The 57,671-nt window shown below is 44.8% G+C and carries 55 protein-coding genes (1 of these 55 running past the window's edge); 20 read left to right on the forward strand and 35 right to left on the reverse strand.

Annotated elements, in window-relative coordinates; translation table 11 throughout:
- Window positions 1-211 precede the first annotated feature (211 nt).
- The gene (locus RT143_RS06200; RefSeq protein WP_313091879.1) at window positions 212-880 is read right to left on the reverse strand and encodes a c-type cytochrome; all 669 of its coding nucleotides are present in this window, start codon (window positions 878-880) and stop codon (window positions 212-214) included.
- Between the two features lie 489 nt (window positions 881-1,369).
- On the opposite strand from RT143_RS06200, the gene yihA reads away from it, so the two are divergent.
- A complete protein-coding gene (yihA, locus tag RT143_RS06205; RefSeq protein ID WP_313091881.1) occupies window positions 1,370-2,071 on the forward strand; it encodes a ribosome biogenesis GTP-binding protein YihA/YsxC in 702 nt (233 codons plus the stop codon).
- A gap of 3 nt (window positions 2,072-2,074) precedes the next feature.
- Here the strand turns inward: yihA and RT143_RS06210 are convergent, their stop codons facing one another.
- Window positions 2,075-3,679 (reverse strand): M48 family metalloprotease, encoded by a 1,605-nt coding sequence (locus tag RT143_RS06210; protein WP_313091884.1) that lies wholly within the window; start codon window positions 3,677-3,679, stop codon window positions 2,075-2,077.
- Window positions 3,680-3,965: 286 nt separating this feature from the next.
- Here RT143_RS06210 and RT143_RS06215 point away from each other — a divergent pair, with 286 nt between their 5' ends.
- The 4 genes from RT143_RS06215 to thiS all read left to right on the forward strand — a co-directional run bounded on the left by RT143_RS06215 (window position 3,966) and on the right by thiS (window position 6,206).
- Window positions 3,966-4,328: a sulfurtransferase TusA family protein gene (locus RT143_RS06215; RefSeq protein ID WP_313091886.1), complete on the forward strand. Its 363-nt coding sequence runs from the start codon at window positions 3,966-3,968 to the stop codon at window positions 4,326-4,328.
- 74 nt (window positions 4,329-4,402) lie between these two features.
- A complete protein-coding gene (rpoH, locus tag RT143_RS06220) occupies window positions 4,403-5,584 on the forward strand; it encodes an RNA polymerase sigma factor RpoH (protein ID WP_313091888.1) in 1,182 nt (393 codons plus the stop codon).
- A 5-nt stretch (window positions 5,585-5,589) separates the two neighbouring features.
- Window positions 5,590-5,958, forward strand: coding sequence for a DUF423 domain-containing protein (locus RT143_RS06225; RefSeq protein ID WP_159676581.1), 369 nt, complete (start codon window positions 5,590-5,592; stop codon window positions 5,956-5,958).
- A gap of 47 nt (window positions 5,959-6,005) precedes the next feature.
- A complete protein-coding gene (gene thiS / locus RT143_RS06230) occupies window positions 6,006-6,206 on the forward strand; it encodes a sulfur carrier protein ThiS (RefSeq protein ID WP_313091890.1) in 201 nt (66 codons plus the stop codon).
- Between the two features lie 56 nt (window positions 6,207-6,262).
- On the opposite strand, the gene RT143_RS06235 is transcribed toward thiS, so the two are convergent.
- Together RT143_RS06235 and RT143_RS06240 are read right to left on the reverse strand one after the other, a co-directional pair.
- Entirely contained in the window at window positions 6,263-7,501 is a 1,239-nt protein-coding gene (locus RT143_RS06235) for a cation:proton antiporter (protein ID WP_313091892.1), read from the reverse strand.
- 353 nt (window positions 7,502-7,854) lie between these two features.
- The gene (locus RT143_RS06240; RefSeq protein WP_313091893.1) at window positions 7,855-9,636 is read right to left on the reverse strand and encodes an RNA polymerase factor sigma-54; all 1,782 of its coding nucleotides are present in this window, start codon (window positions 9,634-9,636) and stop codon (window positions 7,855-7,857) included.
- A gap of 207 nt (window positions 9,637-9,843) precedes the next feature.
- Between RT143_RS06240 and RT143_RS06245 the strand changes: the two genes are divergently transcribed.
- A complete protein-coding gene (locus RT143_RS06245; protein ID WP_313091895.1) occupies window positions 9,844-10,881 on the forward strand; it encodes a nitrilase-related carbon-nitrogen hydrolase in 1,038 nt (345 codons plus the stop codon).
- A 17-nt stretch (window positions 10,882-10,898) separates the two neighbouring features.
- Window positions 10,899-11,357 carry a cyclic nucleotide-binding domain-containing protein gene (locus RT143_RS06250; protein WP_219299023.1) on the forward strand — a complete coding sequence of 153 codons (459 nt, stop codon included), beginning with the start codon at window positions 10,899-10,901 and terminating at the stop codon, window positions 11,355-11,357.
- Between the two features lie 105 nt (window positions 11,358-11,462).
- Here the strand turns inward: RT143_RS06250 and xerA are convergent, their stop codons facing one another.
- The 4 genes from xerA to lptM form a co-directional block, all read right to left on the reverse strand.
- Window positions 11,463-12,497, reverse strand: a complete 1,035-nt coding sequence (gene xerA, locus RT143_RS06255) for a site-specific tyrosine recombinase/integron integrase (protein WP_313091897.1) — start codon at window positions 12,495-12,497, stop codon at window positions 11,463-11,465.
- A 24-nt stretch (window positions 12,498-12,521) separates the two neighbouring features.
- Window positions 12,522-13,454 carry a diaminopimelate epimerase gene (gene dapF, locus RT143_RS06260; protein WP_313091899.1) on the reverse strand — a complete coding sequence of 311 codons (933 nt, stop codon included), beginning with the start codon at window positions 13,452-13,454 and terminating at the stop codon, window positions 12,522-12,524.
- A gap of 205 nt (window positions 13,455-13,659) precedes the next feature.
- Complete coding sequence (gene lysA, locus RT143_RS06265) at window positions 13,660-14,967, reverse strand: diaminopimelate decarboxylase (protein WP_313091901.1); 1,308 nt, start codon at window positions 14,965-14,967, stop codon at window positions 13,660-13,662.
- Window positions 14,957-15,259, reverse strand: coding sequence for an LPS translocon maturation chaperone LptM (lptM, locus tag RT143_RS06270; protein WP_313091903.1), 303 nt, complete (start codon window positions 15,257-15,259; stop codon window positions 14,957-14,959). The genes lysA and lptM overlap by 11 nt, the downstream gene beginning before the upstream one ends.
- A 337-nt stretch (window positions 15,260-15,596) precedes the next feature.
- Between lptM and RT143_RS06275 the strand changes: the two genes are divergently transcribed.
- From RT143_RS06275 to rsfS, 4 genes are all read left to right on the forward strand, one after another.
- Entirely contained in the window at window positions 15,597-16,772 is a 1,176-nt protein-coding gene (locus RT143_RS06275) for an acetate/propionate family kinase (protein WP_188874742.1), read from the forward strand.
- A 64-nt stretch (window positions 16,773-16,836) separates the two neighbouring features.
- Entirely contained in the window at window positions 16,837-18,981 is a 2,145-nt protein-coding gene (gene pta, locus RT143_RS06280; protein WP_313091906.1) for a phosphate acetyltransferase, read from the forward strand.
- Window positions 18,982-19,273: 292 nt separating this feature from the next.
- Window positions 19,274-20,014 carry a nicotinate (nicotinamide) nucleotide adenylyltransferase gene (nadD, locus tag RT143_RS06285; protein WP_313091908.1) on the forward strand — a complete coding sequence of 247 codons (741 nt, stop codon included), beginning with the start codon at window positions 19,274-19,276 and terminating at the stop codon, window positions 20,012-20,014.
- A gap of 144 nt (window positions 20,015-20,158) precedes the next feature.
- On the forward strand, window positions 20,159-20,560 hold the full coding sequence (gene rsfS, locus RT143_RS06290; protein ID WP_050324756.1) for a ribosome silencing factor: 402 nt from the start codon (window positions 20,159-20,161) through the stop codon (window positions 20,558-20,560).
- A gap of 124 nt (window positions 20,561-20,684) precedes the next feature.
- Here the strand turns inward: rsfS and RT143_RS06295 are convergent, their stop codons facing one another.
- From RT143_RS06295 to RT143_RS06370, 16 genes are all read right to left on the reverse strand, one after another.
- On the reverse strand, window positions 20,685-22,481 hold the full coding sequence (locus RT143_RS06295; protein WP_313091910.1) for an FTR1 family iron permease: 1,797 nt from the start codon (window positions 22,479-22,481) through the stop codon (window positions 20,685-20,687).
- 79 nt (window positions 22,482-22,560) lie between these two features.
- Window positions 22,561-23,901, reverse strand: coding sequence for an iron uptake transporter deferrochelatase/peroxidase subunit (gene efeB / locus RT143_RS06300; protein ID WP_313091912.1), 1,341 nt, complete (start codon window positions 23,899-23,901; stop codon window positions 22,561-22,563).
- Between the two features lie 79 nt (window positions 23,902-23,980).
- Entirely contained in the window at window positions 23,981-24,883 is a 903-nt protein-coding gene (gene efeO / locus RT143_RS06305; protein WP_313091914.1) for an iron uptake system protein EfeO, read from the reverse strand.
- A gap of 197 nt (window positions 24,884-25,080) precedes the next feature.
- Window positions 25,081-25,836, reverse strand: a complete 756-nt coding sequence (gene pstB / locus RT143_RS06310) for a phosphate ABC transporter ATP-binding protein PstB (RefSeq protein ID WP_219299031.1) — start codon at window positions 25,834-25,836, stop codon at window positions 25,081-25,083.
- 61 nt (window positions 25,837-25,897) lie between these two features.
- Window positions 25,898-26,767 (reverse strand): phosphate ABC transporter permease PstA, encoded by an 870-nt coding sequence (gene pstA, locus RT143_RS06315; protein ID WP_095355920.1) that lies wholly within the window; start codon window positions 26,765-26,767, stop codon window positions 25,898-25,900.
- Window positions 26,768-26,784: 17 nt separating this feature from the next.
- Window positions 26,785-27,735 carry a phosphate ABC transporter permease subunit PstC gene (gene pstC / locus RT143_RS06320; RefSeq protein WP_312276829.1) on the reverse strand — a complete coding sequence of 317 codons (951 nt, stop codon included), beginning with the start codon at window positions 27,733-27,735 and terminating at the stop codon, window positions 26,785-26,787.
- A 137-nt stretch (window positions 27,736-27,872) separates the two neighbouring features.
- Window positions 27,873-29,033, reverse strand: coding sequence for a phosphate ABC transporter substrate-binding protein PstS (gene pstS, locus RT143_RS06325; RefSeq protein WP_313091918.1), 1,161 nt, complete (start codon window positions 29,031-29,033; stop codon window positions 27,873-27,875).
- A gap of 383 nt (window positions 29,034-29,416) precedes the next feature.
- The gene (crcB, locus tag RT143_RS06330; RefSeq protein WP_313091920.1) at window positions 29,417-29,779 is read right to left on the reverse strand and encodes a fluoride efflux transporter CrcB; all 363 of its coding nucleotides are present in this window, start codon (window positions 29,777-29,779) and stop codon (window positions 29,417-29,419) included.
- A gap of 19 nt (window positions 29,780-29,798) precedes the next feature.
- Complete coding sequence (tsaD, locus tag RT143_RS06335; RefSeq protein ID WP_313091922.1) at window positions 29,799-30,860, reverse strand: tRNA (adenosine(37)-N6)-threonylcarbamoyltransferase complex transferase subunit TsaD; 1,062 nt, start codon at window positions 30,858-30,860, stop codon at window positions 29,799-29,801.
- Window positions 30,861-30,910: 50 nt separating this feature from the next.
- Window positions 30,911-31,483: a hypothetical protein gene (locus tag RT143_RS06340; protein ID WP_313091924.1), complete on the reverse strand. Its 573-nt coding sequence runs from the start codon at window positions 31,481-31,483 to the stop codon at window positions 30,911-30,913.
- Between the two features lie 57 nt (window positions 31,484-31,540).
- Window positions 31,541-32,266, reverse strand: a complete 726-nt coding sequence (locus RT143_RS06345) for an ABC transporter permease (protein ID WP_313091926.1) — start codon at window positions 32,264-32,266, stop codon at window positions 31,541-31,543.
- Window positions 32,267-32,277: 11 nt separating this feature from the next.
- Window positions 32,278-32,997: an ABC transporter permease gene (locus RT143_RS06350; protein WP_007117180.1), complete on the reverse strand. Its 720-nt coding sequence runs from the start codon at window positions 32,995-32,997 to the stop codon at window positions 32,278-32,280.
- Between the two features lie 229 nt (window positions 32,998-33,226).
- Window positions 33,227-34,147, reverse strand: a complete 921-nt coding sequence (locus RT143_RS06355) for a transporter substrate-binding domain-containing protein (protein ID WP_313091928.1) — start codon at window positions 34,145-34,147, stop codon at window positions 33,227-33,229.
- A 90-nt stretch (window positions 34,148-34,237) separates the two neighbouring features.
- Window positions 34,238-35,044: an ABC transporter substrate-binding protein gene (locus RT143_RS06360; protein WP_313091930.1), complete on the reverse strand. Its 807-nt coding sequence runs from the start codon at window positions 35,042-35,044 to the stop codon at window positions 34,238-34,240.
- Between the two features lie 76 nt (window positions 35,045-35,120).
- The gene (locus RT143_RS06365) at window positions 35,121-35,927 is read right to left on the reverse strand and encodes a transporter substrate-binding domain-containing protein (RefSeq protein WP_313091932.1); all 807 of its coding nucleotides are present in this window, start codon (window positions 35,925-35,927) and stop codon (window positions 35,121-35,123) included.
- Between the two features lie 255 nt (window positions 35,928-36,182).
- Complete coding sequence (locus RT143_RS06370; protein ID WP_186303395.1) at window positions 36,183-36,977, reverse strand: ABC transporter ATP-binding protein; 795 nt, start codon at window positions 36,975-36,977, stop codon at window positions 36,183-36,185.
- A 231-nt stretch (window positions 36,978-37,208) separates the two neighbouring features.
- Here RT143_RS06370 and RT143_RS06375 point away from each other — a divergent pair, with 231 nt between their 5' ends.
- Together RT143_RS06375 and RT143_RS06380 are read left to right on the forward strand one after the other, a co-directional pair.
- Window positions 37,209-38,504 (forward strand): glutamate-5-semialdehyde dehydrogenase, encoded by a 1,296-nt coding sequence (locus tag RT143_RS06375; RefSeq protein WP_409519695.1) that lies wholly within the window; start codon window positions 37,209-37,211, stop codon window positions 38,502-38,504.
- A 23-nt stretch (window positions 38,505-38,527) separates the two neighbouring features.
- Complete coding sequence (locus RT143_RS06380; RefSeq protein ID WP_313091934.1) at window positions 38,528-39,202, forward strand: glutathione S-transferase family protein; 675 nt, start codon at window positions 38,528-38,530, stop codon at window positions 39,200-39,202.
- Window positions 39,203-39,232: 30 nt separating this feature from the next.
- Here RT143_RS06380 and RT143_RS06385 read toward each other — a convergent pair whose 3' ends face one another.
- Window positions 39,233-39,745, reverse strand: a complete 513-nt coding sequence (locus RT143_RS06385) for an META domain-containing protein (RefSeq protein WP_313091936.1) — start codon at window positions 39,743-39,745, stop codon at window positions 39,233-39,235.
- Between the two features lie 94 nt (window positions 39,746-39,839).
- The gene (locus RT143_RS06390; protein WP_313091938.1) at window positions 39,840-40,466 is read right to left on the reverse strand and encodes a GNAT family N-acetyltransferase; all 627 of its coding nucleotides are present in this window, start codon (window positions 40,464-40,466) and stop codon (window positions 39,840-39,842) included.
- 337 nt (window positions 40,467-40,803) lie between these two features.
- On the opposite strand from RT143_RS06390, the gene truD reads away from it, so the two are divergent.
- Window positions 40,804-41,892 carry a tRNA pseudouridine(13) synthase TruD gene (gene truD / locus RT143_RS06395; protein WP_313091940.1) on the forward strand — a complete coding sequence of 363 codons (1,089 nt, stop codon included), beginning with the start codon at window positions 40,804-40,806 and terminating at the stop codon, window positions 41,890-41,892.
- Window positions 41,893-41,928: 36 nt separating this feature from the next.
- Here the strand turns inward: truD and RT143_RS06400 are convergent, their stop codons facing one another.
- The 3 genes from RT143_RS06400 to RT143_RS06410 form a co-directional block, all read right to left on the reverse strand.
- Entirely contained in the window at window positions 41,929-43,278 is a 1,350-nt protein-coding gene (locus RT143_RS06400; RefSeq protein WP_313091942.1) for a GGDEF domain-containing protein, read from the reverse strand.
- Window positions 43,279-43,629: 351 nt separating this feature from the next.
- Entirely contained in the window at window positions 43,630-44,154 is a 525-nt protein-coding gene (locus RT143_RS06405; protein WP_313013496.1) for a C40 family peptidase, read from the reverse strand.
- Between the two features lie 425 nt (window positions 44,155-44,579).
- Window positions 44,580-45,305, reverse strand: a complete 726-nt coding sequence (locus RT143_RS06410; protein WP_313091945.1) for a YggS family pyridoxal phosphate-dependent enzyme — start codon at window positions 45,303-45,305, stop codon at window positions 44,580-44,582.
- 267 nt (window positions 45,306-45,572) lie between these two features.
- On the opposite strand from RT143_RS06410, the gene RT143_RS06415 reads away from it, so the two are divergent.
- Together RT143_RS06415 and RT143_RS06420 are read left to right on the forward strand one after the other, a co-directional pair.
- Window positions 45,573-46,622 (forward strand): type IV pilus twitching motility protein PilT, encoded by a 1,050-nt coding sequence (locus tag RT143_RS06415; protein ID WP_219299044.1) that lies wholly within the window; start codon window positions 45,573-45,575, stop codon window positions 46,620-46,622.
- Window positions 46,623-46,671: 49 nt separating this feature from the next.
- On the forward strand, window positions 46,672-47,826 hold the full coding sequence (locus tag RT143_RS06420) for a PilT/PilU family type 4a pilus ATPase (protein WP_313091947.1): 1,155 nt from the start codon (window positions 46,672-46,674) through the stop codon (window positions 47,824-47,826).
- Window positions 47,827-47,893: 67 nt separating this feature from the next.
- Here RT143_RS06420 and RT143_RS06425 read toward each other — a convergent pair whose 3' ends face one another.
- Window positions 47,894-48,418 carry a GNAT family N-acetyltransferase gene (locus RT143_RS06425; protein WP_313091949.1) on the reverse strand — a complete coding sequence of 175 codons (525 nt, stop codon included), beginning with the start codon at window positions 48,416-48,418 and terminating at the stop codon, window positions 47,894-47,896.
- A gap of 125 nt (window positions 48,419-48,543) precedes the next feature.
- On the opposite strand from RT143_RS06425, the gene ribF reads away from it, so the two are divergent.
- The 4 genes from ribF (at window position 48,544) to fkpB (ending at window position 54,373) form a co-directional block, all read left to right on the forward strand.
- On the forward strand, window positions 48,544-49,557 hold the full coding sequence (gene ribF, locus RT143_RS06430) for a riboflavin biosynthesis protein RibF (RefSeq protein ID WP_313091951.1): 1,014 nt from the start codon (window positions 48,544-48,546) through the stop codon (window positions 49,555-49,557).
- 439 nt (window positions 49,558-49,996) lie between these two features.
- Window positions 49,997-53,314: an isoleucine--tRNA ligase, N-acetyltransferase domain-containing gene (ileS, locus tag RT143_RS06435; RefSeq protein WP_313091967.1), complete on the forward strand. Its 3,318-nt coding sequence runs from the start codon at window positions 49,997-49,999 to the stop codon at window positions 53,312-53,314.
- Window positions 53,307-53,855 (forward strand): signal peptidase II, encoded by a 549-nt coding sequence (gene lspA, locus RT143_RS06440; protein WP_313091953.1) that lies wholly within the window; start codon window positions 53,307-53,309, stop codon window positions 53,853-53,855. The genes ileS and lspA overlap by 8 nt, the downstream gene beginning before the upstream one ends.
- Window positions 53,856-53,878: 23 nt before the next feature.
- A complete protein-coding gene (fkpB, locus tag RT143_RS06445) occupies window positions 53,879-54,373 on the forward strand; it encodes an FKBP-type peptidyl-prolyl cis-trans isomerase (protein ID WP_050324732.1) in 495 nt (164 codons plus the stop codon).
- Between the two features lie 78 nt (window positions 54,374-54,451).
- Here the strand turns inward: fkpB and RT143_RS06450 are convergent, their stop codons facing one another.
- From RT143_RS06450 to RT143_RS06470, 5 genes are all read right to left on the reverse strand, one after another.
- Window positions 54,452-55,129, reverse strand: a complete 678-nt coding sequence (locus tag RT143_RS06450; RefSeq protein WP_313091955.1) for a hypothetical protein — start codon at window positions 55,127-55,129, stop codon at window positions 54,452-54,454.
- 111 nt (window positions 55,130-55,240) lie between these two features.
- Window positions 55,241-55,873 (reverse strand): hypothetical protein, encoded by a 633-nt coding sequence (locus RT143_RS06455; protein ID WP_007117202.1) that lies wholly within the window; start codon window positions 55,871-55,873, stop codon window positions 55,241-55,243.
- Window positions 55,874-56,076: 203 nt separating this feature from the next.
- Window positions 56,077-56,823 carry a phosphate/phosphite/phosphonate ABC transporter substrate-binding protein gene (locus tag RT143_RS06460; protein ID WP_313091957.1) on the reverse strand — a complete coding sequence of 249 codons (747 nt, stop codon included), beginning with the start codon at window positions 56,821-56,823 and terminating at the stop codon, window positions 56,077-56,079.
- On the reverse strand, window positions 56,823-57,317 hold the full coding sequence (locus RT143_RS06465; RefSeq protein WP_099808397.1) for a PAS domain-containing protein: 495 nt from the start codon (window positions 57,315-57,317) through the stop codon (window positions 56,823-56,825). Before RT143_RS06465 ends, RT143_RS06460 begins: the two co-directional genes overlap by 1 nt.
- 88 nt (window positions 57,318-57,405) lie before the next feature.
- On the reverse strand, window positions 57,406-57,671 hold the 3' portion of the coding sequence (locus RT143_RS06470; protein ID WP_313013525.1) for a roadblock/LC7 domain-containing protein. The gene runs 97 nt beyond the window's last position; 266 of the gene's 363 nt are visible here — the last part of the coding sequence; its start codon lies off the right edge, out of view; it ends in the stop codon at window positions 57,406-57,408.

Here is a 57,671-nt window from a genome sequence, read left to right on the forward strand (position 1 = left end):
AGGTGGCCGTACTGTAGGTGCGGGTGTTGTTGCTAAAGTTAACGACTAATCGTTAATAAGCATACAAAAGAGTCACTTCGGTGGCTCTTTTTTTATGTCTAAGCTTTTATTAACAGGTTAATTTGCCAATAAAATTTACTATTGGTTTGGTTGGTTTTAGGCAATAAAAAAGCCAAGCGCTAAGCTTGGCTAAATGATATATCGCTCAATACTAGTGTAGACCGCTGATATAGTCAGACAATACTTTGATATCGTTATCTGATAACTTTGATGCCACGATTTGCATCATGCCTTTATCGCCTTTTTTAGCGGCATCATTCATACGCGTTTGTGAGGGGTCGGTCACCTCGTCTTCACGACCTGCCGCACGGAATAGTTTTAATTGGGTCGCGATATAAGCTGAATGCTGACCCCCAATACGTGGGAAAGCGGCTAAATCGTTACCATTGGCTTTACCACCGTGACAGCCTGCACAGGGAATCACACCGCGTGTGCTATTACCACCATAATACAATTTTTGTGCCACGGGAGCGTAAGCAGGATTGGCATAACCTACCCCCCAACGTGGTTGGCTTGCATAATAACCTGCCACATTCGCCAGGTCTTGGTCATTTAATTTTGCCACTTGCGCTGACATAATAGGATTGACACGCGCGCCTGATTTGAATTCGGTTAGCTGTTTATAGAGATACTTAACGTTTTGTCCGCCAAGGTTAGGCTGTGCAGGAACAGTACTAACACCATTGACGCCATGACAAGCACCACAAACTGATTCAGCAATAACCTTACCTTTGGCAATGTCATATTTTGGTACGGTAACAGCTGCAGAACCGCTTACGCTGGCAATTAAAAGGCTTGCGGCAGTGAGTATTTTTTTCATCGGTAACAATTCCTACTAAAGCGTGTTGGTTATGACTCACAATGAGCTAGCGACAAAGGCATTACTTACAATATCAAAGCAACACCCAGTTATCATCATACATATTTATTGCTTTAACACTGGTGAATGTATCTACTAAGTTACAATATTATAGCAAGACAACCATGCGCTTGTCTGCAAAATTTGTAGGCTACCCTACTAATGAACACTAATCATATGGCTAATACGACATTTAAGTTAGCTTAATGACTCTGAGACAACGAGGGTTTTGTCGATTACAGTGATGGTGATGATTAAAACCATAATCGAATAATTGATATGGCTGATTATTATGCCATAACTCGATAATCATGTAAAAGTCATTTGCAGGTTGCCAAGCGGGTTTCACTACAAAAAATATCTCACAAAACAGCGGGAGCAAGTGCTCAAAATTTTGGGTTATGGGTATTTGCTGATACAATAGCGCTTTAACATTAAGATTATGTGCTGATGATGGATTCTACTAACACCCTTGCGCCAACTGCGATTACTGACGATAGTGATGCAGCAAAACGCTGGTTGCATCAAACCCAATTTATGCTGTCTGCCCCTACCTTTAAACTGTGTCCTGCCGATACGGGTCGCGAAGTTGCTTTTGCTGGCCGCTCAAATGCTGGTAAGTCCTCTTGCATTAATGCATTGACCCAGCAGCGCCAGTTAGCCCGTTCCTCCAAAACCCCAGGTCGCACCCAAATGATTAACTTTTTTAATATGGGCAATTTGGATCAGCGGTTGGTGGATTTGCCAGGGTATGGCTATGCCGCCGTGCCCGAGGCGATGAAAAAAGAATGGCAGTCAGAGCTTGAAAAATACCTAATTTCGCGTAAAAGTCTCGCCGGTTTAGTGCTGCTCACAGACATTCGCCATCCACTAAAATTCTTTGATGAGCAAATGCTACACTGGGCAAAGGACGGTGAGCTTGAGGTTCATGTGCTATTAACCAAAGCCGATAAGCTCAAATATGGTGCTGCCAAAAACACACTACAGCAAACCCGCAATCAGCTTAATAAATTAAAATTGCCGTTTAGTATTCAATTATTTTCCGCCCAAGATAGAATTGGGATCGAAGAACTGTCACTGAAACTTGGCAATTGGTTGGCGCTGCCCGAGCAGAATGAGCCAACGGATAATGAACCTACGTTAGCCGTCTAATGGTTAAGATGGTTTAAACTGATTGGCGTCTTGCACTTGGTTGATTTGCTGATTCAGCAGTGCTAGCAAAGATTGGTTACTAGGTAGCTGCTTTGCTAATGATTTGGCTTGGGTCAGTGATGTCACCGCGTCTTTTAGTTCATTGCGCCATAACTCGCCATACGCGCGATAGCGTAATGTATTGATGCGATGAATCAGTTGCTCATCACCGCTACGATGTTTTGCGAGTAGTTGACTGGCTTGTTGCAATCGATCCCACACCATGACGTCACGGGGATTTTGCTTGGATAAGGGTTGAAGCAGCGCTAATACTTTTTGACCACTTTCTGCAGTAGGTCGATATTTTAAATAAATGTCACTTAGATAGCGTGGCACATCTGTGCGCTCAGGATACACAGAGGCGAGTTGCTGCAATTTAGCGATTGCCACATCGACATTGCCTTGCTGCGCCGCTAACTGACTAAATGTCATGACTGCCAGCGGATTGGCGAGCGTGTTGATGTCCTTGTCAAAATCCTGCATTAAGCTTTGTGCCGCTTCGGGTTGTCCGTTATCAAGATAATAATTAATCAGCGCAAGCTTAGCACCTTCACTGGTTTTTGCCCCTTGTTCCAAATCGGCTTTGTTGACTAGATAGCCATAGTAGCGAGCACGCCACTGGATTTGTTCAAACAGTTGCGCACGCTGCTGTTGAATAGGTTGATAACGGTTTGATGCCATATTAGCCTGACTATCACGCTTGTAAGTGGCGACTCGCGCCCTTGCTTCGCTGATTCTATCTGCGGTGAGCGGATGGCTTAAAATAAAACTGGGAATCAAGGTGTTACTTTTGACAGGGTTTTGTTGGTCTAGAGTGGCAAAGAAACTGGGCATGGCATTGACATCATAGCCCGCTTGGTTCATGATTTGCATCCCAATACGGTCAGCTTCTCGCTCTTGCCCACGGCTATAGGAGGCAGCAGCGTTGGCTGACATCGCCTGAGAGCCTAGCATGACAGCAGCGGCGGCATCACCATCTCCGACTTTAGATGCTGCGACGCCCGCCAAAAGACCGCCTGCCTGCATCAGTAGCTGTTTGGTTTTTTCATCATTGCGATGTTGATAATGGCGCTGGCTGACATGGGCAATTTCATGCGCGACGACGCTCACTATTTCATCCAGACTTTTAGCTTTATCCAACAAACCGACATTGATGCCGATAAGTCCAGACGGTACTGCAAAGGCATTGATTTGCTTGTCATTGATAATCACCAGCCCCATGGGTGCGTTGAGACCTGCCACCGCATTGATTTGCCACACAATTTGTTCAAGCGATTGCTGCAACCAAGGGTCTTTTATCAGCGCTGCATTGCCGTTGATTTGTCGAAGTGCCCACTCACCGACTTGGCGATTTTGCTCGGTATCGATGAGCGCTTGCCCATTGTCCATAGAGGCTAATTGGCTATTCACCCTGGTAGGCTCAGCACTTGCAATCATGACTGAATTAAAAGCGGGCACACTTTGATAGGAAAAGTTATCGACAGCAAGCACGCCCGTTGATAGAGTACTTAATACAGCCACTACAGGCGTTTTTCTACATAAATAACTAGCAAGTGGATTGATGGGCATGCGCGACCTTTGACAGCGAATTAGCTTAGAATGATGTTTAAAAAATGATATTTAAAAAAGGTAAATGCTAAATAATACTGCTCAATATACAAATTTCAGCAGGTTTAAAAAGCCAAATTTTGTAATGATATCTTGCTACAATCTACCGACTACTGAGTGCAGGATAAAGGTTAGATTTTCAAAAATATAATCCTAACTTTGATTTATCTCAATCGTCTACACTTGTAATTTAGCCTATAATAACCATCTAACACACTTTGAATTTTCGAGTAGCGACTTTATTACCATGACGGATTCTTCTCAGATTACGCTAAATCCTGCCTTACTCTCAGATGACGCTTTTTGCCAAGATTGGGGGTTGTTTCGCTCAGGCGAACATAACGACCTCAACATCAATGCTCAAATTGAGCATTATGTAAATGGTAAAGGACTCGCCTGCCCGATGCCGCTGCTTAAACTTAAAATGGCACTAAAAAAGACCGGGTTGGGTCATGCGGTGTATGTGACTGCAACCGATCCTAACAGCAAGCGTGACATCGCAGCTTTTTGTCAGCATGCCGGATATACACTCGTACAGCACACATCAATCACACCGTCTGAAAATACAACAGACACAATCTTTCACTCGATCATAACCAAAAGTTGCTAAACGCCTCTTACAAAAAAGCTGGCTTTAAGGCATACTAAATAACAGAAATTAAAGGACAATTGACAGGCTATTTCATGGCTACAAAGACCAAAACAACGACAATAAAAAAGACTGCCAACGCAAAAAAATCGACCAAGCTTGACGCTAAGCTGGGTGACGATCCACACACTGCCTTTGATGACATCGACGATGACGAACGCGATGAATTTGACGAGCCAGACTTTGATAGCTTAGGCGACGATGATATTGACCTTGCACAGCTCCCTGATAGTTATGATGACTATGATGAGTTGGTGGACGAGGCTGATGACGACTATGATGATGAGTTTGCTGAAAAACCACGAAAAACTGCTTCGCGACCCCGTCAAAAGAAAGCCATGACCAATGCGCTTGTTCCTACCATGCCGACTGCGTTATCTGCCCCTGGGGTGAATTTAGGCGCCTATATCAACGCGGTTCATCAAATTCCTATTTTGACGGCAGAGCAAGAGCAGGAGCTTGCGCATCGCTATACCGACGAAGGGGATGTAGAAGCAGCCCGGCTACTGGTTATGTCGCATCTGCGATTTGTGATTCACATTGCGCGCAGTTACTCTGGCTATGGCTTGCCACAAGGCGACTTGATTCAAGAAGGCAATGTCGGCTTGATGAAAGCGGTGAAACGTTTTGACCCAAACAAAGGCGTGCGTTTGGTGTCTTTTGCCGTGCATTGGATCAAAGCTGAAATCCATGAGTTTGTGATTCGCAACTGGCGTATCGTCAAAGTGGCGACCACCAAAGCGCACCGCAAGCTGTTTTTTAACTTGCGCTCACTGAAAAAAACCAACAATCAGTTAACGCTGGAAGAAGCTGAAGCGATTGCCAAAGACTTAAATGTTACCGTCAAACAAGTGCTAGAGATGGAAAGCCGTCTGACTTCGTATGATGCATCGTTTGAAGCACAAAGTGATGATGAAGACGAAGGTCGCTATGCACCGCAGTACTTTTTAGAAGATGCGGCTGACCCTGCCGATATGGTAGAAGATGCTGATTGGGAAGAAAATAACAATTCAGCCTTGATGGAAGCGATGGAAGACTTAGACGATCGCTCGCGGGATATCGTACAGCAGCGCTGGCTCAATGAGCAAAAAGCGACCTTGCACGAGTTGGCGGCAGAGTACAATATCTCCGCAGAAAGGGTACGTCAAATTGAAAAAAATGCCATGGATAAAATCAAAGAAGCCATGCTAGCCAATACCCATTTGCAGTTGGATTAACTGTCATGAATTGGCTAAGTATTGGCGCGATAAATATGGCAGTGGCGGTCGCCTGTGGGGCGTTCGCCGCACATGGGCTTAAACCGCGTTTATCAGCCGAGCAGATGGCTTGGTGGCAGACGGGTACACAATACTTTTTTTATCATGCGCTTGGATTGTTGATTGTTGGTATGTTATTGCGTATAAACCTCACATCCCCTACTATCGCGTGGGTGATGCAACTGGGTATTGTGCTTTTTACAGGTTCACTATATTTGATGGCTTTGGGTATGCCGCGCTGGTTAGGCGCCATTACCCCGATTGGCGGCACGCTGTTTATTATTGCATGGATTTGGCTTGCGATCAGTGTTGCTAAGCACACTTCATCAGTTTAACCCTATTTAACCATGACAGAAAGCGTAACAAAACAGGAAATGTAATAATGCCACAAGTGACTTTAAATGGTGACGTCAAACAAACGTTACATCAAAATCTCTTACAACTATTGGATGAAATGGGGCAAACCCAAGGTCGTTTTGCTGTTGAAATCAACGGTGAGTTGATTCCAAAAAGCCAATTGGCAAATGTCACCTTGCAAGATGATATGAACATTGAAGTGGTGCAAGCGGTGGGCGGTGGCTAATCATATCAGCGTAAAAAAAGCGGGTAACTCACCCGCATTTTTGTTTTTGCGTTGGACTAATTTTTGGTCATGGCTAATAAACGATTGGCGGTTAGCCCGTGTAAAAACACCGACATTGCAATCATTACCACACAAATCACCCAAATTTTTAGCGCTTCATCACTGGTAAATACGCCTTTATTCATCGCATAGGCGATATAATACAATGTACCAATCCCGCGAATGCCCAGTCCTGCCGTTACCCAGCGTTCATTGCGACTCATCCCCAGTTTACCTAGACTAAAATAACCCACGATGGGACGTATCAAAAATATAAACGCCAAACATACCACATACACTTGCCAGCTAAGGGTAACATCACTCGCCAACGCTTGACCCACCAATAGTCCCAAAAATACCATCACGAGCGACATCAGCAAACCTTCAATTTGCTCAGCAAAATCATGCAAGCCTTGATGATATTCATGTTCACATTCTGAACGCCGAAGGGTTAACGCGGCGACAAATACCGCAATAAAACCATAACCATGCACGAACTCTGTAATGCTATAAGCCAGTAACATCAAGGCTAATACCATATAACTTTGCTCGACTTTATCGGGATATGCCTTGGTAAATAGCCAGTTTGCCAAAAACTTACCGACACAGTAACCCGCCGCCACCCCTGCAATGATTCGCCATAACACATCATAGCCCAACCAATGCAGCCAATCTTCTGCACCAAAACCCTGATTGAGAGACGCAGCGGTAGCAATCGCTATCGCTAAATACACGAACGGAAATGCCAGCCCATCATTGAGACCCGCCTCTGAGGTGAGGGTAAATCGAGTCACATCTTCTTGTCGTTCGGAATTGGGTGGACCGACTTGGATGCTTGCCGCTAGCACAGGGTCGGTTGGTGCTAGCACCGCACCGAGCAAAATAGCCGCCGCCATACTGAGTCCAAAAATGTAATGCCCCATCAATGCCATCGCGGCGATACCCACTGGCATCACAATCACCAACAACCTTAAGGTCGGTTGCCAAGTTTTCCAATTGAGCGGACTATCGAGTTTGATACCACAACCGACCAACGAAATCAGCACCACCACTTCTGTAACTTTCTCGATAGGAACGCCATAATTAAGCGGATTAATTCTAGGCAGCCCCATAAAAAAATACCCTAGCAGTGCGCCAAAGGTAATTTGTATCATAGGCAAGGATATCGAAAGCTTGCGCGGTAGCACAGGAAAGAATGCCCCGATTAAAAACGCCAACCCTAAAAAAAGTAAAATCAAATTATAGTGTTCAAGCATACCCGTGTACCAAGATAAGTTGCTAAAAAAGCTTCGCAACTTGGTTTATATCATTTTAGTTTACATCACTTCAAATAACTGGGAGTAAAAATAGTTGCTATTGAGCAATTATTGCTAAGCCTCGTTACTGCGTAAAAGGTTTATCCCTTATGAATCCATTATGCAAAAAGGTGGGCATGCCATCAACCATTACTGTTTAGCAAAATACCAAGAGATTTGTTAACAGTTCGAGAGTTGAGTTAAATTTGAAAGTTGAGTTATATTTGAAAATTTAGTTATATTTGACGGCTTAGTTAAATTTGAGAATTCAGCTAGAAAAGATTTTGACTGACTATCTAAGCCCAACATTGCGGTCAAAACCGCACTTTACGCTGCGTAGAAGAACCGATGTTCATACCTTCTCGGTATTTGGTCACGGTACGACGGGCAATATCAATGCCTTTATCTTGCAGGTGCTTCATAATACTACTATCAGATAGCGGTTTTTTGGGGTCTTCTGCCTCAATCATTTGCTTGATCATCGCGCTGATAGCGGTTGAAGAAACGCCTTCCCCTTCATCACTACTGACTTGACTGGAAAAGAAATACTTCAGGCTAAATAGCCCTTTGGGGGTAAGAATGGTTTTGCTGGTAGTGATACGAGAAACGGTTGACTCATGTAAGCCGACTTCATCTGCCACATCTTTAAGTACCATCGGCTGCATTGCAATAACGCCTTGCTCAAAAAAAGCCTGCTGACGTTTGACGATACAGGTTGCAACTTTTAGTAGATTTTGATTACGCTCTTCGATACTACGGATAAACAGCCGCGCATCATACAGCTGCTCTTTTAGATAAACGCCTTGTTCACTGTTGTCATTGCGACTGACAAGTTTGGCATACACTTGGTTAATACGCAGTTTTGGCAAAGTCTCTGGGTTTAAGCTGACTTCCCAATGCTGTCCACGCTGCACGACAATGACATCAGGAATGTCGTAGCTTTCAATGCCATTATCTAGCTGGCGTTGTGATTTTTCATAAGACAGTGCAGGATTGGGGTTTAATGTGCGCAATAAGGCAAGCGCAGGCTGAATCTCAGAGACGTCGAGATTGGATGATTTAAGCAGGGCATTGATGTTATTGTTGGCAAAAAATTCTGAATGCATCAAGATTTGCTTGGCTGCTTGCCAAGAGGGAGTATCACTCGGCAATTTATTGAGCTGAATCAGCAAGCATTCTGCCAAATTTCGCGCACCAACGCCCAGTGGCTCGCAGTTTTGTATTTGCTTAACCACAAGTTCAATGTCTTCAAGCGCCAAGTCCACGTTTTCAATTTGATAAAATGACAACATGGTATCAAAACTTTGAAATAGCTCATCATTCGATAGCGTGATAAAACCGCGCTCGTCCATGCTATCAATCAGATACTCCGCCATCAGCATATCGATGGTGGAGAGCCGTCTTAAATTCAGTTGCCAACGCACATAATCTTGAATATTTCCTTGCGTAGCAAGCTTATAATCATCCTGACTGTCTTCGCTATCAATGCCAGTGGCTGCCGAAGATTCATAGCTATAGATATCATCCCACTGCGCATCCACCGGCATGTCGATCTGCTGGCTGGTAAGATGCTCGCTACTATCAATGCCGTCTAAGCCATATTCTTCATCATAGCGATAATCGCTGTCTGCATAACTATCCCTATGTTTGTCATCATAACTGTCGCTGTAACTATCACTTGCATACTCATGCACTGCCGAGGGTTCACTGTGCTCGGGATAATCTTGGCTAGCAGAAGCAGGATAAAAATCATCCGACGCTAGATAATCTTCCAACACCTCAGTTTCATGACGGGTATAGTCATCCAAATCAACTTCAGACAACTCAACACCTTCTACTTGATAGTCATCATGGTCATAGTCATAGTCGTTATCTGTATCGTGTTCTGGATAGTTTTCGCCATCGGATAGGTTATCGGCGTCGTCATAAGACGTCTCCCACTCTTCTTCACGCTCAAGCAGGGGGTTGCTATCGAGTTTAAGCTGCACTTCTTGTTCAAGCTCAAGACTCGATAATTGCAGCAAGCGAATTGCCTGCTGCATTTGTGGGGTGAGTGTCATCCCCGTCGTTAGCTTTGCCCCAATACCAATTTTCATAACGCGTTTTTTTAAGCCTTACTCTAATGAGGTTAGTTTAGATGCTGTGTCCATGCTCTGCTAGGTTGCTAGTTTAGTATTGTTTCAACAAGATATGCTAGTATTTTTTGACATTCAGCCGTATATTAATTATTTGCACTTAGCTTAGCTTTACTTAGCTGCAGCCTCCACAAATTTTCCTAAATTTTTTGCTTACGAAATCACACCATGACAAAACTGACAAAATTTGCGATTGTTGAACTCAATAGCCAGACCGATATCTTAACAAATCTTCAATCTATTGAATTAGGTATTAAAATTGCCAGTGAACGCGGCACCCGCATGGTGATTTTGCCAGAAAACGCTTTTTGTTTTGGCAAACAGGGTTTTGCCAGTCAATATTTTGACGCCTTGAAAGCTTGGTCGGCACAGGCTGCCAGTCACTATGGTGTGTATCTGCTGGCAGGTACCTTACCCTGCCCGTATCGACCTGACGGTACGCCTGTGGCTGACGGCAAACTTCGGCAAAGCTCACTATTATTTGATCGTGCAGGCGATTGCTTAGCGCGCTATGACAAAATTCATTTGTTCAAAGCCACTGTCAATGATAGCACAGGCAACTATGATGAAGGTAGAACCTTCGAAGCCGGTAATGAGCTGATTGTGGCGGATACCGAGTTTGGCAAAATTGGCATGATGGTATGTTTTGATATTCGTTTCCCCACCCTTGCGGTCAAACTACGCGAACTAGGCGCAGATATATTGACCGCGCCTTCGGCGTTTACCTACCAAACAGGGAAAGCACATTGGCATGCGCTACTCACCGCAAGAGCGCTCGATAGTCAGTGCATGGTCATTGGTGCAGGTCAGACGGGTGATCATGTGGTCAATCCCTCAGCGCCTGGCAAAGTACGCAGCACTTGGGGGCATAGCGAATTTATCAGCAGCGATGGTGAGAGCGTTTTGACACAAAAAATCAATGCAGCAACCGACGCAGCAAACGATGCAGCAACCCGAGATTTTGATATCACTAACAATTTAGCTAATTTACCTTTATCCGCCAAAGCAGCCAGCTGGCTGCCTAAGTCAGGTGGTCGCCAACAGCTTGACAAAAATGCTGACCAAAATACTAATAAAACAACCCCATCACAGCAAGCGCCGAGCGTGATTTTTGCCGACTTTGATGCGGATGCGCAGCAAATAACTCGGCAGAATATTGCGTTGCTCGAATGTCAAAAATTGACTATCATAGCAAATAATACCTAACGACCCTTAAGCGAAAAATGGATAATCCACTTTTTGAATATTTAAAGAATAGCCCAATTTTTAGCCGTCTTGATCCTTATATGTTTCAAGTGGTTGAGAACTCATTGCATTTTAGACAGTTGAGTCCGCAAGAAGTATTATTTACGGAAGGCGAGCATGGCGATTTTATGGCGTTTTTGCTGATTGGTGAGCTATCAGTCATTAAATACAGCCCTTCAGGGGCAGAAATTAAAGTCGGGGAGATTCGGGCGGGCGAAAGTACCGGTGAAATGGCGCTGTTAGATTTGCTATCTCGCTCCGCCACCATTAAAGCCGCTAGCCTTTGTGCGCTTGTCACCTTGTCACGAGCCGACTTTGAGCGAATTTTATCAGATTATCCTCGTATTGGTGTTGAGATGCTGCGTGGATTAGCGATTATCTTGAGTCTTAATCTTCGCCGTACTTCTGAGCATTTGACGCACGCGGTTAATGTTTAATATGGTTAAGGTTAATGTGGTTAAGGTCGCTAAGCTTAAGGTGGCTAGGTTTAATATTTTTTTCAGGCTTAAGTTGCTGTTTAACCTGCCTGTTATTGTCGTGAGCTATCGCCGTGAGCGTGGATGCGCTTTGTCATACACTTGCGATAAATGCCCAAAATCCAAATGGGTATAAATCTGTGTGGTACTGATATCACTGTGTCCTAGCAGTTCTTGAACGCCACGCAAATCACCACTATCACTTAAAATATGTGACGCAAAACAGTGTCTAAGTAGATGTGGGTATAAATCTTGTGCGATACCGGCACGTTTGGCCTGTAGCTTGATACGCAGCTGCACGGTGCGTGTTGAGATACGCGTCCCATAACGCTCACTGACAAATACCGCAGGGTCTTGCTCTTCCACCCACAGCGAGCGATGCGGCAAATAGTTGATGAGTGCCTGCCAGGCTTTTTCGCCAATCGGTACGATGCGCGTTTTTCCACCTTTACCCAGTACTCGCAACAGCCGCTGTGATTTGTCGATATCAGACATATTAAGTCCTACTAGCTCGCCGACCCGTAAACCACTGCCATACAGCAATTCTAGCATGGCTTTATCGCGAATCCATAGCCGCGCTTCATGGCTATCTTCTGGCGCAGCTTGGTCTAATAACTGTGATAATACATCGATATCAAGTAACGTGGGCAAGGGTCTCGGGGCGCGTTTAAGACGTATGGTTGTGGTGGGATTTAGTGTCATCAGCTGCTGAGCAATCAACCATTTGTAAAGTTGACGCAACACGGTTAGTTCATATTGACTACTGGATTTGGATATTTTATCAACATCCAATCGTTGAATTAGGAAGTCTGATAATTGCTGACGGGTGATGTGACAAAGCTCGGTATGTTGCTCATAGCAATACGCCAAAAAAGGCTGTAGCGCTTGGCGGTAACTTTTGATGGTCGCTGCGCTATAACGCTTACTGCTTAGCTCAGCAAGCCAGCGATCTACCAAAGCTTGGTCATCGGTGTTGAGCACAGCTTCTGCCGCATGCGGCGTTAAGTGCGTGGGCAAATCATCGATTGCTGATTTGCCTACACGGTTGCCCTTTTTCCCTTGACTATTTTTGCCTTGACTTAGGCTACGGCTAGTTGGCATAGTGTCGGTTAACGAGGTTGGGTGCTATTCATGGTAAGGATGTCCCTCGTCTGAGCGATGTTCCTCACTTGATTGTGCTGGCGTAAATTTCAGCCCAGCACCTGCCATCAAACCCTCAGGACTAAACACCCCTTCGTACACAAAGGTCGCAGGACCGGTCATATACACAGGATAGCCTTCTTGCCAACGAATCACCAAACTGCCGCCATACAACTGGGCTCGAATATCCACGCCTTCATCTAGCCAGCCTTCACGCACCCCTGACGCAACGGCAGCACACGCACCCGTGCCACAAGCTTGCGTTTCGCCCACGCCGCGCTCATAGACGCGTAGCCTGATATGGCGATTATTCATCACCTGCATAAACCCAACATTGACGCGCTCAGGAAATGCAGGGTGGCTCTCAATCGCTTTACCGAGTTTTTCCACGTCGGCGGTCAATACATCATCCACTTTGATGACGGCATGGGGATTGCCCATATTCGCCACATAGAGTGTCACAGGCGTACCATCCACATTTAGCCGATATGAGTTTTGAACTTTAGTAATGGTTTTGGGGGTAAAAGGAATCTCATCGGGCTCGAATTTTGGTTTGCCCATATCCACTTTTACCCAGCCATAATCATCGGTGCTAAGGGTGATAATACCGCTGGCGGTTTCTACCCGAATACGTTGTTTAAATGACAATTTACGCGCCTGCACAAAGCGGGCAAAACATCTAGCGCCATTGCCGCATTGCTGCACTTCACTGCCATCTTTGTTAAAAATACGATAGCGAAAATCGACATCAGGGCGGCTTGGCGGCTCAACAATCAGCAACTGGTCAAAGCCAATGCCTAAGTGTCTATCCCCTAACAACGCTACTAACTCTTTGGTCAAGTGAAGCCGCTGTGTGACCAGGTCAATGACCATAAAGTCATTCCCCAGTCCATGCATTTTGGTAAATTCAATTAACATTGTTATTCCTTAAAATTATTTTGATTTATGCACGCTATCTTATCATGATAGCTGATTTTTTATAAGGTAATTGGGGAACAAAAAAACCTTAGCAAGTCAAGCAAATTTGGGCTCGGTTACTAAGGTTTTGGTTTCAGTGGCTAAGGTTTTGGACTCAGAGGAATAAATAAGGCTTAGCGTTGCCAGCAAACCTTACAGTTTAGATTTAATCTATTAATTTTTCATTTTGCCAAAGACTCTCAACCGTTTCACGCTCGCGAATGACATGGGCGTGACCCTCTTTGACTAAAATTTCACAAGCACGTGGGCGGCTATTATAATTGCTCGACATCACAAACCCATACGCCCCTGCGCCTGTGATGGCTAGAATATCATTGTCAGCCAATGCTAACACACGGTTTTTTGCCAAAAAATCGCCCGTCTCACAAATCGCCCCGACCATATCCCAAACTTTGGGTTCAACCGGTGAGTTCAACTGTGTGGGGATGACCGCCATCTCTGACTGATAAAGTGCCGGACGAATTAAATCATTCATCGCCGCATCGACAATGGCAAAATTTTTGTGTTCGGTAGGTTTTAAAATATCCACGCGGGTCAATAATACACCTGCATTGGCAACGATACTACGGCCCGGCTCTAGATACAGTGTTAAGCCTAAAGTTTTCAGTTTTGGTAAGAGTAACTGCGCAAATTGTTGAATACTTGCAACGTCTTCGTCAATATACTGTACACCCAAGCCACCGCCCAAATCAATATGCTCAAGCGCAATACCTTGCTTGGCAAGTGCGTGAATCATCTCAATGACCTTATCCAATGCATCCATAAAAGGCTGAACTTGGGTCAACTGCGAGCCAATATGGCAATCAATACCGACGACTTTTAGGTGCGGTAGGTCATGGGCAATTTGGTAGATACGCGGTGCGTCTTCATGGGTAATGCCGAATTTATTTTCTTTGAGCCCTGTGGAGATATACGGATGGGTTTGCGCGTCGACATTGGGGTTGACGCGTAGCGAAATTGGCGCTTGCTGCTGTAGTTTGCCTGCCACTGCATTGATGCGGTACAGCTCAGCTTCTGATTCGACATTAAAGCAAGCAATCCCTACTTCAAGGGCACTGCGGATATCTTCGGCGGATTTGCCAAGTCCTGAAAATACGATTTTTTTGGGGTCGCCGCCCGCAGCCAAAACCCGCGCAAGCTCGCCCCCTGTGACAATATCAAACCCTGCCCCTGCTTTAGCAAGTTCATTTAATACCGCAAGGTTACTATTGGCTTTTACCGCATAACAAATCTGATGCTCAATTTCAGCAAAACTATCATCATAAGCTTTATAAGCTGCCAAAATCGCCTGCTGACTATACACATAGGTCGGTGTGCCGAAGGTCTTTGCAATATCCGCAAGACTGACGCCATCTATCGTTAGGGCATTGCCATCATAACTCAGACAGTTGATTGATTTGACGTGTTCGGTCGGGTTGATCGCTAAACTTGCAGCTGCATCATCAGTAATCATTTTTACCTCCAACCGATGGCACTGATGGCGTAGTCGCTGATTGAGGCGCTGAGTGCGCTGCTGGGGCTGCATTATTATCAATCATGACGTTGGGATCTTGGGTGTTGATATCGACTTTGGTATCAGAGGCATTGGCAGTGGTGCTAGTCGGTTTGGCGGCAGCATCGACTACTTGTTGGCTATTGTTGCTGGGTAGGTACAATGCCCCTTTTTGCCCACATCCTGTCAGCACATTGGTTGCCAACATGACCGTCAGCACGGCGATTGTTGCGGATAGTTTTGAAATTTGCATGAATGCCCTTAAGTCTAAGAATAAAATAACTGAAAAAATAGAATTTGCGATGGGGTTATTGTAGCTGTTTTTGCGTTTTATAAGCAATTATCTCACCTCACTAAAGATGAGCGTTAAATCGATGATTTTTGTTAATTTTTCATTTTGTTGACACCCTCATTGTTGTGGTATGCTTTTTTGCTATCGTGATGACAACAAAAATTTGGCAAAAAATTACCACAATATAATTTTTTTAATCTACAATAAATTACTGAAGGCAAGGATAGCTTAAAATTTAATCCAGTTAGGAAGGGGCTTGTTGCAAGGAATGCACAAGATCTTGTCTAAAGGAACAGCCATGCAAAATCCGATCTTAGTACTTAATTGTGGGTCTTCGTCAATCAAATACGCGTTATTAAGCAATGACAGCAGCGAGCGCGTTGCCGGTCTTGCGGAAAACTTGGGCTTAGATACGGCACGTATCAAACACACTGACCTCAATGGGGAAAAAGTCGAAATCTCTTTGGCAGGCGCCAATCACCAATGGGCGCTGCAAAAAATATTAGGTTTATTAGCAGCTTACAAACCCGTTGCCGTGGGTCACCGTGTGGTGCATGGCGGACGTGAGTTTTCTCATGCCGAAAAAGTCAATGACCATGTCTTGGCGGAAGTCAAACGGCTAAAAGTATTGGCGCCACTGCACAACCCCGCCCATGCCTTAGGTATTGAAGCGGTGGAAAAAATTTACCCAGATTTGCCGCAAGTGGTGGTGTTTGATACCGCCTTTCACCAAACCATGCCCGCCAAAGCCTACCGCTACGCCATTCCAAAAGATTTGTACAATGAGCATTATATCCGTCGCTATGGCTTTCATGGTAGCTCGCACGCCTATGTCAGCCACCGCGCTGACAGCCTAGCCCCTCACAACCAAGCCAATGGTTGGATTACCGTGCATTTGGGCAATGGTTGCTCGTTAACCGCCGTGTATGATGGCAAAAGTCTGGACACCAGCATGGGGCTGACTCCGCTGGAAGGTGTGGTCATGGGTACGCGCAGTGGTGATGTTGACCCAAGTTTGCATATTCACTTACACCGTATTTTGGGCTATAGCCTTGATCAAATTGATACGATTTTAAATAAACAAAGCGGGTTATTGGGCATTTCAGGTATCTCAAGTGATATGCGCACGGTGGAGCAAGCCGCCAATGAAGGCAACGAAGACGCCAAACTTGCCATCGAAATTTTCTGTTATAAAGCAGCCCGTTATATCGCCTCACTCAGCTGTGCATTACCGACCTTCACTGGCTTGGTATTTACCGGTGGTATCGGTGAAAACAGCGCCTCAATTCGCCAAAAAATTTTACAAAACTTGCCGCATTTTGGCATCAAAGCGAACCTTGACAAAAATGCCGAGCTCTCTCGCGGTGCCGAAGGTAGCTTCCACCAAGCCGACAGCCAACTGCAATTGTGGGTGATTCCGACCGATGAAGAATACCAAATCGCCAAAGAAACCAAAGAAGTCTTAGGTTTATAAACCCTTTCACCCTGATGACCCATCAGGGTTTTTAGTTTGAATAAAATAACAAATAGGAACTATCATGCAAACTATTTTATTTGTGCCTACCAGTAGCGGCATTGGCTTGACCTCAGCTTGTTTGGGTTTTATCCGTGCACTCGATTATATCGGGCTAAAAGCAGGATTTTTAAAACCCTTTAGCCAAAATACCACCGCCAATCATGAGAGTGATGACAGCTCAAGCGTGCTTGCAAAACATGCCTTTAACTTAAACCCGCCAACATCCATTGACCGTAGCCGCTTAGAGCGCGTGATTGGGGATGGTCAGTTAGATGACTTGATGGAAGAAGTGGTTGCCAAACACCAAGCATTGGCTGAGCAATATGACGTTATCGTCTGTGAAGGTCTGGCTGCCGACAATGATTCAAGTTATGCAGAATTGGTGAATTTAGCCATCGTCAACGCGCTAGACGCCAAAGTTATCTTGGTGAGTAGTGGCGATATTGCCAATCCTGATAGTTTGGTAGACAAGCTAGATATTTTTGCCCGTGATTTTGGCGGTATGGCAAGCGAGCGTACGCTAGGCACGATTTTGATGCGCGTCAAAAACGTGGACAACCATTATGATGAAGCACCCGTCGCGCCTGGTAAAGCCAAAGTTGATTTGGCAGCTGAGCAGTTACAGGCGATTAAATCCCACTCCCCTTATTTTGACTCCGATAAATTTCGCTTGATTGGCGTAGTACCTTTTAGCAACACCTTAAGTGTCCCACGTACCTGGGACGTGGCTCGTGAGCTTGATGCCAAATGGCTCAATGAAGGTGACGCCAAAAACCGCCGTGTGCTTAATACTTTACTAGTTGCGCGTACTGTTGCTAATATTGAAGATTCTTTCACCCGTGGCAACTTACTGGTGACGGCAGGCGACCGTGATGATTTGATTTTGGCAACTGCGCTTAGCACCATGAATGGTGTACCGCTAGCAGGTCTTATTCTGACAGGCGGTATCGTGCCGAACCAAAAGATTATCAATCTGTGTCGCCCCGCGCTAAAAACGGGGATTCCTGTGATGCTGGTTGACACTGACAGCTTTGATACCGTCACCAAACTTAACCACATCAGCCATGAAATCCCCGCCGATGACACCACTCGTGCCAGTGAAGTCACCGATTTTGTCGCCGCGCATTTGGATTTGGACTGGATCAAAACCACTTTTAGTCAAGGCAACAACAACCGCAAACTCTCCCCTTCAGCTTTTCGTCATACCTTGGTCAAAAAAGCCCAAGCTGCCAAAAAAACCATCGTACTGCCTGAGGGCGCTGAGCCCCGTACCGTTGAAGCGGCGGTCATCTGTCAGGCTCGTGGTATTGCCTATTGTATCTTACTTGCCAAACGCAGTGAGGTCGAAGAGGTTGCCAAGAACTTGGGGCTCACCCTACCCGAAGGTCTGCAGATTCTTGACCCGGAAAGCTTAATTGACAAGTACGTCAAACCGATGGTCGAGCGCCGTAAAGGCAAACTCGATGAACTGCAAGCCCATGAACAACTCAAAGACACCGTCGTGCTGGGTACGATGATGCTGCACTTGGGTGAAGTCGATGGTCTGGTATCTGGCGCCGTGCATACCACCGCCAATACCGTCCGCCCGGCGTTTCAGTTAATTAAAACAGCGCCGCAGTACTCGCTGGTTTCGTCAATTTTCTTTATGCTACTGCCTGAGCAAGTGGTAGTATATGGTGACTGTGCCATCAACCCAGACCCTAGCGCAGAACAGCTGGCTGAAATCGCCCTACAATCCGCCCAATCTGCCAAAGCGTTTGGCATCGAACCCAAAGTTGCGATGATTAGTTACTCGACGGGTTCATCAGGTGAAGGCGCAGACGTGGATAAAGTGCGTCAAGCCACCGAAATCGCCAAAGCCAAAGCACCTGATTTACTCATTGATGGTCCGTTACAATATGACGCTGCCAGTGTCGCAAGCGTGGCGAAATCAAAAGCGCCAAACTCGCTGGTGGCAGGTCAAGCCAATGTGTTTATCTTCCCAGATTTGAATACTGGCAATACCACCTATAAAGCGGTGCAGCGCTCTGCCAACGTGGTGAGCGTCGGTCCTATGCTGCAAGGCTTAAATAAGCCTGTGAATGACTTGTCGCGTGGCGCCTTGGTTGAAGATATTGTCTATACCATTGCGCTCACAGCGGTTCAAGCTGATAGCGGTGAGTTTTAAGCTTTTATGTTTAAAAAAAGGTGAGTTTGACACTCACCTTTTTGTTGTCTATCGCCATTGGCTGTCACACAGGATATCGGCTTAAATAGCAATGCAAGGCTACTGCTCCACCACTAGGCTATTGCGCCACAATCTGTTATGCCCAAAAATTGCTTTATGGTAAAATTCTGCACAAAGTGATTTTTGTGCGCAATTTACCAACCGATGAACCGGCAAACCAACCGTAAGATGTGTCAGTGATGATGAAGGATTTTAGTTTTCTTTGCCCCAACTTTGAATTAGGCGTTTGATTATGACAATGCCTCGCTGTATTCGTGTCTGGTTGGGTGGCTCATTTGATCCGGTACATTTGGCGCATTTACAGATGATTACGCATGTGTACCATGAGCTCATGCGCGCCTTCCCCAATGTTGATATCATCGCCAAATTACTGCCCACGGCGGGTTCGCCCCTAAAAACCCAGCCAACTTCCAACCAGCAGCGCCTTGAGATGCTTAGGCTTGCGATTGACGATGTGCCTTTTTTGTCGATTGATGAGACTGAGCTGCAGTGTCAGCCGCCTGTGTATAGCTTTCATACCTTGAGTGAGTTTAAACAGCGTTATCCCAATGACCTACTGATTTTTGTCCTTGGACAAGACAGTGTTGAACAACTTGATAAATGGTATCGCGGCTTTGAGCTACTTTCGCTGACCAATCTATGGGTGCTACCCCGTCCTGCCTTGGGCAGCCTTAGCCACAATTTAAATAAAAATTTGAACCAAAATGCTTTAGCCAATACGGATAAACCCCCTAGTATAAATATTGATAATCGGTTAGTGCCTTTTATCATTCATTCGCCAAAAGACTTGATAAATCAAACTACTAACCATATTTATATTGATAAGTTTGTCGTGCCTGATATTGCCAGTCGTGATATCAGGGCTTGGATATACAGCACAGAAGCTCGGCAACGACAGCAAGCGCGGCTAAGTTTACCGAGTCAAGTTTATCGGTATATTGTTGAGCATCAGTTATATGCCCCAGACGTTTAGCCTGATATTGATTTACATTTTTTGATAACCTGTGCGTTAGATTTTTGTTAAAATAGCGCACTTTTTTTAGGATTGTCATGATCCTATTTTAAGCTACCCTTATAACCCAATCATTATGACCCAATCCATGGAATCCACGCATTTATGACCGATACCCAATTTGCTAGTTTAGTCAATCAACACCCTGCCCACCAACAGTTAACCACTTGCCTTGACATCGTTCAAGATGCCTTGGATGATTTAAAAGCCAAAAACATTACCGTACTCGATGTGGCTGATATGACTGAAGTCATGGAGCGTATCGTGATTGCCGAAGGGACATCTACCCGCCACCTTAAAGCGGTTGCCGACCATGTCGCGATGAAAGCGAAGCAAGCAGGCTTTAATCCGATTGGTGTGGAAGGTCAAGGCACCAGTGATTGGACCTTGATTGATTTGGGCGCTGTGGTGGTGCATGTGATGATGCCACAAGCCCGCACGTTTTATGACCTGGAAGGCTTATGGCAAGGTCAATCGCAGCGCGAGCGTATGGAAAAAACGGCGTAGTGTAGTCTATAGCTTAGTTTAGACTATGCTATGCAAACTATGCGTTATGAACTAGACGCTATAACCAAATGGGTAAACAAGTTTTACCCATTTTTTTATGACGTTGATATTCTTTGGTTAAAGGTTATGCCAACGTAGCCGTTTGCTGACGTTGATGGTTTTTCATCCAAAGATTGATACCGATAAGGATAACAATATAGCCGATTTGTGCCAAAAATGTCTGTAGCGTTGGGTAAAATCCCAACGATTCAATCGCTGGCAAGCGGCTCATGGCGGTCATCGGTAGATACCCTGTCAATTGCAGCGCGTGCAAACTAACGCCTAAAATCTTAAAGCCCAATAGGTAAATCACCCAAGTTAAGACTTTAAACAACTGTGGAATTGGTAATTTGACCGAGGTTCTTAGCATCACCCAAGCCACTGCTGCCAGTGCTACAAGCGCCAAACCAATCCCGGTTAAAAAATTACTCATGCTGATATTGGGTAATATACCGACATAAAACAATATGGTCTCTGCGCCTTCTCGAAACACGGATAAAAAGCTCAATCCAAATAACGACGCAAAGCTACCTGCCGTCATGGCTTGTCCCATATGACGCTTGATATAAGCGTTCCATGATTGGACGGATGATTTGCTATGTAGCCACGCCCCAATGCCAATCATCATAATGACCGCAACGATGCCGATGACGCCTTCAAACATCTCACGATTGGCGGCAGAAGTCACCGCAGGGAATAATAGCTGTAATGCCATCGCGCCTGCGATACTGGCAAGTAAGCCAAAAGCGACACCAGCATACACCCATTTTTTGGCTTTGACTTGTTTGGCAGCGGTTAAAGCCGATAACAGCGAGATGACAATCAATAAGGCTTCCAACCCTTCTCGAAGCAATATCAGCATCGAGTCAACCGCGGTATATTGGGCTGTTGGATTGATTGCCGCCAATTCATTGATAATCGTTTGCAGTGTTTGCTGCTGTTTAGGGTCTTGCCCCTTCGCCATGGCTAGTGGAATTTGACTTTCCACCCGATTATATAAATTGGGGTTACGCGTACTAACATCGCCTTCGACCGTTGGCCATATACTAATAAACTCGCCTAACTTGGCTTGACCAGTCGCTGCGTCGTTTGTTTTAAACGCCTGTAAACCATCGCGCAGTAACTGGATACTATCCGCCAGAGTGACAGTTTGTGTGGTTTGTACATCGGCTACGTCACCCTTGTTATAACTGTCGATGGCGTCCTTTAGCGCGGCAGATTGGGTTTTGATTTGCGCCATATTGATGGGTTGGGTTTCAATCGCCACTCGCATCAGCGCCATGGATGTTTCGATTTTGCCGTAGTGCCCCATACTGGTATTGCGTACGACCCGCTCATTACCTAGCCAAACTGCATTAAACTGGTTGTAAGCCGCCCGTAACGCTTCGACATCTGTCGGTGCTGCCCGTTGTATGACTTGATTAAGATTGTCATACGCAGGTACCATTTTTTTGGCAAACTCTTTTCGCTTACCGCTGTAATCTACAGGATTTTGTTCTTTTTCAAAGGCATATAACGCATTTGACACGGCTGATAAATTGGCTTCTGTGGGGTTGCTGATGGCTTGCCCAATCGCTTGGCTTGTCTGTTGCCCAAGCGTGGAATTTTTTGCCGTTGCATCTATGGCATCAAAGGCTGTTTGAATTTGCGCAAGGGTGTCCTTGGCTTTTGAGATATCATTGGCTTTAATCGCTGCCATCGCGTCTGATAGCTTGATAAAAATAGGGCTTAAATTCAGCTTTTTGCTGGCTGGTTGACTAGCTTGCGTCGCTATCTGCGCACTTGCAGGCGTTGGTTGCTGCGCTTGTAAGCCTTGACTGGTGATGAGCAGCGAACTTACTAGGCCAAAACTTAGCAAGGTTTTTTGGGTGATGTTTATCATGAGTAACTTTTTAACCGTCTATTTTTAAGCGTGTATTTTTAACCATCGATTTTTAACTGATGCAGGTTGCATTTGAACCTTAAGCTTCAAATAATGCTTGTCCAATATAGCCACCCTGCGGGATACCACCGAAGCAAGCAAATAGCCCACTGCCAATGTGGGTGGTGTATTCATTCATTTTATCAAGACGACCTAGGGCATTTTGGATGATGATAAATTGTTCGGGCGATTTTTGAAATGAAATAAACAGCAGCCCCGAATCAAACTGCCCCGTGGCTGGGTTAATGCCGCTACTGTAAGAATACGAACGGCGTAGCATCTCCACACCTGTGCGTTTTGCCAGTCCCATGTGGGAAATTTCAGGTATCACTGCTTTACCCTGCGCGTCTTTGGCGTGCACATCAAAGGTGTCAAATTCGCCTTTTTGTCCAATCGCCGCGCCGCTATCACGATGTCGTCCAAAGGTGTCTTCTTGACCTTTAAGCGAGGTGCGATCCCAAGTTTCAAGATGCATTTGGATGACGCGGGTGACCAAATAAGTACCGCCTTTCATCCAATCGGGCGCGTCCGCCCATAAGTTTTTGTCCGCAGCCTTAATGGTGCTTTGGTTGGCAGTGCCGTCTTTAAAGCCGAATAAATTACGGGGCGTATGGTTGCCGGTATCAAACCCGACAAAACCTGACTGACTCCAACGCATGGTAATATTAGACCGCGCTTGGCGTACCAATTGCCGTACCGCGTGGAACGCTACTTGGGCATCTTCGGCGCAGGCTTGAATACAGATATCACCCCCGGTCAAATTTTCTCGCAATTGATCGCGCGGGAACTTGGGCAAGTCTTGGAATTCTTTGGGCTGCTTATGAGTAAGTCCCATTTTTTTGAGAAAACTTGGGCTAATACCAAAGGTCAACGTCAATCCGTACGCGCCCATGCTGTCTGCTTCGCCTGTGTCGGTCGGGGGCACAAACGGGTTTTTTTCATAGGCTTTGATGTTTTTACCTTGCGTCAAATTGGCCGCATAGGTTGTCCAGTCTTTGAACATCTGTTTGACATCGTCGAGCTTGTCGGTATGTAAATCCATCACCAAAAAATAAATATTACGTTGTGACGGCGTGGTAATGCCTGCTTGGTGTTCGCCATAAAAATCATATTTGACATCCGCAAAACTATTTTTGGTAGTATTGGCATCATTACCGGCATGTTTAGGATTTTCGTTTTTATCGCTATCTTTGGACTGATGGCCATCCAAAGCTTGCAAGTTAGGTAAGTTTTCGCTTGGTTTTTGCTGACAGGCTGATACAGCTAAACCTGCGCCTGCGACACTGAGCGCACCAAATTGGCGTAAAAAACTGCGACGATTTGAGGTTTTTAGTCCTAATCCTGTTTCTTGCGCTTGCTTATCTAATTTACTCTGTCTCATACTGCCCCTAACACCGTACTTACCTTTTTATGCCACCCTAAAACCGTAAAGTGAAGCAATTTTTTGCTTCACCTTTCACTTATTGCAATACAATGCCCATCTGCGCTAAGGGTTCACCGAGTTTATTCACCGCTTCGGCTAGCGCTTTGGTATCTGCAGGGGTTAACTCTTTATAGGATTTATAGTCTTGTTGCCCGACTTGGTGTTTGGCAAGTAGTTGGTTGACTGCGCCAAATTTTTGCTCAAGCTCTGTGACTAACGCCGGGTTTTTGGCTTGGATTTTTGGTTTTAAAATGGCAAATATTTTCTCGGCACCTTCAATATTGGCTTTAAAATCATACAAGTCTGTATGCGAAAAAATTTCTTCTTCGCCGGTGATTTTGCTCGTTGATACTTCATTGAGCAAATCTACTGAACCTTGCACCATTAAATCGCCTGTGACCTCCGCCGTTGGAATTTTGGCGTGCAATTCTTTGACATCTGCAATCAGTTGTTTACCCAGTTGTTCGGTGCCTTTGGTGGTATTTTGTGTCCACAAGATTTTTTCAATCGCATGGAAGCCTGTCCATACTTCATTGGGCTCAAGGTCGGCTTCACGGTTATCGATACGTGGGTCAAGGTCGCCAAAACTTTCAGCAATCGGCTCTGAGCGCTCAAAATACATGCGCGCTTTTGGATATAACGCCTTCGCCTCTTCTAATTTACCTGCTTCGAGCAGTGCGACAAATTTTTGGGTATCGGCGAGTAAGCTATCAATTTGGGTCTGTACCCAAGCTTTGTATTCCGCCGTTTCTTTACTCATATCAACTGAGCTCTGCGCTGACGCTGTGACTGCAGAAGCGTTAGTCGTTGCAGGTGCTGTTGCGACACTACTTGCAGCAGGTGCTACGTCGGTTTTTTGCTCGGTTTTTTGGCAAGCCGTCAAGAGTAATGCAGATATCGTCAGGGGTAATATTGATAAAGTAAAAGTACGGCTCAACATAAAACATCCTTAAAAGTAAACACGAATAAATAATAAAAAAAATAATGACAATTTGCGAATTATAGTGTAAATGAGAATCGTTATCAATATTTATTTTACTTTGATTGTGCTTAGAAGTTTAGGCAAAAAAATACCCCGCAGCAGCGAGGTATTGTGATTGACTAAATGACGCGCAGATCGCCTAATAACAAAATAGCCTAGCCGAATTTACCCGTGATGTATTCTTCTGTTTCTTTACGGTCTGGGTTGGTGAACATTTTATCGGTATCCCCCATTTCCATCATTTCGCCTAAGTACATAAACGCGGTATAGTCAGACACACGTGCCGCTTGCTGCATGTTGTGAGTGACAATGGCGATGGTGTAATCATTTTTTAGGTCTGAAATCAAATCTTCAATTGAGCCTGTTGAAATAGGGTCAAGGGCCGAGGTGGGCTCGTCTAGTAACAATACTTCAGGACGGGTTGCCACACCGCGTGCGATACACAGACGCTGCTGCTGACCACCAGACAATGACAGGCCTGATGCTTTAAGTTTATCTTTAACTTCAGTCCACAGTGCCGATTTTTTGAGCGCCCATTCAACGCGCTCGTCTAGCTCAGCGCGGCTTAAGCTCTCATACAGACGCACACCGAATGCCACGTTGTCATAGATTGACATTGGAAATGGCGTTGGTTTTTGGAATACCATACCCACGCGAGCACGCAGCAAGTTGACGTCCACAGATTTATCCAAGATGTTTTGTCCATCTAGGTTGATTTCGCCCGTGGCACTCATGCCTGGGTAGAGGTCATACATGCGGTTAAAGGTACGCAGTAACGTTGATTTACCACAGCCTGAGGGCCCGATAAACGCGGTGACTTTTTTGTCAGCGATATCGATGTTGATATTTTTAAGGGCTAAAAATTTACCGTAATAAAAATCTAAATTACGAATTTGCATTTTTGCGGTCATGATGAATACCTTAATAAAATTTGTTTGATACTAGCAAATAGCTTTAATCTTCTATTGATCATCAATGTGATGATTGCTCTTTACCACTTAGCGCACGTGCCAAAATATTCAACGTTAATACCGCCAAGGTGATGAGTAACGCACCGGCCCAAGCCAATTGGTTTGAAATAGGGTATGGTTGGCTGGCGTATTGATAAATCACGTTTGGTAAGTTGGCAATGGGTTGACCCATATCGGTACTAAAGAATTGGTTATTAAGCGCGGTAAATAGTAAGGGTGCAGTCTCACCCGAGATACGCGCAAATGCCAGTAAGATACCTGTTAATACCCCAGTTTTGGCAGCACGCAGAGTAACGGATGTTACCAGTTTCCATTTTGGCGTCCCCAACGCATAAGCCGCTTCACGCAATGTATTGGGAATCAGACGGAGCATATTTTCGGTGGTACGTACCACCACAGGAATAACCAATAGCGCTAAAGCCATTGCACCTGCCCAACCTGAGAAGTTACGACCTTGTACCATCAACGCAAAAATAAATAGACCAATCACAATCGATGGTGCTGATAGCAAAATGTCGTTCATAAAACGGGTGACTTTACCAAGCCAGCTGTTTTCGGCAAATTCAGCAAGATAAATACCTGCCATGACACCAATCGGGGTGCCGACTACAAGCCCCAATCCTGTCACCATGATTGAGCCGATAATCGCATTGCGAAGACCACCGATTTCGTTTGGCGATGGCGTGTCTTGCGTAAAAATAGGCATGGTCAATAACGCATGAGAGCCTGATAAAAACAATTTGAATAAAATTAAGCCTAAGAAGGTCAAGCCAAATACAATGGACAAACCGGCAAATATCAGTCCTAAAGCATTGCTTAGACGGCGGCGTTTGTAAATGGCATTGTTACGATTCATGTTGATAGTAGTCATAGTATTCCCCAGCGTCCTTATTTCGTACCCGCATTTTTATCCATACGACTGAGCATCAATTTTGAAATCACCAGTACAATAAAGGTAATGATAAATAGTAAGAAACCTAAATGTAGTAGCGATGATTGGTGCAAGCCTTCAGACTCTGCAAATTCATTTGCCAATGCCGAAGTGATTGACACCCCTGACTGGAACAAACTTGGACTGACGTTATAAGCGTTACCAATAACAAAGGTGACTGCCATCGTTTCACCCAATGCGCGACCCAATCCCAAAATGATACCGCCCATCACCCCGGCTTTGGTATAAGGCAACACCACGTATCGCATCACTTCCCAAGTGGTTGAGCCCAAACCATAGGCAGATTCTTTAAGCATCTTTGGCGTAATGGAGAAAACGTCACGCATGACCGATGCAATAAATGGGATAATCATGACTGCCAAAATCAAACTTGCGGTGAACAGACCAATACCCATCGGCGCACCTTGGAATAAACGACCCACATAAGGCACATCACCCAAATGGTCAATCAGCCAGGGCTGGATATGTTCTGAAAACCAAGGCGCAAATACGAAAAATCCCCACATACCATAAATAATTGAAGGGATACCCGCTAACAACTCAATGGCAATCCCTAAAGGACGTTTTAAAAAATTTGGGCAAAGCTCTGTCAAAAACATGGCAATACCAAAACTTACCGGCACCGCAATCAAAATAGCAATGATAGAAGTCACTAGCGTACCATAGATTGGTGCGAGTGCGCCGTATACATCCATCCCTGTATCCCAGTCTTTACTGGTATAAAAGTTAATGCCAAACGCCTTCATACTTGGCAATGCGCCAAGAAATAGTGAGATTAAGATACCACCTAACAACAACAGCACGATAAACGCAAAAAGACGAGTCGCGTTGACAAACAACCAGTCTAATTGTTTTTGCTTTGCGAGTTTTGCGTGTAAATCCGACATAAGAACCCAGCCATCAAAAAATAGTTTTAGTTTACTAATTCTAGAAATTTGAAAAAAAAACGTAGAGCATTAACTTGTTTATTGCTCTACGTATAGTTTGACATGCATAACCCTTTTAACTGTTAATCATCATTAGATTATTTTGCCGCTGACGCAGTTGCTGTGGCAGCATCTGAGCTAAATAGTGGTTTACCATCAGCCCCTACAACTTTTTTCCACTCTTCACGGAAGATAGCTTTGCTTTCTGCTGAGAATGGTACAAAGTCCAATGATTTTGCTAGCTCATCACCACTTGAATACGCCCAGTCAAAGAATTTAAGGGTATTTTTGACGTTTTCTGGGTTGGTGGGTTTAGTATGGACTAAGATGAAGGTTGCCGCAGAGATTGGCCAGGCATTTGGGTCTGCTTGGTTAGTCAATACAATGTTAAAGCCTGGTGTACCTTTCCAATCTGCATTACCCGCAGCGGCAAAGCTTTCAGCGGATGGTTGTACAAAGTTGCCCGCCGCATTTTTAAGCTGAGTATGCGACATTTTGTTTTGTTTTGCGTAAGCGTACTCAACATAACCGATTGAGTTTTTGGCACGAGCGACGTTACTTGCCACGCCTTCGTTACCTTTACCACCTGCACCTGTGGCAGCGGTTGGCCATTTAATTGATTTGTCTACACCTGGACCTGCTTTCCATTCTGGTGATACAGCCGCTAAGTAGCTTGCAAAGTTAAAGGTTGTACCTGAACCGTCAGAACGGAAAATCGTCGTGATTGGCGCATCTGGTAGTGTCACGCCTGCGTTTAATGCAGTAATCGCTGGGTCATTCCATTTAGTGATTTTACCCAAGTAGATATTGGCGAGCGTGGCACCGTCTAGTTTTAATTGACCGGGTGCAACACCATCGATGTTAACAACCGGTACAACCCCACCGATAACGGTTGGAAACTGGATTAAACCATTTTTATCCAACTCTTCTTTGCTTAAAGGCGCATCCGACGCACCAAAGTCAACGGTATTGGCTTGGATTTGTTTGATACCACCTGATGAACCGATTGATTGGTAGTTTACTTGACCGCCAGTGGCGTTTTTGAACTCACCTGCCCATTTAGCATAGATAGGTTGTGGGAAAGAGGCACCTGCACCTGTGATAGTAAATACGGCGTTTTTATCGCTACCTGCCGCGCTTGTAGTCGCAGTGCTTGACGTTGCTGAGGCACCCGTTGCTTTATTGTCTGCTTGTTTGTTACCACAAGCGGTTAATGCTAACGTTGATGCTACAACAACACTTAATAATGAATAACGCATGGATAGCTCCTAAAAACATTTTTTGAGTTTACAATGAAAATGCTTGAATAAAATAAATGTCACGAACCGTACGATTTAACCTTTTTTGGCTATTTTCACTATGACAGCTCAAAGCTGATAAAGCTCACAGCTGACCGATTTAACTGTCATGATAATAACCATAATTCGGTTTGTATAAAAATTGTGTATATAATTACAAAGAAATGTGACAGTATCATGACAGTTTGATGGCTGACGGATGGCACACGCTGCTATAGGTGAGACGCGATAAGGGAATTTAAGATTAAATTCGCTTATCGATTCGCAAAGCCTTGAGCAGTTTTACAACCTTTAGCGGTGAATAAGAAGTGAAAAGATGAAAAAGTTAACAAGTTGAAAAGTAATCAATAATTTAACAATTTAAGACTATAAAAACCAATGGCAGTCGCAACCAAAGTTAAAAGCACATGGATGCCGATCAAGGCCACACCTTGCCATACCTTGCCGCTATTCAACAAAGTAAACACTTCGGCACTAAACGTACTAAACGTTGTCAGTCCCCCCAAAAACCCGGTGGTGATAAACAGTCGTAAGTTTGGGTGCATCTTTTGGGTAAGTATCAAGGCAAATCCCATTAACAGCCCGCCTAGTACATTGGCAAATAGTGTGCCATAGGGCAACCAAGGATGTACGCTGTTGATTCGGGCTAACCACCAGCGCAGCATTGCCCCAAATGCCGCCCCCAATCCTATCCATAGCCATGGCATCTTCAAGTCCTTGTGGTGGTTATGAGTTAATTGGATTGACAGCAGGCAGCGTTGTCATATCCCAACGTGGCAAGCAGCTAACGGCTAGTTCATCGTGTTGACCTGCGTTCAAGCGCTGCCACCCGGCGAAGGCAATCATGGCGCCATTGTCGGTACACAAGGCAGGCGGTGCATAATGCACAGTGGCATTGATTTTGGCTAATGCCTCAGCTAGCGATTCTCGTAGTTGTTGATTGGCACTCACCCCGCCTGCAATCACCAGACGTTTCATGCCCGTTTGCTGCAAGGCTTTAACGCATTTTTTCACCAACGTATCGACCATCGCATATTGAAAACTTGCCGCAATATCGGCACGCGTCTGGGCATGCTCAGGATTATGGCTATCAGTTGGATGGTCTTTAATCAAATTATGCACGGCGGTTTTCATACCACTAAAAGAAAAATCCAATCCTTTGCCCAACATCGGGCGCGGTAATTCATAGGCTAACGGATTGCCTGTTTGCGCCAAGCGTGCAATATTAGGTCCACCAGGGTAGGGCAACTCTAGCATTTTAGCGGCTTTATCAAAGCACTCGCCTGCGGCATCATCAATCGACTCACCTAATATTTCATATTGCCCGATGCCTTTGACCGCCACTAACATGGTATGTCCACCCGACACCAGCAACGCGACAAACGGAAAATCGGGCGGATTGGCGCCTAATAGCGGCGCGAGTAAGTGTCCTTCCATGTGATGTACGCCAATCGCAGGAATATCAAGTGCCATCGCCAAACTGCGCCCAAATAATGCCCCAGTCATCAACGCGCCCACCAGTCCAGGACCTTTGGTAAAGGCAATTGCATCGATATCGGTTTTTTTAAGTTGGCAGTCATCCAGCAGTTGCTGTAACAAGGGCACCAATTTACGGATGTGATCGCGGCTTGCAAGTTCAGGGACTACCCCACCATACGTCGCATGTAGCGCGATTTGACTATACAGCACTTGTCCGACCAAACCTTGATTGGGTTGGTGACGTTGGTCACTATCAAAAATGGCTAATCCCGTTTCATCGCAGGATGTTTCCAATCCTAGCACACGCATGGTATTTCCTTAAACGATAAATAAACGTCAACATACCGATGGCAACTTATTTATTTTTTGCCATCATTGATGATTTTGACAGGAATGGTTAACCCTTTGGCAAAAGGCTCGGCAAAGACGTAAGTGTATTGGCTCGGGGCAATTTGCTGGGCGGTATGGATGACAAACGCGCTGTTTTTACCGGCTGTGAGTTCATGTGACACATAGGCAGTACCCAGCTGGTCGAGCACTTTAGATAAGACTTCATTGACTGCCATACCCACCGTTAAGTTGTAGCGGGAGGTTTCATTATCCACATGATACATCTCGGCATAGGCTTTGACAGGCTCGCTATCGAGCGCAAACGGGTATTTAAAGCTAGCTTTATCGACTGGCTTAATGCCCGAATCCACCAATGCCCAGTTGATTTGTTTGGGCACACCGTTTTGGGCGGTTTGGGGGGATACGGTACTGGCGACAGCTACACTGGCAACGTGATGCGGACTTTGAACGCTAGCCATTGTGGTACTTACTGTGGCACTTGCTGTGCTATTTTGCGCTGGCTTGTTATCACTGGCAGGTTGACAAGCCGAGATCAATACCCCACCTATCAGCAAACTTGATACTATAACTGCTTGTTTCATTGGCACGCCTCCAATACATCCAAACTCTTTGTCTAGCTTAATCTAGCTTAGCCTAACTTAGGCAGTGACGCCCCCATTACTGACGGGCTGATAAGAAAGATGACGATTGATGCGTTTTTCTGCCAATCGAAACATCCCAATTAATAGCCAAGACAATAACAAATAAATGACACCTGAGGCAAAGAACAACTCAAAAACGGTATAAGTTTTTGACATAATCGTCGTTGCCACACCGGTGATATCCATCAAAGTGATGGTCGATGCCAGCGCACTGCCTTTGAGCATAAAAATCACTTCATTGCCATACGCAGGCAGCATGATGCCAAAGGCGCGAGGGAAAATAATTCGGCGCAATTTTTGGCTATACGACATACCAATGGCATCGGCAGCTTCATTCTCGCCTTTGGGTATTGACTTGATAGCACCGCGGATGATTTCTGCGGTATAAGCTGCCGTATTGAGGGTAAAAGCGATGATAGCGCACCAAAATGGGCTGGCTAATACACCCGATTTCCACAGCACGGACTCGGTCACCCATTTAAATTGTGACAAGCCATAATAAATCAAAAAGATTTGCACCAGTAGCGGCGTACCACGAAAAAAGAAAATATATGCAAACGGCAATGCCTGTACCCAAGGTTTTTTTGATAGCCTAGCCAAGGCTAGCGGCACTGCCAACATAAACCCCAATAAACCCGACAACACCACAAGCTCAATGGTGATAATACTACCTTGCAGCAGTTTTGGGATACTATCAATAATAATTTGCCAATTCCAGTTCATTGATGTATCCCCTATTTTGCCATGCCAATTTTTTGCAGGCGTTTTGCATAACGCTCTGCTGGGTTATTGACCCACTCTAGCCACATAATCACACCCGTGATGATGACGGTCAGACTCAAGTACAACAATGCTGCTGCCATATAAAAAGTAAACGGGCTTTGCGTAGAAGTCGCTGCCGTTTTGGCGTGGCGCATGATATCTTCAAGCCCGACTACGGAAACCAACGCGGTATCTTTGAGCAGTACCAAAAACAAATTACCCAGTCCTGGCAGTGCAATACGCCACACTTGTGGCAACGTCACTCGCCAAAGTATTTGGAATTTTTTCATGCCAATCGCTTGCGCCGCTTCAGCTTGACCTTTTGGAATCTCTTGAAATGCCATACGAAAAGTTTCGGTCGCATACGCACCAAATGCCACAGACAGCGCCGTAACCCCCGCCCAGAACGGACTGACATCCACATATCCCGTATTGCCAAATTGCGATAGAATGAGCCCCATCAACATTGAGCCGCCAAAGTAAATAAACATGACTGACAGCAGTTCTGGAATACCACGGATAATCGTGGTGTAAGCGGTGGCGATGGCATTGAGCACTTTAAACCGTGACATCTTAGCGGTCGCACCCAATAATCCCAAAATCAGCCCAATGACCAAACTAGTCAGTGCCAGTTTGATGGTGACCCAAGCACCGCTTAATAATAGCTGCCCAAAACCTTGTAGATCTAACACAATATCGATACCCTGTTTTTTTAACTCTGTTTGCTGACCTATTACCCAAAAAATGCTTAAAACGCAATTTTACCGTCACATAGACAAAAGGTGATAATAGATATAACCTTTTGCTTTGTTTTTTGCAGGGTGCAATTTTACGTGATTGCCCTATCAAAAACCATCAAAAAAACAAAAAACTGAGTGACTTTTCACCCAGTTTTTGACTGAACCCAAGCGCTTGGTTAAGTTATTTGCTGGTACTTGCCACAGTCGTCGTGGTTGTGGTACTAGAGACCGTGACTGCCACGCTGCTTGCCGCCGCTGTTGTGGTGGTCGCACTGCCAAAATATTGGTTATAGATTTTGTCATACGTGCCATTTGATTTTAACGTGGCAATCGCTTTATTAAATTCTAAACGCAGTGGGTCGCCTTTACGAACGATGATACCCATTTTGTCATTGACATCAATCTCTTTACCTTTGATTTCAAAGCCTTTACCTTCTGGCGTGGTCAGCCAATAAGCGGCCGGGGCTTTATCCGAAATCATCATATCTGAGCGCCCTGCTGCCAAGTCCATAAACGCATTATCCAACCCTTCATACAGGTTTAGCTGGGCTTTTGGGTGATTTTTTTCCATCCACTGGGTTGATAGCGTTGAACGCTGTGCCGCAACTTTATGGCTGTCAATTTGGGCAGGGTCATCTGGATTAATAGCACTACCTTGTTTGGTCAAAAACACCAACGTATTGGTAAAATAGGGGTCGGTAAAATCGACCTGCGCTTGACGCTCTGGGGTGATAGACATGGCATCAATTACCACGTCATATTTTTTTGCCATCAAGCCTGGCAATAAACCATCCCAATCTTGTGGCTTGATTTCACAGTTGGCTTTCATTTGTGCACATAAAGCTTGCATAAAATCGACATCAAAACCTGTCAAACTGCCATCTGCTTTGGTAATGCTAAAGGGTTTATAGGTGCCTTCGGTGGCGATGCGAATGGTTTTGCCTGCCATACTGCTTGATGTCTCAGTGCTGGTAGTCACCGTTGTAGAAGCGGCTGTGCTACCCGCCGTCGTTGCGGCAGTTTTTTCCGCAGGTTTTTGACAGCCCACCAGCGCTAGACCTGCCAATGCCAAGCTACCCAATAATGAAATATTTGCTTTCACCTGATACTCCTAATTTTTAACGTCTAACACCTGACAATTTTTGCTTGTAAGCTTTAACAACACTAACAGGCAAATAAGTTATTTAACGGCTTATTTCGGCAAATCTGCAAAATATTTTTGGCTGATTTTATCGTAAGTACCATTGGCTTTTAGCGCCGCTAGTGCAGTGTTGAATTTGCCAATCAATGGATCATTTTGACGAAGGGCAATGGCAATTTTGTCATCAATATTAATCGGTTGACCTTTGACTTCAAAGCCTTGACCTTTGGCAGTTTTTAACCATGATAAGGCTGGGGCACTGTCAGAAATCATCAAATCTGTACGACCCGATTCTAGATCAAGATAGGCATTATCTTGGGTGTCATACAGTTTTGGGGTGGCTTTTGGGAAGTTTTTGGCTAAGTACTCAGCTGCGGTCGTTGAACGCTGCGCACCCACGGATTTCCCCGCTAGATCATCAGCGCCTTTTTCTACCCCTTTTTTGCCAATCACAACGAGGTTATTGGTAAAGTATGGGTCGCTAAATGCCACCACTTGGCGACGCTCTGCGGTGTCTGACATCCCCGCCATGATGGCATGGTATTTTTGTGCTTGTAACCCTGGAATCAGTCCATCCCAATCTTGGGAAATCACTTCACATTTTAGTTTGGCTTCACTACATAGCGCATCTGCCAAATCAATCTCAAAGCCGATTAATTTGCCATTGGCATCTTTATAACTAAAGGGGACAAAGCTTGATTCGGTAGCGATACGAATCTGTGGCATATCTGCGCTTGCTGCTGTGGTAGCACTACTTGCTGCTGCCGTGTCTGCCGGTTTTTCAGCAGGTTTTTGACAGGCAGTTACCCCCATCAAAATGGCTAACGACGATACACCCAAAACCGATAACTGTTTCATAACAACACCTTTTGTCAAAATTTGAGGGTCACCCACATCTATTGTGTAAATATTAAATCGCTCGATACAAAGTCAATTAATTACCAAAATGTTGCTTTTGTAATTTTGCCAACTCGCCATTGCTTTGTAGCGCATCTAAGGCTTTGTCAAATTCTGCTTTTAGTGGATCGCCTTTACGAATGGCCATTGCGATGTTGTCACCATTATCCATCTCACTGCCGATGATTTGGTAGTTGCTGTTTTGTTTTAGCCATTCGCTAGCGGTTACTTTTTCAGACAGCACTGAATCGATACGACCTGATTTTAGGTCAATATAGGCATTGTCATAGTTGTCATACAATTTGATTTCGTTGGTTTTGCTCAGTTTATCTTGAAGGTACTGTGCCATGGTGGTTGAGCGTTGACCGCCAATTTTTAACCCTGAAATCGCTTGTGGGTTGAATTTGCCACCTTTGGCAGCGACCCAAACCATGGTGTTTTTAAAATAAGGCGTGGTGAAATCCACTTGCGCTGAACGCTCTGGGGTAATTGACATACCTGCGGCCACCGCGTCGTATTTTCTCGCCATTAAGCCTGGCAAAATACCGTCCCAGTCTTGCGCTACGATTTCGCAGTCGAGTTTCGCTTGGGCACACACGGCTTTGGCAACATCCACGTCATAACCGCCTAACGTGCCATCGGCATTGGTGTAGTTAAATGGTTTGTACGCGCCTTCAGTGGCAATACGAATTTTTTTGCCTGTGCTGGCACTGGCAGCGGGTTGGCTAGCGGCTGCACCTTCTGTTTTTTCAGCAGGTTTTTGACAGGCGGTTAATCCCATGCTAACTGCACATACCGTTGCCAAGGCGAGTTTTGAGTAGGTTGAATTCAAGGTTGATTGCATGGATGTTCCTTACAAATGAAATTTTTGAGTAAAAAGCGATTTAATATCAGGTTTCGCTTTCAGCGATTTCAATATTTAAAATCAATGCGACTAAAATAAATGCGAGTTTACAATTTAGTTAAAATTAACATAAATTAACATTTTTGCAAGTGAAAAACGTTTGCAGCAACAATTAAATCAAATAAATTTTTTCTGATGCCTAAAACTACAAAACCGCCAATCGCATTGCGATTGACGGCTGATAGGCTGATTGGATTATTTTTGATGGCTTGCCATGAAGTCTTTCACCCGCGCTGATTGCGGATTGTCAAACACCTGCTCTGGTGTGCCTATTTCTTCGATACGTCCCTCATGCAAGAACACCACTTGGCTTGATACATCGCGCGCAAAACGCATTTCATGGGTCACAATCAGCATGGTACGACCTTCTTCAGCAAGCGATTTCATCACCGCTAGTACTTCATTGACCAATTCTGGGTCGAGGGCAGAGGTTGGCTCATCAAATAGCAATACTTGCGGCTTCATCGCTAGCGCACGAGCAATGGCGATACGCTGGCGTTGCCCACCCGATAAGTTTTCTGGGTAAGCGTCTTTTTTGTCCAGTAGTCCTACGCGTTTTAGTAGCACTTCAGCTTCACTGATAGCTTGGTCTTTGGCGATTTTTAGGACTTGGGTCGGCCCCTCAATGATGTTTTGTAAAATAGTCCGGTGTGGCCATAGGTTAAAGTTTTGGAACACAAAGCCCATTTTTGAGCGAAACTGCTCAAGCTGACGCTGGTTGGCGGCAACCAAATCCCCTGATTTATTCGGTTTTAATACCAATGCTTCACTGCCCAAAAAAACCTCCCCTTGTGAGGGGTTTTCAAGCAAATTAATACAGCGTAGCAAGGTGGATTTGCCCGAACCGCTCGAGCCCAAAATTGAGATGACATCGCCATCATAAGCGGTCAACGATACACCTTTTAGTACTTCAAGCGATCCAAAGTTCTTGTGGATATTGTTAAGTTGCAAGGCTACAGGACGCTGTAAGTTTGGCATAGCATCTGACATGATATTCAATCCAAAATTTGACAATAGGTGGAAAAAAACTGTCTATTTTCGCTTAAAATGCTACTAAAACGCAACTTTTTCTCTCATTTAACTTTATTTTGTGGCGCCGGTCTTTAGCGCTTGTTTTTAGATTGAGTCATAACCATTAATTTTTATCTGTCAAAACTTTCTAAATTCCATTTTTGGATTGAAGTTGTTATGATGAAGCGATGATTATATTAGGGACTGACTATGCAAACCATGACTGATACCAAACATTATATGCAAACCGTGGGACAGCAAGCGCGCGCCGCTTCAGCGATTTTGGCAAAAGCAGACACCGCACTCAAAAATAGCGCCCTACTCGCTATCTATGACGCCCTGCAACAAGCCAAATCACAGGTGTTGGCGGCCAATGCCACCGATATGCAAAACGGTCAACAAAAAGGACTGGATGACGCGCTACTTGACCGATTAGCGCTCACCGATGCGCGCTTTGAAGGCATGTTACAAGGACTAAAAGATGTTGCCATGCTACCTGACCCGATTGGCGAGGTCACGGATATGACCTTTCGTCCATCGGGTATTCAGCTGGGTAAAATGCGCGTGCCGCTGGGTGTGGTCGGGATGATTTATGAATCTCGCCCCAATGTGACGATTGAAGCTGCGTCTTTGGCATTAAAATCTGGCAATGCGATTATCTTACGTGGGGGGTCAGAAGCGTTTTATTCTAACCAAGCATTGGCTGCGTGTGTCAAACAAGGTTTACAAGCGGTTGGTTTGCCAGAGGCCGCAGTGCAAGTGGTCGAAACCACCGACCGCGCGGCAGTGGGGGAACTCATTACCATGAATCGCTATGTCGATGTGATTGTACCGCGGGGTGGTAAAAGCCTGATTGAGCGTATCAGTAATGAAGCGCGCGTCCCTGTCATCAAGCACCTAGATGGTAACTGTCATACCTTTGTCGATCGCGATGCAAACTTGAGTATGGCAACCGATATTTGCGTCAATGCCAAAACTCACCGCTACGGGACTTGTAATACCATGGAAACGCTGCTGATTGATAGCCAAATCGCTGCGCAAGCCCTGCCGCCAATCGCCAGCGCCATTGTCGCTGCAGACAGTGCCATGCAATTACGCGGCTGTCCAAAAGCCTTAGCCATCTTGAGTGATACCGCTGAATTAACTGCTCATCTGTCAGCGGCGAGTGAGGCAGATTGGGATGCCGAATATTTGGCGCCAATTTTGGCGATTAAAGTAGTCGCTGATATCGACGAAGCCATTGCCCATATCAATACCCATGGCTCACACCATACCGATGCGATTATCACCGAAAACTACTCAAAATCGTTAAAATTCATGCGTGAAGTTGATTCTAGTAGTGTGATGGTCAATGCATCAACCCGCTTTGCCGACGGTTTTGAATATGGTTTGGGCGCAGAGATTGGTATCTCTACCGATAAAATCCATGCGCGCGGCCCTGTGGGTCTTGAAGGTTTAACATCGCAAAAATGGATTGTGTTTGGGCATGGGGAAATCAGACAGTGACAGCTAAAACTTTTGGTAATCAAATGAATTGTTTTCACAAACCCACTTTAATTATGGGTAATAAAAACTACTCCACTTGGTCTTTGCGCGCATGGCTTATGCTGCATGCCTTCGGTGTAGCGTTTGATGAAATGCCCATTAAGCTATTTCATCCTAGCAATCAAGAGATTTTGACGACCTATACGCCACTGGGTCAAGTACCTGTACTGTTACATGAAGATAAAACGATTTGGGACAGTGTCGGTATTGCTTTATATGCGGAAAAATACTTAATTACGCAAAACATCTGGGGTAACCAGCCGCATTTAGCCATGAGTTTACTGGGTGAAATGCACAGTGGATTTTCTGCACTACGCAATGAAATGCCAATGAATATTCGAGCTAAGCGCCACATTGCACCTTCCGCACCCTGTTTAAGCGACTTGGCGCGGTTTGAAGCCATCGTCACCGAAGGCTTTAAACAAAACGGCTCTGTAGGTTATTTGCTAGGCGAATTTAGTATCGCTGATGTATTTTTTGCCCCGGTTATTTTTCGCCTCATCACTTACGCAAAAGCCTCCGATATAGAGTTACGACCCATGACTTTAATCTATATACAAAAAATGCTTGCTCATCCAAGCATGCAGACTTGGCAACAACAGGCGTTGACAGAAACCGATATAGTTATTGAAGATGAAGCAGGCACAGAGGTTGTTTGAGGTTACTCAGCTTTAATTCAATGAAAAACCTTATTTGGCAATCGCTTTAAACAGGCTGATTTGGTTGTTATCGGTTACCGTCAACATCGGTGTGCCTTTGCTATCTTGCGTTAGTTTAAATTGTCCATTAAGCGTGGATGGCGCAGCGGCATCAAATGCCATGCGCGATTCTGGCATACACATCATGCGCGTGGAAACGATATTTTTTATCAATACATTGTTATGGGTCAAGCTATAATTGCCCCACATACGATTGCAGGTGTTGTCAAAGCTGACACGTCCTTTATCAAAGCTGACCAACAGCGGTTTGGCTTGGTTAAACAATTCAAGTTTAGTGGGTTTACCCGCCAAATCAGTCACCGAGACCAATTGCCAGCGATAATTTTGCAACGTGGCATCGGCTAACGGTAAGGTGACCGCTTGGGTCGGGTTCACGATCCCTAACTTACTATCCGCTATAGTTTGACAGCCTGTCATTGCCAGCGTTCCTGCTATCAAGCAACTTAGCGCTAGTGAATAGGTTTTGGCACATTTTTTCATCATGATTTCCTTTTGTTTAAAATTATTGTATAAAAAATTATTGCAACCATTATATAAAATGCCCTTAAGAATTTATTGCTCAGCATGACGATTATTGTTATTCGATTGTATTACTAGATTTGATGGACGCTTCATTTGCTTGAATGGGTTTTTGCAAAAACTCTAAAAATACATCATCGCGTTTTGGGTCGCCATTGTTGCCGTCTCTAGGAAATGCCATCTTCTCCCCTGTCAGTGAATAACCGCGGCGCTGATAATAACGTAACAGCTCTGGTCGATGACTTAAAATCGACATGGACAAATGGGTTAAAGGTAAATGGGTTAAGTTTTTGGCGTGGGCGTGTCTGATAGCAAACGTTTCTACCGCAGACAACATCGTATCGCCAATGCCTCTACCTTGCACAGCAGGATGAACCGCAAAAGTGCCAATATATGCCGCTGGCTGATGATTAATGGGTGAGAAATCCACAGAAATACACCCGAGCAAATCATCGCTATCGTGCGGATTTTCAAACACGAACAGATAAACGTTGGGGTTGTCTATCAAGGCTGTCATTTCCTCGGCAGTGGTGCGAATCCCACCAATTAAAGCAGCTTCATTGGTCCAGCCTTCATCTGAGCGGTAGCAGCGATTGAGCAAAGTTACCAAATTTTCGACGTCTTGTTGCTTGGCAACGCGTAATTGCACGGCGTTTTTATCGATATTGCTATCAGGGTTTTTCATGTTTTTTCTCTTTTTATGCTCACATTCCCTAAACATAGGGTGCGTTAAACATTTTGCCAAGTCAGCTGACCGATTTTGCCACCCAATGCACCCAACCCACCTAAATTAAGCACTGTTACTTTATTGAAGATCAGTTGATTGAATGTTACTTTATTGGCAATTGCTTTGGCATTCAAGCCGTATTTGATCTCATTTTCATTGCCTTCATATTTTTAACGCCCTAGTAAGAGAAAACAAAGCGTGCGGATAACAAAGCGCTGCTATAATCGAATCCGTAATCGAGATGGTTTATCAATCATCCATTTGTTAAAATAAACCTTTTACAAGTAATACTAGCATGCCAAAACTGCCTTCACCCTATACCCCTGCGATTCAATCGGCGATTTATAAACAACAACCCACTGATTTTATTGTCCATGAAAAACTTGGCATTGAATGCAGCCATTTGGGGGAGCATCTTTGGCTTCATATTCAAAAAACCCGTATGAATACCAATTTTGTGGCAAAGTTGCTGTCACAATGGGCAGGCATCCCACTTAAGGATGTGGGATACTCGGGGCTCAAAGATCGTCATGCGCTGACGACGCAGTGGTTTAGTCTTCGCTTGCCAAAAAAAATTGCCCCTGAACCAAATTTTGAGCAATTTGTCCAGACCAAATTAGCTAGCGATGAAACCCTAGCAATACTGGCACAGCATTGGCATCACAAAAAACTGGGTCGCGGTACTCATCAGGCCAATCAGTTTATCATCACCCTACGCAACGTAGTGGGCGAGAAAGCTGCCATCGAGCAACAACTTGCGACCATCAAAACACAGGGCGTTCCCAATTATTTTGGCGAGCAGCGCTTTGGGCAAGATGCCAATAATATTGATGCCGCTATCGAACTATTTACCCATCATACAATTAGGGGTAAAAAAATTCATCGCAAATTTGACCAAGATAAAATCAGTCTGTATCTGTCGGCAGCGCGTAGTGAATTATTCAATGCCATCTTGGCAAAACGTATCGCATTGGGCATCTGGAACCAACCGCTTGATGGTGATGTGATGAATTTGGCGGGTTCGAACAGTATTTTTGTGGCACAGCATATAGATGAAACCATGCTATCAAGGCTACAAAGTGGCGATATCCATTTGACTGCACCGATGTGGGGCGCAGGTGAGTTAAAAAGCAGTGGTAAGGTTAACGCATTAGAACTATCAGTCATCACTGACAATCCCATTTATCAGCAGCTAAGTCAAGGCTTGATTGAGTTTGGTTTAAAGCAGCAGCGCCGCCCCCTGCGTATGCTGCCTAGTAACTTACAATGGGTTTGGCAAGACGGTGAGACATTGGTGTTAGAGTTTGAATTACCGGCAGGCAGTTTTGCAACGACGATGATTGATACGCTTGTTGCAAGCTCGGTACTCACTACTGAATTATGAAGGCTGGGTTATAGAAGCTAAATTATAAAGGCTAAGTTATGAAGGCTGATTGCTTTGCGTCATCAATAAATAACATTGACCTTTGACCACACAGTTGCGACCATTGGCTTTGGCTTGCTGCATTGCCAAATCGGAAAATTTGATAATGCGCTCAAGGGCAGGCGGCAGTGCAGGCATGGTTGGTAAACTATGCATATACTCGCGCATATATTCGATAAAACCGCGATTATCAAGCGTGTGGTCGCTATCTCTCCCATGATTTTGATAAAGGCTGGCTATACCTAAGCTTGCGGTAAATTGAATTTCTGTATCAAAGATGCCATATCTCACCACTTGCTTTTCAAAAGCCTGGCGCAGCTGCTCTGCCATATCGTAGGCTTGCTCAATCCCCATATTAGGCAAGATGATGCAAAACTCTTCCCCACCCACGCGTCCAAACATCGTCCCTGTCGGTAAGAAGTTTTTTAAGATATTCGCGGTACAAATCAACGTCGCATCACCCGCATCATGACCATATTTATCATTGATATGTTTAAATTTGTCCAAATCAATATAAATCACACTAAGCGTATTCCAATCGCTTTTACGTTGCCATAAATAACTCAAAAAACTATAAATGGTACGCCGATTGGCAATGTTGGTGAGCGCATCAGCTTCTAGCAAATCATAAATCTTGCGGCGCTGAAAGTTCATGACTTTCATGCCCTGTAAAATACAATACAGCGTGACTGTTGCCTTGGCGGTTACCAAAAAGCTAAAAGACAATCCCCAAAGCCAATGACTACGCGCTGCTAAGCTTGGATACAACCTAGGCAGCAATTGCCACCAGTTCATGCTATTACTCATATTAAAAATAAATAATGCAACAATACAACTGACAAACGACACCCAGACCAGTCGCCATCTTAATAGCACCATGCCAAGACCGGTGGCGCTAATCAGCATTACACCTTCAAGCGCACTGTTGTTACCAATCCAGACGATAAAAAGATTTTCATAAATCAAATAGATGATTACAAAAAAGATTTGGTACTCCCGCCAAAGTCTTGACTGTTCAGGAATGCGGGTGATGACCCATAGTGAATACCCGCAAAACAACACCATCGCGAGTCCCAAATAGGTGATATTTATCATCAAGCTGCGATTAAAAATTTGATTGAACATCTGAGCAAAAGGAAAGATATCTAGGGGCGATGTGATGACAAGAACTGTCGCATACCAAATTAAATGAAAAAATGTCTCAACCAACGCCAATATAATAAACAGCATGAATTTATTGGTATCGTTGACTCTTGGCGAATTGATATATAGCGAAGGTTTAAAGCTAAAAAATTTTAGCGTTTGCTGCAATTGTTCTTTAAAGCTTGGCAAGGCGGTTTGGGTCATAGGATTATTGCAAAATCAATAAATCTATTAAAAAAGGGCGTCACGCATTAAACAAATCAACAGCGATGTCAGTCATTGTCGTTCATTGATTAGTTTTAGTCGTTTGCAGTTAACTTACCCTAAAGATTATATAAGGTATTATTGCTTCATTCTAATACTTTATTAATAACCAATGGGTAAATGTTTAATTTTTTTTAATTATTCTTGACTTATCTATTTGTATCAAAATTTCCTCGACCAAATAAAAAAGGTAAGCCTAAGCTTACCTTAATCTACAGTTTATAGCATTTTAACTTGATTGGTTGATTTAACCTGATTGTTTAACATTCATCGTGACGTTGTCAATTGAACTTAAGCGTCCAAGACACGGCGCGCTGTCACGAATTTGTTTGCCCAATAGCCAGAATCTAAACTTGTAATAGAAATACTTTTGCCGGTTGATGGGGAATGAATAAAACGACCTTCACCGATGTACATGCCCACATGAGAGATACGACCACCACCGTGAGAGAAGAACACCATATCGCCTGGCTTTAACTCACTACGGTTAATACGTTCACCCACTTGCGCCATGCTGCTTGAGGTACGTGGCAGATTGATGTTGGCGGTTTGTTTATAAACATATTGCATAAAACCGCTACAGTCAAAACCACTGGCTGGGCTGGTGCCACCCCAGCGGTAAGGTAAGCCAATAAAATTTTTGGCTTTTGCAATGAGACTATCTACTTTTGAGCCACCCTCTGTATTTTCAGAAACGCTTGAGTTAAAGCTACTGAAATATTCTGTGATACCATTGTCGGCATTGGCAGCGGTGGGGGCTACGCTTAACAAGACACAAGGTAGAGCGGTCAATAAAGTTTTTTGAAGAAAGTTCATAGGGCTTTAATCCGTTCAGAACTTTTATCCGTATATGGGCTATATCACAATTGATTGCTAAATGCTAAAAAGTTGATATACGGATAAAAATTACATAACTATTGTACTGGTTACATTCTGTAAAACAACGCCATCATACCAATAAAGTTTTTTGGATGTGGATATCTTTTTTCCATAAAATGTTAAAAAATATTACAATGTAAGCTAATTTGCTTACAGAAAGCTTATAGAAAGCATACAGCAATAATTTGGTAATAAAATCATTGATTTAACGCAACATTTAGTTAAATAACCGCCTATTACCCCGTATTTATTTTGGTGCAAGGTAAAAAAAGCAGGGGCAATGTGTAACTGACCCTGCTTAATAGTTGAGCAAAAAAGGCTAAAAATTGTTAAATTGCTGTCTTTTTACCCCATCATTCGCACTAATCTCTCGCCCCAAAAATGGCGGTGCCAATACGAACGATGGTGGCGCCCGCGGCAATGGCTTGTTCAATATCGCCGCTCATGCCCATTGACAAAGTATCCCACTGCTCAGGATGCGCATGATATCGCTTGTTTTGCTCAAATAATTGCTGGGTTTTGACAAAGGCAGCGGCTGAATTTTTGGCAGGGATAATCATCAGTCCGCGTAATTGCAAGTTGGGTAATTGGCTAATCTCTGTCACCAATTCGGGTAAATGGTCCGGCTGGCAGCCTGATTTACTGGCTTCATCGTCAATATTGACTTCGATACAGATATTGAGTGGCGGAAGGTGTTCACCCCTTTGCTCATTGAGACGCTGGGCAATAATTAAGCGATCGACCCCATGCACCCAATCAAAATGCGCTGCCAACTCTTTGGTCTTGTTACGCTGGATATGACCGATATAATGCCACACCAATGGCTGCTCGTTGGCAGTAACGTCTTTGAGTGCGGCGATTTTTGCCACCGCTTCTTGCACATAGTTCTCACCAAAATCCTGCTGACCTTGCTGCGCTAAGGTGCGAATCATCCAGTTGGGTTTGGTTTTGGATACGGCAAGCAGTTTGACAGTTGGATTGAGCCTAGCAACGTCAGTTTTCATCTGTTGCCAACGCGCTATCAAGGCTTGGTTTTCAGCGTCTGTTGCGGTTGTCGCCGATGGCTGCTGTGCGTCGAATGTTTGCATGGTTAACTTTTCCTGTTGAACTTTTCCTGTTGATAGGGGACTGGCTTGATGGCTACCGGGTTAAGGTAACGTTTTTTTTGCACTTGTGTGCCCAATTTTCCAATTGAGTTTAACATAAGCTAAAATCAACAAAAAACTATGACCCCTAGTCAGTTTTTTCTGTTTTTTTTGTGGGCGGATGATTATAGTATAACTATCTTTTTTTCCCGCGGCTTTTTTCTATTGCTGCTTTTGTATTTTCATTACCCACCTGTAGGATTCGCTATCATGGCAAAGGAATTATCGATTGACGATTTATTGCGTTTTGCATTCAAAAATAAAGCCTCTGACTTACACATTTCAGCAGGCTTACCGCCGATGATTCGGGTAGATGGTGAAATCACCAAAATCAATATGCCGCCGCTCGATCACCAAAAAGTGCATAGTTTGATTTATGACATCATGAACGACAAACAACGTGCCGATTATGAAGAGTTTTTTGAAACCGATTTTTCGTTTGAAATTCCTAATGTGGCGCGTTTTCGTGTCAATGCCTTTAACCAAAACCGGGGCGCAGGTGCGGTATTTCGTACCATTCCATCTGAGGTATTAACGATGGAACAGCTTGGTATGGGACCGATTTTTGAGAAAATCTCTAACTACAAACGCGGCGTGGTACTGGTCACAGGTCCAACAGGTTCGGGTAAGTCAACTACCCTTGCAGCGATGATTAACTATATCAATGAAACCCGTAAAGAACATATCTTAACCATCGAAGACCCGATTGAATTTGTGCATCAATCAAAAAAATCCCTCATCAACCAACGGGAAGTCCACCGTGATACCTTAAGCTTTGATGCTGCGCTGCGCTCTGCCTTACGTGAAGACCCTGATGTTATTCTTGTCGGTGAGATGCGTGACCTTGAGACCATCCGCTTGGCATTGACGGCTGCTGAAACAGGACACTTGGTATTTGGGACATTGCATACCTCATCTGCTGCCAAAACCATTGACCGTGTGGTCGACGTGTTCCCCGCCGCCGAAAAAGACATGATTCGAGCGATGTTATCTGAGTCGCTGCAAGCGGTTATCTCGCAGTCGCTACTCAAACGCCAAACGGGTGGTCGTGTCGCCGCGCATGAAATCATGATTGGTACGCCTGCGATTCGTAACTTGATTCGTGAAAACAAAGTCGCCCAAATGTACTCTGCTATCCAAACCAGTGCAGGCGATGGTATGACCACACTCGATCAAAGCCTTCGCGAGTTGGTCAATAAGGGCGTGATTAGCAAAGAATCGGCGCGCCAATATGCCAAACAACCTGAAAATTTTATGTGATAACTGTTTGATAGAAACAATCTTATAAAACCAATGCGAGAGACGCGTTATGGATCTTGATAAATTACTGCAGCTAATGATACAAAAAAACGGCTCCGACCTTTTTATCACCGCCGATGCGCCCATATCAATGAAAGTCAATGGTACTATCGCGCCAGTCACCAAGTCAGCGTTGACCCCAGAGCAATCAATGACGCTGGTCAAAAGCGTGATGACGCCTGCTCAAAGCAAAGAGTTTGACGACACCCTAGAATGCCAGTTTGCCATTGTTGACAAAAACCAAACCGCACGCTTTCGTGTTTCTGCCTTTGTCCAAAAAGACTGTGCGGGCATGGTGCTACGTAAAATTGAAACCAAAATCCCAACGGTAGAGCACCTCAATCTACCACCGATTTTGAATGAAATTGCCATGAAAAAACGCGGCATCGTGCTACTAGTCGGCGCGACAGGTACAGGTAAATCTACCACACTGGCAGCTATGATGGGGTATCGCAACGAGAATTCGCGCGGCCATATTATCACCATCGAAGACCCGATTGAATACCTGCATGAACATAAAGGCTGTATCATCACCCAACGCGAAGTTGGCATTGATACCAAGTCATTTGAAGCAGGATTAAAAAACGCCCTACGTCAAGCACCTGATGTGATTTTGATTGGCGAGATTCGTACCCGCGAAACCATGGATTATGCCATTCAATATGCTGAAACAGGACACTTGGTGTTTGCCACCCTACACGCCACCAATGCCAACCAAGCACTTGAGCGTATTATTCACTTCTTTGAAGCAAAACATCACGAGCAGATTTTGATGGATTTATCATTGAACCTTCGAGCCATTGTGGCGCAGCAACTGATTGCTACCCCTGATGGCAAAGGTCGCCGCCCTGCGATTGAAATTTTGCTCAATTCGCAACTGATTGGTGATTACATCCGTAAAGGGGAAATCCACGAAATTAAGCCTGTCATGAAACGTTCCCGTGAACTAGGGATGCAAACCTTTGACCAAGCGTTGTTTGATTTGTATGAAAATGGCGACATCACTTACCGCGATGCCATCCAACACGCTGATTCACCCAACGATTTACGCCTACTTATTAAGCTAGAGAGTAAATCGGCCAATAAAACCGAGGAAAGCGAGCTGGAGCTCTCACTGCAATCTGATGATAATAGCGCAGCCAATGACAACGCAGTATCCTACTAACACGTAATCGTCTGCTAGTAACAATAATTTTGTAACACAAACAAGGCTCAACATGCGCCTTGTTTATCTAAGCTACACTTTTTCCCAAAATCACCACATCAGCAATAAATCCGTTCATATCACAAACTTGCTTAAACTTGCCCCATGGCTCAAATCCTAACTTACCAAACATCGCAAGGCTTGGTGTATTATGGGCAAAAATGAGCGCAACAACTTGCTGCACGCCACAACTTGGCGCAACTTCGATTAAATAATTGACCAACGCCTTGCCCACGCCTTGCCCCTTGGCTTCCTGTGCCACATAGATACTGATTTCAGTACTGATATGATAGGCAGGACGCGCGTATAAATCAGATAAACTGCCCCAACCGATGATTTCACCTAAGCTAGTTTCGGAGCGAGTTTGGGCAACCACCAACGGACGATTACCCGTATGGGCATCAAACCACGCTTGCCTATCTGCCACGCTCACAGGCTGTAAATCCGCTGTGGCTTGCTTACCTGCGATACTTTGGTTATAAATTTCAACGATGCGCGGTAAATCATCAATCGCAGCTAGGCGAATACAAAGGTTGTGATGCGCTGCAGACATGGGTACTCCAAAGTTAAACCAAAAAATGCGGCTAAAATTTGCCGAAAAATCTTATTAGCGCGTATGTTAGCAACATTTTTACTTTATAATAAGCGATTTCATAAAATTGATAGTTTGCGATGCCTATGAACGTGATTGACTTATCTGACTGGCTAAAAAATCCAACCCTATTACCTGATTCGGTACTGACGATTGGTAATTTTGATGGGGTACATTTGGGTCACCAAGCGATGCTGGATAAAGCCAAGTCTTTGGCAAAATCTCAGCAACTTGCCAGTATGGTGATGATATTTGAGCCACAGCCGCGTGAGTTTTTTAGCCCGCAAACCGCCCCTGCAAGGCTCACCAATTTGGCAGAAAAAACCCAATTGATTGCTGAACATCGTATCGATAGCTTGATTGTGGCAAATTTTGATAATGACTTTCGGAATTTATCGGCACACGATTTTGCCAAAATGTTGGTCAAGTTAAACGTAAAGCATCTGGTATTAGGGGATGATTTTCGCTTTGGGCATGACCGCACTGGCGATAGTGAGTTTTTGCGTGCGTTTGGCTTGCCTGTACAAATTTTGCATACCGTGACCGACCATGCGCATCAAGATGAGCGTGTCAGCTCAACCCGCATTCGAGACTGTTTGCAACAAGGAGACTTGGCAACGGCAAAGCATCTGCTAGGGCGAGATTATGCGATTACTGGCATGGTGGAACATGGTGATAAAATCGGCCGCACCCTTGATTTTCCCACCGCCAATATTGCGCTAAACCGCATCAAGCCTGCCCTGCATGGGATTTTTGCGGTATCGGTTACCGCTACCGATGGCACAGATTTATCAACACTGGGGAAAAACAGTCAAACAGGCGTGCAAGGACTTACTAAAGGCAGTTTGTTTGGCGCCTGCAATGTGGGTACTCGCCCTGCGCTAAAAAATAAGTATGGGGTAGAATGGCGACTGGAAGTCAATTTTCCAAAGTTTGACGGGGATTTGTACGGCAGAGAACTGACGGTGACGTTTTTGCATTTTTTACATGGGGAAAAAAATTATGCTGGGCTTGACGCGTTAAAACAAGGCATTGCCCAAGACGTGGTGGATTTACTTGACTGGCGCGAGCAGCAAGCCTTTGCAAAATCAATCCCTTAATGACTTTGGCGTGTCAGCCTCCACCCTGCTACTCGTAAGCAACATACTAGGCTTACCCAAGCTATTCCAATTCTCTGAGTCGGTAGGGTTAAAAATAACCTGCCTACACTTCCTTATACCCTGCGTTGCCGTTTGGCATAAACAGTAAGTGGGGCAACCCTTGTACGCTGGTGGAAAATTGTATCCTTCTTCAACTATCTTTAGCGTTTATAGCTATTTTGGTGAGTGAGATTTTTTTATGACAAACTTAGCAAAATCAAGCATGAGATAAGCTAAACCACGCTTTGTCAATCTGCCAATTTTAACATATAATACCCTGTTATCAATTTTTTACCTTTTGCACTTTTTATAGAATACCGAGAGTTACATGACCGACAATACTGACAATCAGTCAATCGACTATAAAGACACCCTAAACCTTGCCGATACCGTATTTCCCATGCGTGGCGACCTTGCCAAACGCGAACCTAAATGGCTAGAACAATGGTTTGCCGACGATGTGTATGCCCAAATTCGTCGCGCTCGCCAAGGTCGTGAAAAGTATGTATTGCATGATGGCCCTCCCTATGCCAACGGTCAGATTCACTTGGGTCACGTGGTGAATAAAGTGCTTAAAGACATGATTGTCAAATACAAGACGCTTGACGGTTATGACGCGCCGTATGTACCGGGTTGGGATTGTCATGGATTGCCGATTGAGCAAAAAGTAGAAGGCATTATCGGTAAAGTGGGTCAACCCCATAAAGACAAAAGCAAAAACGGTGCCATCGTGACGTCAACCGAGTTTCGCGGCGCTTGCCGTGACTATGCCAAAAGCCAAATTGACCTGCAAATGGTTGACTTTAAACGCTTGGGCGTACTGGGTGACTGGGAAAATCCTTATCTGACCATGAACTTCAAGCAAGAAGCTGATACCGTCCGTGCATTGGCAGAAATCTACAAAAACGGGCATATCACTCGCGGTATGAAGCCGGTGAATTGGTGCTTGGATTGTGGTTCGGCGCTCGCAGAAGCGGAAGTAGAATATGAAGATAAAAAGTCCGATGCGATTTATGTCGGTTTTGATATCGTCAACCGTGAGGCATTAGCGGCGACTAAAGCGGTTGATGGCGCTTTACAGGCGGTGATTTGGACAACCACGCCTTGGACGTTGCCTGCCAATCAAGCGATTACCGCAAGCTCTGAGCTAGAGTACTCCGTGGTAAAAGTGACGTTTAACAAACAAGCATTTGCTATTCCTACCACCCTAGACACGCCTAATTATTTACTTCGCCGTTTAACCAAAGACGATAAAACCGCTTTACAGGCAAGTGCATCTGACCCTTTGATTTGGGAAATGTTACCGGAAAAACGCCACGAACCTGCCGTATTTGAGCCGTATTTCAAAAAAGCCCTTGAGCAAAAAGCCTTTGTGATTGTCGATAAAAAAACCAATAACATTATCGGCACAACCCGTTTTTATGATGATAATGTTGAAGAAAATTCGATTGCCATTGGCTATACCTTTTTGACCCGTGAGTATTGGGGATCAGGGGCCAATGCTGAAATTAAATCGGCTATGCTAAGTCACGCCCAACCGCAGCGAGAAACGATTTGGTTTCATGTTGCCCCTGATAATCAGCGTTCTGCCAAAGCGTTAGAAAAAATTGGCGCAACTTATCACAAAACCGCTGACAATGGTTTGGGCGAGCGCTTGTTTTATCAAATGGCAGGCGAAAAACCACAGCCGAGAATCAGCCATTTAATTGTCGCTTACAATTTAGTTCCGCATTTAATGAGTGTGTTTAACGCCAAAGAATACAGTGTGTTGGCGACCGTGAAAGGCGATGCATTAACTGTACTTAAAGCCCAGCATCCACTGATTGCCGAGCGTCAAGTGCCGATTATCACAGGTGACCACGTGACGGCAGATAGCGGTACGGGTTTGGTGCACACTGCGCCCGCTCACGGTGTCGATGACTATGTGGTCGGGCAAAAATTTCACTTGCCTACCGAAAACCCAGTCGCAGGTAACGGCGTGTATTTGCCTGAAGCCAAAGTCTTTGTCGGCGAACATATTTATAAAGCGCAACCAAAAATTATCGAAATGCTCAAAGCCAGTGACCATTTGCTCAAGCATGACGTGATTACTCACAGCTATCCGCATTGCTGGCGACACAAAACGCCGATTATTTTCCGTTCAACGCCACAATGGTTTATCAACATGGAAAGCCAAGGTCTGCGTGAACAGGCGTTGACCGATATTCCAAAAGTGGTATGGACGCCAAGTTGGGGACAAAATCGTATCGAATCGATGATGCATGGTCGCCCAGATTGGTGTATCAGCCGCCAACGTACTTGGGGCGTGCCGATTGCCTTTTTCATTCATAAAGACACGGGCAATTTGCACCCAAATACGGCTGAGCTGATGGAAAAAGTCGCGCAAGTGATTGAGCAAGGTGGTGTGGAAGCATGGTTTGATGCCGCGGCTGAAGACTTTATTGGAGATGATGCTAAAGAGTATCAAAAATCGACCGATACGCTAGACGTGTGGTTTGACTCAGGGTCAACCAATTTTGCCGTGCTTGCCAATCGTCCTGACTTAGCCAATCCTGCGGATTTATATCTTGAAGGCTCTGACCAACATCGGGGTTGGTTCCAGTCGTCACTTTTGGTGAGTGAAGCGATTTATGGTCGTCCACCGTACAAGCAAGTGTTGACGCACGGATTTACCGTAGATGCCAAGGGCTATAAATTATCAAAATCCAAAGGCAATACCAAAGGCTTTGAGCCGCAAGAACTTGCCAATAAATATGGTATTGATATCGTGCGTCTGTGGGTCGGCTCAAGTGACTACCGTTACGAGATGGCGGTATCGACTGAAGGCTTTGCGCGCACTACCGATATGTATCGCCGTATTCGTAACACCATTCGTTTTTTACTGGCGAATACAGACGACTTTGACCCAGTGACCGACATGGTGGATGCCGATAACCTAGTCAGCCTTGACAAGTATATTTTAAAACGCGCTGAGGCGGTACAAGCTGATATTCGCCAATCTTATACCAACATGGATTTTCACCAAGTGTGTCAAGCGGTGGTGGGTTTTTGTTCACAAGATTTGGGCGGTTTTTATTTAGACATTATCAAAGACCGTCAATATACCACCAAATCCAATGGTGAAGCGCGCCGCTCAGCACAAACCGCGATTTATCATATTGCCCATGCGATACTGCGCTGGATTGCACCGATTTTGTCATTCACCGCACAAGAAGCCTGGGAAATCTTAAAAGGTCCGCATACAAGCAATGGCAATGGCTACATCTTTACCGAAGAATGGTATGAATTCCCAGAAGTAGTATTGGATGACGTGAGCGAATCGGATTGGCAAGCGATTTTGAATGTCAAAGAAACCGTCAACAAAGCCTATGAAATTGCGCGCACCGATAAAGTGATTAATGCAAATTTATCGGCTAATGTCACCGTGTATGCACCAGATACTACCATGGCGTCACTCAATCGATTAGGTGATGAACTCAAATTTGTGTTGATTTCAAGCCAAGCCAATGTAGCGGCATTAACCAACCAACCAAGCGATGTGACTTATAGCGACGAAGACAGCCAAGTTGCGGTATTAGTCAAGCCTGCCACGGGTGAAAAATGTATCCGCTGTTGGCACATTCGCGAAGATATCGGCATCAATCCTGCCCATCCAGAAATTTGTGGTCGCTGCGCCCAGAATGTCGAAGGTCAAGGCGAGGTGCGTCATTATGCCTAATACACAGGCAACGACTGCTGCCACTCATTCGTCCACTACACTACCCATCAACGGCAACAAAGCCATGATGTGGTATGGTATTGCGGTTTTGGCAATAATTGTCGACCAACTCACCAAGTTGTACTTTGAGCATAACTACCAGCTGTACCAAACTACGGCGATTATTCAGCCGATTTTTAACTTTACCCTTGCCCACAACTATGGCGCGGCGTTTAGTTTTTTGGCAGATAAAGGCGGCTGGCAAAAATGGCTGTTTAGCGGACTGGCACTGGCTGTTTCCTTTGGTATCATGGCGTATCTACGCAAAATACCCCAACAAGCCAAATTATTGGCTTTAGGCTTGTCATTGGTGATGGCGGGCGCTTTGGGCAATTTGATTGATCGGGTACGTTTGGGCTATGTGATTGACTTCTTGCATGTCCACTATGGCAATGCGTGGCATTTCCCGATTTTTAATATAGCTGATGTGGCGATTAATATTGGCGTTGTGTTGATTTTAATCGATGCGTTTTTATTAGAATCCAAACGTAACACCCTTTAATTTTTAGATGGATGAACAACCGCATGAATCATGACATTATTACGCCAAACGAACAAACCCGCATCACTCAAGACTCAACCGTTGATTTGCATTTTGAGGTCAGCTTAGAAAATGGCACCGTCATCGACTCAACCTTTGAGCGTGGCGAACCTGTTCGCTTGGTGGTGGGTGATGGTAGTCTGCTTGAAGGGTTTGAGAAGGTACTCATCAATTTGACAGCGGGTGACACGCGCACCGCATCGCTGTCGCCTGACGAAGCGTTTGGTCAATGGAACCCTGATAACGTACAGACTTTTAGTCATGCGCAGTTTGCCGTGACGGGCAATTTGCCTGAAGTCGGTACCATGATGGAATTTGAAGATAAAGGCAAAACCACGCTCGTGGGTGTGGTCAGTGACGTCAATGAAGATGCCATCAAAGTGGATTTTAACCATCCATTGGCAGGTCAAAATATACTGTTTAAAGTGCAGATTTTTAGAGTGACACCAAAAGATAGTAAAGGTATCACACTCAGCTGACATTCAGCTGGCATTAAACTAAATGGAAGTTTTCAATAAAAAACCGCTGATTAACTCTCAGCGGTTTTTTATTGTCTATCAATTAACCGTTTGGGTATCATCGTCTGCCGCATCACCTTCTTTAGCGTCTGATTGTTCTGCCAGTCTTGCACGCTGCTCAAAACGTTCGCCCGTCGCTTTAATACCCCACACCAATTCCACAAAAGCGCGGTTATTGATGAGCGGCTCATCTTCAATAATCAAGAAATAGCCCGTTTTGTTGATCCATAAAAAAACAATACTGGTATTGGGCATCAACATATCAATACTGGTAAAAAATGACACCCCATAGCCATGTACCGCCCAACCGCGCTGCTGTTGGCGTTCTAAAAAGCCATAAAAATCGGCGGCGGCTACCGACAGCGTATCTGCTTCTTGCTGGGTAAAGCCCATTTTTGCTAGACAAAAGCCTTCATCTGATGCAATTACGACACGGCGACTACCTGATAGACTCGCTGCTACATATTTTAAGAAATTATCCAGCTGCACGTGCGGAGCGACCACCCGCTTTTCAAGGGTCTCAATCCAACCTTCTTCGATAAACATATCTAGCCAAGTGTCACTATAACGCTCACCCCATTCCCGCGCCGTCATACTTTGTTCAGGGGCGAGCACCGCTTGCAAGGCTAGTTGCTGCTCTGAGGGATTGGCGCTTGAAAAACCATGCAATACCCCGGCAGGCGTTAAAATTATATAAGTGTCGTTTTGTTCTAGCATGCTGCTTTCCTTAAATTTTGATAGACGGCAAAGGTAATGTTGTATGATAGCATTGGTGAATGCAAAAGCTCATTTATTGGTTGGGTTGCTAAGTTATCGATTCGGTTAAGGTTAAGCGGCTTGCTTGGCAAAATATTCTTTGGTTTCAAGCCATTTGTCATTAAAATCCCATTTGTTTTTTGACATTTCCCACCAAACCATACTAAATGCCAATCGGTCATGACAAACAACACAATGGTTAAAGAACTCTTCCTCGATTTCGGCAATTTGCTCGGCTTGGTCTTCTGGATCGTCTTCTTCTTCCATGATATCTAATAGCGAAGCAATCGTCATTTGTGCCACTACTTTTGAGTCATCAGTGGACACACGTAGTTGGTGTTGATAAGTGTTCATTGAAGGCGATACCAATACGCTCCAACGCGTGGCAAGATGGCTTACTTTAAACACATACTCACCATGATTGATGCATTGGTCAAACCCTTGTAGCAGCGTTGGCGTTAGTTTTTCTCTGACTTGGTTGAGGATACGGTCACCAAAATAGGGCACGTCAAACCAACAACCATAAAACATATCGGCTAACGCACCTTGTAAGGGCTCTTTTTCATCAAGCTCCATCGCTGCCATGATGCGGCTGGTATGGATATCCATATTCATCGGTTGGTCAATCACTTGGCGACTATAGAGACGAAAATTAAGCCAATGTTTTTGAAATTTTCTACGATTACGATTCGACAATGAATACATGCTGATTCCTCAAAAAATTAGCCTAATTATATAAAAAGTTATGTGACAAGGGTGAGGTATTAGTGACTGACGCTGTGAAAAATCCACGCATTTATCCCCTACTATACTATTAAACCCGATTGCAATCAAAACGCTTCAGCATAAAAAAAGCGCAACTTCTAAACATGAATTGCGCTGTTGGGCAAGAAGACAAGCTTGACTGATTAATCCAATAAGGTATCCATTAAATCAATCATAAACTCGCCGTCTTCTTGGGTCATCGGCTCAAAACCGTCACTCATCCCCAATTCTTGTAAGACTTGTTCGCCCTCTGCGGTGTCTTTTAAGCTTAATAAGGCATCGATAAATGGCTCACTGTCGGCAAAACTCTCTTTAACCAGTAGCACATGGCTGATATCGCTCAAATCACTTTCAACCAATACCTGCATCTGCGATAAGGTCAAGCGTGACAAGCTATGATAAACTTCTGATAAAAAGAATGCCGCATCGGCTTCGCCTTTAATCAAATTACGCGCAGCGGCTTGGTAAGTCTCGGTAACTTTCCAAGTAATGTCAGCTTCTAACAAATCCACCGCTTCTAGCAGACGAAGCCCAATCAATTTGACATCACGGTTGTCTGCCATGGCAATGGTGCAGCCTGCTTTCAAATCCTCAAGTGCTGCAATGCCACTGTCGGCTTTTGCGGCAATCACCATTTCATTAGATTTGCCCAGTGGACGAGCCACGGCGCGATAACCCTGCTCCCGAATCATTGTCGCTGCGTCGAAGGGATTGGCATAGATAATATCCACGTTTTGCGCTTGGATTAAGTCGTTTTGTTCATGCGCAGACGCGGGTGTCAGCAAGTGAATGTGAATGCCTGATTGTTTTTGTAGCAGTGTATTGAGCATATGCCACCCGGCAAAACGCTCAGGTGCGAAGTCAGGCGCAATGAGTAAATTAATTGTCATTAGGCTTGCTCCTCTAGCATTTTGCGATACAGTGCTTCAGCTTGCGCGATTTTGCTGCGTGATGGTTTGCGTCGTACCGAGGTATAGCCAACCGTTTCGCCATGGCGGATATTGGGTACAGCCGTTGCATACACCCAGTAGTAGCTACCATCTTTGCACAAGTTTTTGACATAGCCATGCCATTTTTTGCCCGCTTCGACTGTTTGCCACAAGTCTTTAAAGGCGGCTTTTGGCATTTGTGGATGTCGCAAAATATGATGCGGCGCGCCAATTAATTCATCACGGCTATAGCCACTGATATCCACAAAGGCGTCATTGGCGTGGGTGATAATGCCATCTAAATCCACGCGTGAAACGATAAGTTTGCCATCGGGATAAGGCAGCTCGTTTTCGGTGGTATAAACGATACGACTTGAGCCATCTGAGTAAGTCAGACGATGCGCTGTAGCATCGCCAGCAGGTTTGTCCATATCGGGTAATTGTACAGATTTCATTACCTCTCCTTATAAATTTTTGATTGAGTCACGGTTGCTAATATTAGTGATAGGCTGAAAAGGAGAAACTTTTTAATGTTTATAAATATTAGATAAGTTTTAATAAGGCTTCAGCCGCACGCTTCATATCCAAGAACACTAGACCCAATTTTGCATTTGGTTTGGTCAAAATGGTCAATACCGCTTCAGTACCCGATGCCGACATAATCACATAGCCTTTTTCGCCTTGTACCATGACGCGCTCGATACTGCCACGCGCGAGTTCTCGACCTGCACGGTCACCGAGTGATAGTAGCGCCGCTGACATCGCACCGACACGGTCTTCATCAATGCCCGCTGGCAAGGCTGACGCAA

Source organism: Moraxella sp. CTOTU48268 (genome assembly GCF_032069585.1).
GTDB lineage: Bacteria > Pseudomonadota > Gammaproteobacteria > Pseudomonadales > Moraxellaceae > Faucicola > Faucicola cinerea.

Coding starts and splice junctions, on each gene's coding strand:
- RT143_RS06380 (WP_313091934.1), top strand. CDS start 38,528: ATGAATTGTTTTCACAAACCCACTTTAATTATGGGTAATAAAAACTAC.
- thiS (WP_313091890.1), top strand. CDS start 6,006: ATGCCACAAGTGACTTTAAATGGTGACGTCAAACAAACGTTACATCAA.
- xerA (WP_313091897.1), bottom strand. CDS start 12,497: ATGCCAACTAGCCGTAGCCTAAGTCAAGGCAAAAATAGTCAAGGGAAA.
- RT143_RS06275 (WP_188874742.1), top strand. CDS start 15,597: ATGCAAAATCCGATCTTAGTACTTAATTGTGGGTCTTCGTCAATCAAA.
- pstS (WP_313091918.1), bottom strand. CDS start 29,033: ATGCGTTATTCATTATTAAGTGTTGTTGTAGCATCAACGTTAGCATTA.
- ileS (WP_313091967.1), top strand. CDS start 49,997: ATGCGTGGCGACCTTGCCAAACGCGAACCTAAATGGCTAGAACAATGG.
- truD (WP_313091940.1), top strand. CDS start 40,804: ATGCCAAAACTGCCTTCACCCTATACCCCTGCGATTCAATCGGCGATT.
- crcB (WP_313091920.1), bottom strand. CDS start 29,779: ATGCCATGGCTATGGATAGGATTGGGGGCGGCATTTGGGGCAATGCTG.
- lptM (WP_313091903.1), bottom strand. CDS start 15,259: ATGCAAATTTCAAAACTATCCGCAACAATCGCCGTGCTGACGGTCATG.
- pta (WP_313091906.1), top strand. CDS start 16,837: ATGCAAACTATTTTATTTGTGCCTACCAGTAGCGGCATTGGCTTGACC.
- RT143_RS06405 (WP_313013496.1), bottom strand. CDS start 44,154: ATGAACTTTCTTCAAAAAACTTTATTGACCGCTCTACCTTGTGTCTTG.
- ribF (WP_313091951.1), top strand. CDS start 48,544: ATGAACGTGATTGACTTATCTGACTGGCTAAAAAATCCAACCCTATTA.
- RT143_RS06385 (WP_313091936.1), bottom strand. CDS start 39,745: ATGATGAAAAAATGTGCCAAAACCTATTCACTAGCGCTAAGTTGCTTG.
- pstA (WP_095355920.1), bottom strand. CDS start 26,767: ATGACTACTATCAACATGAATCGTAACAATGCCATTTACAAACGCCGC.
- dapF (WP_313091899.1), bottom strand. CDS start 13,454: ATGTTAATTGAATTTACCAAAATGCATGGACTGGGGAATGACTTTATG.
- rsfS (WP_050324756.1), top strand. CDS start 20,159: ATGACCGATACCCAATTTGCTAGTTTAGTCAATCAACACCCTGCCCAC.
- RT143_RS06210 (WP_313091884.1), bottom strand. CDS start 3,679: ATGCCCATCAATCCACTTGCTAGTTATTTATGTAGAAAAACGCCTGTA.
- RT143_RS06455 (WP_007117202.1), bottom strand. CDS start 55,873: ATGTATTCATTGTCGAATCGTAATCGTAGAAAATTTCAAAAACATTGG.
- RT143_RS06340 (WP_313091924.1), bottom strand. CDS start 31,483: ATGAAACAAGCAGTTATAGTATCAAGTTTGCTGATAGGTGGGGTATTG.
- RT143_RS06420 (WP_313091947.1), top strand. CDS start 46,672: ATGGATCTTGATAAATTACTGCAGCTAATGATACAAAAAAACGGCTCC.
- efeB (WP_313091912.1), bottom strand. CDS start 23,901: ATGAGACAGAGTAAATTAGATAAGCAAGCGCAAGAAACAGGATTAGGA.
- efeO (WP_313091914.1), bottom strand. CDS start 24,883: ATGTTGAGCCGTACTTTTACTTTATCAATATTACCCCTGACGATATCT.
- RT143_RS06250 (WP_219299023.1), top strand. CDS start 10,899: ATGGATAATCCACTTTTTGAATATTTAAAGAATAGCCCAATTTTTAGC.
- RT143_RS06375 (WP_409519695.1), top strand. CDS start 37,209: ATGCAAACCATGACTGATACCAAACATTATATGCAAACCGTGGGACAG.
- yihA (WP_313091881.1), top strand. CDS start 1,370: ATGATGGATTCTACTAACACCCTTGCGCCAACTGCGATTACTGACGAT.
- pstC (WP_312276829.1), bottom strand. CDS start 27,735: ATGTCGGATTTACACGCAAAACTCGCAAAGCAAAAACAATTAGACTGG.
- RT143_RS06390 (WP_313091938.1), bottom strand. CDS start 40,466: ATGAAAAACCCTGATAGCAATATCGATAAAAACGCCGTGCAATTACGC.
- RT143_RS06225 (WP_159676581.1), top strand. CDS start 5,590: ATGAATTGGCTAAGTATTGGCGCGATAAATATGGCAGTGGCGGTCGCC.
- RT143_RS06410 (WP_313091945.1), bottom strand. CDS start 45,305: ATGCAAACATTCGACGCACAGCAGCCATCGGCGACAACCGCAACAGAC.
- RT143_RS06295 (WP_313091910.1), bottom strand. CDS start 22,481: ATGATAAACATCACCCAAAAAACCTTGCTAAGTTTTGGCCTAGTAAGT.
- fkpB (WP_050324732.1), top strand. CDS start 53,879: ATGAATCATGACATTATTACGCCAAACGAACAAACCCGCATCACTCAA.
- RT143_RS06200 (WP_313091879.1), bottom strand. CDS start 880: ATGAAAAAAATACTCACTGCCGCAAGCCTTTTAATTGCCAGCGTAAGC.
- lspA (WP_313091953.1), top strand. CDS start 53,307: ATGCCTAATACACAGGCAACGACTGCTGCCACTCATTCGTCCACTACA.
- RT143_RS06365 (WP_313091932.1), bottom strand. CDS start 35,927: ATGCAATCAACCTTGAATTCAACCTACTCAAAACTCGCCTTGGCAACG.
- pstB (WP_219299031.1), bottom strand. CDS start 25,836: ATGACCGCAAAAATGCAAATTCGTAATTTAGATTTTTATTACGGTAAA.
- RT143_RS06215 (WP_313091886.1), top strand. CDS start 3,966: ATGACGGATTCTTCTCAGATTACGCTAAATCCTGCCTTACTCTCAGAT.
- lysA (WP_313091901.1), bottom strand. CDS start 14,967: ATGATTACTGATGATGCAGCTGCAAGTTTAGCGATCAACCCGACCGAA.
- RT143_RS06460 (WP_313091957.1), bottom strand. CDS start 56,823: ATGACAATTAATTTACTCATTGCGCCTGACTTCGCACCTGAGCGTTTT.
- RT143_RS06240 (WP_313091893.1), bottom strand. CDS start 9,636: ATGAAAATTGGTATTGGGGCAAAGCTAACGACGGGGATGACACTCACC.
- tsaD (WP_313091922.1), bottom strand. CDS start 30,860: ATGCGTGTGCTAGGATTGGAAACATCCTGCGATGAAACGGGATTAGCC.
- RT143_RS06450 (WP_313091955.1), bottom strand. CDS start 55,129: ATGCTAGAACAAAACGACACTTATATAATTTTAACGCCTGCCGGGGTA.
- rpoH (WP_313091888.1), top strand. CDS start 4,403: ATGGCTACAAAGACCAAAACAACGACAATAAAAAAGACTGCCAACGCA.
- RT143_RS06465 (WP_099808397.1), bottom strand. CDS start 57,317: ATGAAATCTGTACAATTACCCGATATGGACAAACCTGCTGGCGATGCT.
- RT143_RS06235 (WP_313091892.1), bottom strand. CDS start 7,501: ATGCTTGAACACTATAATTTGATTTTACTTTTTTTAGGGTTGGCGTTT.
- nadD (WP_313091908.1), top strand. CDS start 19,274: ATGACAATGCCTCGCTGTATTCGTGTCTGGTTGGGTGGCTCATTTGAT.
- RT143_RS06370 (WP_186303395.1), bottom strand. CDS start 36,977: ATGTCAGATGCTATGCCAAACTTACAGCGTCCTGTAGCCTTGCAACTT.
- RT143_RS06415 (WP_219299044.1), top strand. CDS start 45,573: ATGGCAAAGGAATTATCGATTGACGATTTATTGCGTTTTGCATTCAAA.
- RT143_RS06400 (WP_313091942.1), bottom strand. CDS start 43,278: ATGACCCAAACCGCCTTGCCAAGCTTTAAAGAACAATTGCAGCAAACG.
- RT143_RS06245 (WP_313091895.1), top strand. CDS start 9,844: ATGACAAAACTGACAAAATTTGCGATTGTTGAACTCAATAGCCAGACC.
- RT143_RS06345 (WP_313091926.1), bottom strand. CDS start 32,266: ATGAACTGGAATTGGCAAATTATTATTGATAGTATCCCAAAACTGCTG.
- RT143_RS06425 (WP_313091949.1), bottom strand. CDS start 48,418: ATGTCTGCAGCGCATCACAACCTTTGTATTCGCCTAGCTGCGATTGAT.
- RT143_RS06360 (WP_313091930.1), bottom strand. CDS start 35,044: ATGAAACAGTTATCGGTTTTGGGTGTATCGTCGTTAGCCATTTTGATG.